Source organism: Pseudonocardia sp. DR1-2, assembly GCF_023717215.1.
In the GTDB taxonomy this organism is placed as follows: Bacteria; Actinomycetota; Actinomycetes; order Mycobacteriales; family Pseudonocardiaceae; genus Pseudonocardia; species Pseudonocardia alni.
Genome location: NZ_JAMQOF010000006.1, coordinates 1 through 57,671 on the forward strand (window position 1 = coordinate 1; position 57,671 = coordinate 57,671).

General features: G+C 74.9%; 45 protein-coding genes (1 of these 45 running past the window's edge). 32 read left to right on the forward strand and 13 right to left on the reverse strand.

What is annotated here, in order from left to right; all coding sequences use genetic code 11:
* Nucleotides 1-108: 108 nt before the first annotated feature.
* Nucleotides 109-1,326, reverse strand: coding sequence for a pre-mycofactocin synthase MftD (gene mftD, locus ND486_RS18130; RefSeq protein WP_062400817.1), 1,218 nt, complete (start codon nt 1,324-1,326; stop codon nt 109-111).
* A gap of 585 nt (nt 1,327-1,911) precedes the next feature.
* On the opposite strand from mftD, the gene ND486_RS18135 reads away from it, so the two are divergent.
* The 7 genes from ND486_RS18135 to ND486_RS29840 all read left to right on the forward strand — a co-directional run bounded on the left by ND486_RS18135 (nt 1,912) and on the right by ND486_RS29840 (nt 11,746).
* On the forward strand, nt 1,912-2,793 hold the full coding sequence (locus ND486_RS18135; protein WP_062404296.1) for a LytTR family DNA-binding domain-containing protein: 882 nt from the start codon (nt 1,912-1,914) through the stop codon (nt 2,791-2,793).
* 104 nt (nt 2,794-2,897) lie between these two features.
* A complete protein-coding gene (locus ND486_RS18140) occupies nt 2,898-3,911 on the forward strand; it encodes a hypothetical protein (protein ID WP_251785372.1) in 1,014 nt (337 codons plus the stop codon).
* Nucleotides 3,912-4,100: 189 nt separating this feature from the next.
* Entirely contained in the window at nt 4,101-7,058 is a 2,958-nt protein-coding gene (locus ND486_RS29835) for an LCP family protein (RefSeq protein ID WP_308215856.1), read from the forward strand.
* A 140-nt stretch (nt 7,059-7,198) separates the two neighbouring features.
* Complete coding sequence (locus ND486_RS18150; RefSeq protein ID WP_251785379.1) at nt 7,199-8,197, forward strand: ABC transporter substrate-binding protein; 999 nt, start codon at nt 7,199-7,201, stop codon at nt 8,195-8,197.
* Nucleotides 8,194-9,252 carry an iron ABC transporter permease gene (locus tag ND486_RS18155; protein ID WP_251785381.1) on the forward strand — a complete coding sequence of 353 codons (1,059 nt, stop codon included), beginning with the start codon at nt 8,194-8,196 and terminating at the stop codon, nt 9,250-9,252. The genes ND486_RS18150 and ND486_RS18155 overlap by 4 nt, the downstream gene beginning before the upstream one ends.
* A complete protein-coding gene (locus ND486_RS18160) occupies nt 9,249-10,301 on the forward strand; it encodes an iron chelate uptake ABC transporter family permease subunit (protein WP_251785382.1) in 1,053 nt (350 codons plus the stop codon). The genes ND486_RS18155 and ND486_RS18160 overlap by 4 nt, the downstream gene beginning before the upstream one ends.
* Nucleotides 10,298-11,746, forward strand: coding sequence for an ATP-binding cassette domain-containing protein (locus ND486_RS29840; protein WP_308215857.1), 1,449 nt, complete (start codon nt 10,298-10,300; stop codon nt 11,744-11,746). The genes ND486_RS18160 and ND486_RS29840 overlap by 4 nt, the downstream gene beginning before the upstream one ends.
* 19 nt (nt 11,747-11,765) lie before the next feature.
* On the opposite strand, the gene ND486_RS18180 is transcribed toward ND486_RS29840, so the two are convergent.
* On the reverse strand, nt 11,766-13,403 hold the full coding sequence (locus tag ND486_RS18180; RefSeq protein WP_251785384.1) for an asparagine synthase-related protein: 1,638 nt from the start codon (nt 13,401-13,403) through the stop codon (nt 11,766-11,768).
* Between the two features lie 253 nt (nt 13,404-13,656).
* Between ND486_RS18180 and ND486_RS18185 the strand changes: the two genes are divergently transcribed.
* From ND486_RS18185 to ND486_RS18200, 4 genes are all read left to right on the forward strand, one after another.
* Nucleotides 13,657-15,087, forward strand: a complete 1,431-nt coding sequence (locus ND486_RS18185; protein ID WP_251785386.1) for an NAD(P)/FAD-dependent oxidoreductase — start codon at nt 13,657-13,659, stop codon at nt 15,085-15,087.
* A gap of 91 nt (nt 15,088-15,178) precedes the next feature.
* Entirely contained in the window at nt 15,179-15,622 is a 444-nt protein-coding gene (locus tag ND486_RS18190) for a nuclear transport factor 2 family protein (protein WP_251785388.1), read from the forward strand.
* Nucleotides 15,623-15,869: 247 nt separating this feature from the next.
* A complete protein-coding gene (gene mihF / locus ND486_RS18195) occupies nt 15,870-16,181 on the forward strand; it encodes an integration host factor, actinobacterial type (RefSeq protein WP_020621796.1) in 312 nt (103 codons plus the stop codon).
* 119 nt (nt 16,182-16,300) lie between these two features.
* The gene (locus ND486_RS18200) at nt 16,301-17,266 is read left to right on the forward strand and encodes an alpha/beta fold hydrolase (RefSeq protein WP_251785389.1); all 966 of its coding nucleotides are present in this window, start codon (nt 16,301-16,303) and stop codon (nt 17,264-17,266) included.
* On the opposite strand, the gene ND486_RS18205 is transcribed toward ND486_RS18200, so the two are convergent.
* Entirely contained in the window at nt 17,248-17,946 is a 699-nt protein-coding gene (locus ND486_RS18205) for a response regulator (protein WP_073575477.1), read from the reverse strand. The genes ND486_RS18200 and ND486_RS18205 overlap by 19 nt on opposite strands.
* The gene (locus tag ND486_RS18210; protein ID WP_251785392.1) at nt 17,943-19,571 is read right to left on the reverse strand and encodes a sensor histidine kinase; all 1,629 of its coding nucleotides are present in this window, start codon (nt 19,569-19,571) and stop codon (nt 17,943-17,945) included. The genes ND486_RS18205 and ND486_RS18210 overlap by 4 nt, the downstream gene beginning before the upstream one ends.
* Before the next feature lie 144 nt (nt 19,572-19,715).
* On the opposite strand from ND486_RS18210, the gene ND486_RS18215 reads away from it, so the two are divergent.
* The 6 genes from ND486_RS18215 to ND486_RS18240 all read left to right on the forward strand — a co-directional run bounded on the left by ND486_RS18215 (nt 19,716) and on the right by ND486_RS18240 (nt 26,484).
* A complete protein-coding gene (locus ND486_RS18215) occupies nt 19,716-20,750 on the forward strand; it encodes a tripartite tricarboxylate transporter substrate binding protein (RefSeq protein WP_251785394.1) in 1,035 nt (344 codons plus the stop codon).
* 224 nt (nt 20,751-20,974) lie between these two features.
* Nucleotides 20,975-21,937 carry a tripartite tricarboxylate transporter substrate binding protein gene (locus tag ND486_RS18220; RefSeq protein WP_251785395.1) on the forward strand — a complete coding sequence of 321 codons (963 nt, stop codon included), beginning with the start codon at nt 20,975-20,977 and terminating at the stop codon, nt 21,935-21,937.
* On the forward strand, nt 21,934-22,458 hold the full coding sequence (locus ND486_RS18225) for a tripartite tricarboxylate transporter TctB family protein (protein WP_251785397.1): 525 nt from the start codon (nt 21,934-21,936) through the stop codon (nt 22,456-22,458). The genes ND486_RS18220 and ND486_RS18225 overlap by 4 nt, the downstream gene beginning before the upstream one ends.
* Nucleotides 22,458-23,966, forward strand: a complete 1,509-nt coding sequence (locus tag ND486_RS18230; protein WP_251785401.1) for a tripartite tricarboxylate transporter permease — start codon at nt 22,458-22,460, stop codon at nt 23,964-23,966. Before ND486_RS18225 ends, ND486_RS18230 begins: the two co-directional genes overlap by 1 nt.
* Before the next feature lie 157 nt (nt 23,967-24,123).
* Nucleotides 24,124-24,498, forward strand: a complete 375-nt coding sequence (locus ND486_RS18235; RefSeq protein ID WP_251785403.1) for a hypothetical protein — start codon at nt 24,124-24,126, stop codon at nt 24,496-24,498.
* Between the two features lie 15 nt (nt 24,499-24,513).
* The gene (locus ND486_RS18240; protein WP_251785404.1) at nt 24,514-26,484 is read left to right on the forward strand and encodes an amino acid transporter; all 1,971 of its coding nucleotides are present in this window, start codon (nt 24,514-24,516) and stop codon (nt 26,482-26,484) included.
* Here the strand turns inward: ND486_RS18240 and ND486_RS18245 are convergent.
* Both ND486_RS18245 and ND486_RS18250 read right to left on the reverse strand, forming a co-directional pair.
* Nucleotides 26,481-28,067: an AMP-binding protein gene (locus tag ND486_RS18245; protein WP_251785406.1), complete on the reverse strand. Its 1,587-nt coding sequence runs from the start codon at nt 28,065-28,067 to the stop codon at nt 26,481-26,483. The two genes, ND486_RS18240 and ND486_RS18245, sit on opposite strands and share 4 nt — an antisense overlap.
* Nucleotides 28,067-29,218 carry an acyl-CoA dehydrogenase family protein gene (locus ND486_RS18250; RefSeq protein ID WP_073575484.1) on the reverse strand — a complete coding sequence of 384 codons (1,152 nt, stop codon included), beginning with the start codon at nt 29,216-29,218 and terminating at the stop codon, nt 28,067-28,069. The genes ND486_RS18245 and ND486_RS18250 overlap by 1 nt, the downstream gene beginning before the upstream one ends.
* 67 nt (nt 29,219-29,285) lie before the next feature.
* Here ND486_RS18250 and ND486_RS18255 point away from each other — a divergent pair, with 67 nt between their 5' ends.
* The 4 genes from ND486_RS18255 to ND486_RS18265 all read left to right on the forward strand — a co-directional run bounded on the left by ND486_RS18255 (nt 29,286) and on the right by ND486_RS18265 (nt 32,940).
* Nucleotides 29,286-29,900 carry a TetR/AcrR family transcriptional regulator gene (locus ND486_RS18255; protein ID WP_062400803.1) on the forward strand — a complete coding sequence of 205 codons (615 nt, stop codon included), beginning with the start codon at nt 29,286-29,288 and terminating at the stop codon, nt 29,898-29,900.
* 269 nt (nt 29,901-30,169) lie between these two features.
* Nucleotides 30,170-31,288: a dimethylsulfone monooxygenase SfnG gene (sfnG, locus tag ND486_RS18260; RefSeq protein ID WP_208821499.1), complete on the forward strand. Its 1,119-nt coding sequence runs from the start codon at nt 30,170-30,172 to the stop codon at nt 31,286-31,288.
* A gap of 147 nt (nt 31,289-31,435) precedes the next feature.
* Nucleotides 31,436-31,507 (forward strand): putative leader peptide, encoded by a 72-nt coding sequence (locus tag ND486_RS30065; RefSeq protein WP_350590274.1) that lies wholly within the window; start codon nt 31,436-31,438, stop codon nt 31,505-31,507.
* Between the two features lie 194 nt (nt 31,508-31,701).
* A complete protein-coding gene (locus ND486_RS18265; RefSeq protein ID WP_251785417.1) occupies nt 31,702-32,940 on the forward strand; it encodes an acyl-CoA dehydrogenase family protein in 1,239 nt (412 codons plus the stop codon).
* A 96-nt stretch (nt 32,941-33,036) separates the two neighbouring features.
* Here the strand turns inward: ND486_RS18265 and ND486_RS18270 are convergent, their stop codons facing one another.
* On the reverse strand, nt 33,037-34,350 hold the full coding sequence (locus tag ND486_RS18270) for a TMEM165/GDT1 family protein (protein ID WP_251785423.1): 1,314 nt from the start codon (nt 34,348-34,350) through the stop codon (nt 33,037-33,039).
* 317 nt (nt 34,351-34,667) lie between these two features.
* On the opposite strand from ND486_RS18270, the gene ND486_RS18275 reads away from it, so the two are divergent.
* The 3 genes from ND486_RS18275 to ND486_RS18285 all read left to right on the forward strand — a co-directional run bounded on the left by ND486_RS18275 (nt 34,668) and on the right by ND486_RS18285 (nt 38,233).
* Nucleotides 34,668-35,837, forward strand: a complete 1,170-nt coding sequence (locus ND486_RS18275; RefSeq protein ID WP_062400800.1) for a thiolase family protein — start codon at nt 34,668-34,670, stop codon at nt 35,835-35,837.
* 17 nt (nt 35,838-35,854) lie between these two features.
* A complete protein-coding gene (locus ND486_RS18280; protein WP_251785424.1) occupies nt 35,855-36,601 on the forward strand; it encodes an E3 ubiquitin ligase family protein in 747 nt (248 codons plus the stop codon).
* A 270-nt stretch (nt 36,602-36,871) separates the two neighbouring features.
* On the forward strand, nt 36,872-38,233 hold the full coding sequence (locus ND486_RS18285) for a S1C family serine protease (protein WP_251785425.1): 1,362 nt from the start codon (nt 36,872-36,874) through the stop codon (nt 38,231-38,233).
* Between the two features lie 143 nt (nt 38,234-38,376).
* On the opposite strand, the gene ND486_RS18290 is transcribed toward ND486_RS18285, so the two are convergent.
* Genes ND486_RS18290 through ND486_RS18300 form a run of 3 tightly spaced genes read right to left on the reverse strand, consistent with a single transcriptional unit; the run spans nt 38,377 to nt 40,281 of the window.
* A complete protein-coding gene (locus ND486_RS18290) occupies nt 38,377-39,033 on the reverse strand; it encodes a VTT domain-containing protein (RefSeq protein WP_224403327.1) in 657 nt (218 codons plus the stop codon).
* Entirely contained in the window at nt 39,030-39,830 is an 801-nt protein-coding gene (locus ND486_RS18295) for an MBL fold metallo-hydrolase (RefSeq protein WP_224403328.1), read from the reverse strand. Before ND486_RS18295 ends, ND486_RS18290 begins: the two co-directional genes overlap by 4 nt.
* 16 nt (nt 39,831-39,846) lie before the next feature.
* Entirely contained in the window at nt 39,847-40,281 is a 435-nt protein-coding gene (locus ND486_RS18300; protein ID WP_251785433.1) for a TIGR03618 family F420-dependent PPOX class oxidoreductase, read from the reverse strand.
* Between the two features lie 212 nt (nt 40,282-40,493).
* Between ND486_RS18300 and ND486_RS18305 the strand changes: the two genes are divergently transcribed.
* Together ND486_RS18305 and ND486_RS18310 are read left to right on the forward strand one after the other, a co-directional pair.
* On the forward strand, nt 40,494-41,189 hold the full coding sequence (locus tag ND486_RS18305; RefSeq protein ID WP_251785434.1) for a hypothetical protein: 696 nt from the start codon (nt 40,494-40,496) through the stop codon (nt 41,187-41,189).
* Between the two features lie 164 nt (nt 41,190-41,353).
* Entirely contained in the window at nt 41,354-41,920 is a 567-nt protein-coding gene (locus ND486_RS18310; RefSeq protein ID WP_251785442.1) for a class F sortase, read from the forward strand.
* Here the strand turns inward: ND486_RS18310 and ND486_RS18315 are convergent.
* The gene (locus tag ND486_RS18315) at nt 41,860-43,107 is read right to left on the reverse strand and encodes a citrate synthase (RefSeq protein ID WP_251785444.1); all 1,248 of its coding nucleotides are present in this window, start codon (nt 43,105-43,107) and stop codon (nt 41,860-41,862) included. The genes ND486_RS18310 and ND486_RS18315 overlap by 61 nt on opposite strands.
* Before the next feature lie 69 nt (nt 43,108-43,176).
* Between ND486_RS18315 and ND486_RS18320 the strand changes: the two genes are divergently transcribed.
* From ND486_RS18320 to ND486_RS18340, 5 genes are all read left to right on the forward strand, one after another.
* Complete coding sequence (locus ND486_RS18320) at nt 43,177-44,349, forward strand: citrate/2-methylcitrate synthase (protein ID WP_251785445.1); 1,173 nt, start codon at nt 43,177-43,179, stop codon at nt 44,347-44,349.
* 165 nt (nt 44,350-44,514) lie between these two features.
* Nucleotides 44,515-45,924 carry an MFS transporter gene (locus ND486_RS18325; RefSeq protein WP_251785446.1) on the forward strand — a complete coding sequence of 470 codons (1,410 nt, stop codon included), beginning with the start codon at nt 44,515-44,517 and terminating at the stop codon, nt 45,922-45,924.
* Nucleotides 45,925-46,465: 541 nt separating this feature from the next.
* The gene (locus ND486_RS18330) at nt 46,466-48,415 is read left to right on the forward strand and encodes a 3-oxoacyl-[acyl-carrier-protein] synthase III C-terminal domain-containing protein (protein ID WP_251785448.1); all 1,950 of its coding nucleotides are present in this window, start codon (nt 46,466-46,468) and stop codon (nt 48,413-48,415) included.
* Nucleotides 48,416-48,599: 184 nt separating this feature from the next.
* The gene (locus ND486_RS18335; RefSeq protein WP_251785449.1) at nt 48,600-54,221 is read left to right on the forward strand and encodes a biotin carboxylase N-terminal domain-containing protein; all 5,622 of its coding nucleotides are present in this window, start codon (nt 48,600-48,602) and stop codon (nt 54,219-54,221) included.
* Nucleotides 54,218-54,985, forward strand: a complete 768-nt coding sequence (locus ND486_RS18340; RefSeq protein ID WP_251785451.1) for a beta-ketoacyl-ACP reductase — start codon at nt 54,218-54,220, stop codon at nt 54,983-54,985. Before ND486_RS18335 ends, ND486_RS18340 begins: the two co-directional genes overlap by 4 nt.
* Nucleotides 54,986-55,043: 58 nt before the next feature.
* On the opposite strand, the gene ND486_RS18345 is transcribed toward ND486_RS18340, so the two are convergent.
* The gene (locus ND486_RS18345; protein ID WP_251785460.1) at nt 55,044-56,003 is read right to left on the reverse strand and encodes a YafY family protein; all 960 of its coding nucleotides are present in this window, start codon (nt 56,001-56,003) and stop codon (nt 55,044-55,046) included.
* Between the two features lie 66 nt (nt 56,004-56,069).
* Here ND486_RS18345 and ND486_RS18350 point away from each other — a divergent pair, with 66 nt between their 5' ends.
* Complete coding sequence (locus ND486_RS18350; protein ID WP_251785462.1) at nt 56,070-57,179, forward strand: epoxide hydrolase family protein; 1,110 nt, start codon at nt 56,070-56,072, stop codon at nt 57,177-57,179.
* Nucleotides 57,180-57,188: 9 nt separating this feature from the next.
* Here the strand turns inward: ND486_RS18350 and ND486_RS18355 are convergent, their stop codons facing one another.
* Nucleotides 57,189-57,671, reverse strand: partial view of a glycoside hydrolase family 3 N-terminal domain-containing protein gene (locus ND486_RS18355; RefSeq protein WP_374231490.1) — the end only. The gene runs 705 nt beyond the window's last position; the window shows 483 of its 1,188 coding nt (coding positions 706-1,188); the start codon falls outside the window, past its right edge; the stop codon is at nt 57,189-57,191.

The window sequence follows — 57,671 nt, forward strand, 5'->3', positions numbered from 1 at the left end:
GGGGCGCGCGGGGGGCGCGCGGGGGGGCGGACCGGGGCCACGTCCCCGTTAGGGGGGGGGGGGGGGGGGGGGGCCCGGTCGCGCGGGGCCCCCGCCCCACCGGGTGTCTCAGAGCTTCGAGACGCGGGTGAAGTTCTCCGGGACGATCAGGTCGTCGCGGGAGAGCTCGTGGATCGACTTCTTGCCCAGGCCCAGCAGCGCCTCGTCGATCCCCTTGTAGAGGATCGACAGGACGTTGGTGACCCCGCGCTCGCCCTGCGCGGCCATCCCCCACAGGTAGGCGCGGCCGATCAGGACCGCGCGGGCACCGAGCGCGAGCGCCTTGACGACGTCGGCGCCGCGTCGGATGCCGCCGTCCATCACGACCTCGACCTGGTCCCCGACGGCGTCGACGATCGCGGGCAGCGCCCGGATCGCGGCCGGGGTGCCGTCGAGGTTGTTGCCGCCGTGGTTGGACACCGAGACCGCGGTGGCGCCCGCGTCGACGGCGCGACGGGCGTCGTCGGGGTGCATGATGCCCTTGATCATGAACGGGCCGCCCCACTTCTCGCGGAGCCAGGCGATGTCGTCCCAGGTCGGCAGCGGGGTGGTCCACCAGACGCCGTAGGCGCCGAAGAAGGTGGGGGCGTCGCCGCCGCCGGGGGGCGCCATGTTCGGGGCCTTGAGGTCCGGGATCCTCCCGGACTTCGCCCAGTCCAGCACGTAGCGCGGCTTGGTGATCATCTCGGGCGCGAACTGCAGCGCGGCCTTGACGTCGACCTTCTCGGGGATGGGCGGGCTGCCCCAGTCGCGGCGGGTGGCGAAGGTCCAGTCCAGGGTCACGATGAGGCCCTTGGCGCCCGCCCGCTTCGCACGCAGGGCGCGCTCGAGGATGTCCTCCTTCGACCCGGCCCAGTAGACCTGGAAGAAGACCTTGTCGTGGACCGCGCAGACGTCCTCGACCGAGCGGGACGCGAACGACGACAGCCCCATCGCCGTCGACACGGTCTGCTCGGGATTCAGCGGGTTCTGGATGTTGGAGCTGTGCGCGGCGCGCGCGACCGCGACCTCGCCCTCGGGGTCGACGGCCTGCACACCGGTCGGGGAGATCATGACCGGGAAGTCGATGTCGACGCCCATCACCGAGGTCTTCTGCTCCCGCTGCGGCGGCAGCCCCGCGATGTGCGGGCGGAAACCGAGCTCGTCGAAGGCGGCGACGTTGTCCGCCAGCGTGATCCCCTGCTCCGCGCCGGCGACCAGCGCGTAGTAGACCGACTTCGGCAGGCGCTTGCGCGCCCGTCGCTGCGCCTCCGCGACCGTCTCGAACCAGTCCTTCGTGCTCGCCATGCCTGCCCCTTCGCAGTCGGAGGTTTGCGCCCGGCCACCGTCGGTCGCGGCCGGTCCGACACGCCGACCGCGTACGAGACGGTCCCACGTGGCGGGTCTCACGGTACGGTAGCGTTTCGGCACCGAGTGCCACAATGACACCCGCCCGCAGCCCGTCCGATCGGCGGGGGAACGACCCTCCGCCCGACCAGCCACGACGCCGTCCCAGGCCCCGAGGACGGACCGCGTCCACGACCGGCTGCCACGACTCGTGACGCTCCGCTGTCACGCCCACTCCGAAGGCCCACCCCGGATCGTGTGGGACGGGAGGCCGGACCGGCCGTCGGTGACGCTCCGCTGTCTCGATACGGTGTGCCCGCAGTCACCGGTCAGCGGGCGGTGTGCCCGCGGCAAGGAGGAGCCGTGTACAGCCACGCGCGGGGTGGGCACGCTTCGGGCGCGACGCCCGCCGGCCCGGTCGGCCACGTGCTGCAGCCCGGGTACGGCGCCGCGAGCAACCACCGGCCCATCGGGGTCCCGGGACAGCTCCGCGCCCCGGAGCCGCCGCAACCACCGCCTGCCGCCCCGGCGGGGACACGACTCACCGTGCTCGCCGTCGACGACGAGGAACCGGCCCTGCTCGAGCTGGCGCACCTGCTCGGCGAGGACCAGCGGGTCGCGACCGTGCTGACCGCGCCGGACGCCACCGAGGCGCTGCGCATCCTGCACGGCTCGCAGGCCGACGCGAGCACCCCGACCGTCGACGTCGTGTTCCTCGACATCCGGATGCCCGGCCTCGACGGCCTGGAGCTCGCCCGGGTGCTGAACGCGATGGCCGACCCGCCGCCGGTGGTGTTCGTGACCGCCCACGACGACCGCGCCGTCGACGCCTACGAGGTCGGCGCCGTCGACTACCTGCTCAAGCCGCTGCGCACCGAGCGCCTGTCCGGCTCGCTGGACCGCACCATGGCGCTGCGCGCGGCCCGCCGGGCCGAGAGCGGCCCGCCGCCGGCGCCGCCGCGCCACGGCGTCGAGCAGGGCGGCAGGCCCGACCCCGCGGCCGCCCGCCGCGGCGCCCCCGCCGCGACCACCGACGACGAGGTGGTGCCGGTCGAGCTGGCCGGCACCACGAAACTCGTCCCCCGCTCCTCGATCCGGTTCGTCGAGGCCCAGGGCGACTACGCCCGGCTGCACACCAGCGAGGGCAGCCACCTGGTCCGGATTCCGGTCTCGGTGCTGGAGGACCGCTGGGGCGAGGCCGGGTTCGTGCGGATCCACCGCGCCTACCTGGTGTCGCTGCCGCTCATCACCGAGCTGCGCATGTCCGGGTCGGGGTACGTGGTCCGCCTCGGCAACGGGCCGGGTGCGGTCGAGCTGCCCGTCAGCCGGCGGCACACCGCGGGCCTCAAGCGGATCCTGCGGGGACGTCCGCCGCGTCCGCAGCGCGGGCCCGAGGACGGCCCGGACGGACCCGTCGTCCCGCGCTGACCCGGGTCGGCCGACCGCGGCGGGCCACGGCCCGTCGCGTGGCCGACACGCCCGGTCACCGTCCGTACTGCCGTGCGCGATCCTGTCGCCTACCCTGGTGACCGGTGTCCATCTCGGGTGAGTCCTCGCACGTCCTGTCCGTCACCAGCCGTCGTCGCCGCGCACGTCGCCTGCGTCCGCCTGCGTTGCTCGTGGCGCTGCTGACCGCGTGCGCGCTGGTCGCGGGCTGCTCCGCGAGCGCCGCCGCCCCCGCCCCGGCTCCGGCCGCCCCGCCGTCCCCCGCGCAGCCGGCGCCCACCTCCGCCGCGCCCGCGGTGCCGGAGCTTCCCGGTGGTGGCACCGAGGTCTTCCCGGGCCGCCGGATGGCAGCGCTCTACGGACACCCGGGCACCCCGTCGATGGGCGTCCTCGGCGAGCAGGACCTGCCGCGCTCGATCGCCCGCGCGAAGGACCTCGCCGCCGACTTCCAGCCGCTCGTGCGCGAGCCCGTCGTGCCGGCGTTCGAGATCATCACGACGGTCGCCGACCGTGCCCCCGGCCCGGACGGCGACTACTCGGCGGAGATGAGCGTCGAGGAGCTGCGGCCGTGGGTCGAGCAGGCCGGGAAGGCCGGCGTCTACGTGGTGCTGGACCTGCAGCCCGGGACCACCGACTTCCTGACCCAGGCGAAGCGCTACGCCGAGCTGCTCGCGCAGCCGCACGTCGGGCTCGCGCTCGACCCCGAGTGGCGGCTGGAGCCGGGCCAGCGCCACGGCGTGCAGGTCGGCTCGGTGACCGCGGCCGAGATCAACCGGACCTCGGAGTGGCTGGCCGGGCTGGTGCGCGCGAAGAAGCTGCCGCAGAAGGTGTTCCTCATCCACCAGTTCCGGGTCTCGATGATCTCCGACCGGCAGACCGTGGTCACCTCCCACCGCGAGCTCGCGACCGTGCTGCATGCCGACGGCTACGGCACCCGCCAGGAGAAGACCGAGACCTGGAACGCACTGCACGCCGCACCCCGTCCGCCGGGTCTGTGGTGGGGCTGGAAGAACTTCATCGACGAGGACAAGCCGACCTTCACCCCGCGCGAGACCTACGCCGTCCGGCCCGAGTCGCCCGTCTTCGTGTCCTACCAGTGACGGGTATGTCCGCCCTGCCCGGCGCCACCCACCGGGGTGGGTGGCCGCTCACCGAGATCGTGATCACGGCAAGTACCCTCACCGGGACCCGAGCGCCGTCGTCGCCGCCGGGTGCGCAGGCACGTGCCGCGGCTCCTCCGCGCGGCACGGCCACCCCGCCCGTGCCGACCAGTGAAGGGGGTGCTCCGGGTGGACGAACGACCGCAGGAGGGCTCCCGCCCGACCGGTCCGGACCGGCCACGACGACCCGGCCCTCCCGAGCGCGCCCGCCGCGACGACCGCCCGCACCTGCGGGACGAGGCCCGGCGCGGCACCCCGCCCCGGGACCGCGGTGAGACCCCGCCGCCGCCCGCCCGTGGCGGTGCCACACCCCCGCCCGGCCCCGCCGGGCCCCCGGCCCCGCAGTCCGGCAGGCCCGGTGACCGCAGGCCCCCGCAGTCCGGGAGGCCTCCCCAGGAGCAGCCGTCGGGCCCCCGGCGACGACCCGGTCCGCCCGCCCCCGGTGCGCCACGCCCGCCCGCCGGTGACCCGCGCCCCGGGACCGGTCCCGCGGCGCGTCCCGGTGGCAGGCCCCCCGGCCCGCCGGACGGTGCCGGGCGCCCCGCCGAGGACGAGTCCTGGCTCCCCCGACGCGAGCGCGAGGCCCGGGCCGCGGCCCGGCGGGCCGCCGCCTGGTCGTCCCGCTCGACCCGGGAGGAGACCCCGGGCCGTGGTGGGCACAGCGACAGCAGGCCCACCGACATCCGTTCCATCCGCGCGACCCGTCGTGGCATCGGTGACACCGTGAAGGTCCCCGGCCGGCCGGACACCGCCGCGGAGCACCGGCGGCACCGCGCCTCCGAGCCCGACGCCCCGCCGGAGGAGCGTGACCGCGCGGCCCGGCTCAGCGGCGAGCTGCCGATCGTCCCGCGCCGGCCCGGTGGCCCGGACTCCGGTGGCGCGGTGCCCGGTGGTGCCGGTGCGTCCGCGCCCACGGGTTCGCGCCCGGACGCACCGTCGCGCCCCGGCGGCCCCGCGGTCCCGAGCGGTCCGGGTCGGTCGCGTCCGGGCCAGGCGGGCCCGGGGCCGCTGCCGCCGGGTGGCGCCCGGCGCCCCGGTGAGACCCGTCCAGGTGCTCCCGACCCGCGGTCCGGCGGCCGGCCCGACAGCGGCCCGCAGGCCGTACCGGGCCGTTCCACCGCGACCGGGCAGCCCGGCGGCGCCACCGCGCCCCCCTCCGGTGCGCGGTCGTCCGGCGCCGCCCGCCCGGACGGCGCCCCCGGCCGGCCCGACACCGGCAGACCGGACGGCCCGCAGGGACGCCCCGCCGAAACACGCCCGGCAGGTCCGGGCGGATCCGCGCCGGAGGCCCCGCGCGACACCGCGCGTTCCGCTCCCCCGCGACCGCCGCACACCGGTCTCGCCGCCGGTGCCGCGGCAGGCACCGCCGCAGCAGGCTCGGCGGCGGGAGGCTCCGCGGCGACGGCCCGGGGCGGCCGCGGGGAGGCGCGCGAGGGGAACACCGCGCTGTCCCCGGCCGCCGGCGGGTCGGCCGCACCCGACCCCGCGCGGCGCACCCTCGCCGCCGCGCTCGGCCTCACCGCGGCGTCCACCGTGGTGCCCGGCAGCGGACACCTCGCGCTGCGCCGCCGTCGTACCGGTGGGCTGATCCTCGGCACGGTGGTCGCGATCATCGTCGGGCTGGCGGCGCTGGTGCTCCTGGCCCGGCGCTCGACGCTGCTCCAGAACCTGCTGTCGACGACCACGCTGACCGTGATCGCGGGGGCGCTGGTGGTCGCCGGGATCGCCTGGATCGCCCAGGTCGCACGGACCTACGCACTGGCCCGGCCGCGCGGGATGCCGCTCGGCCAGAAGATCCTCGGCACCGGGACCGCGGCCCTGCTGTGCCTCACCGTCGCCGTGCCCTTCGGCTACGGCGTCGAGCTGGTGAACTCCCAGCGCGGACTGCTGAACTCGCTGTTCCAGGGCGGCGGGACCTCGGCGGCCGAGGCACTGGGCAAGCCCCGGCTGAACGTGCTGCTGCTGGGCAGCGACGCGGGCGACGACCGGACCGGTACCCGTACCGACACCATGATGGTCGCCAGCATCGACACCAGTTCCGGCCGGACGACGCTGTTCAGCCTGCCCCGCAACATCCAGCGGGCCGAGTTCCCGCCGGGCAGCCCGGCCGCGGAGAAGTTCCCGAACGGCTTCCACGACCCGTCGCAGCCGCTGTCGGGCGACTACCTGCTCAACGCCATCTACGCCTACGCCGAGCAGCACCCGGAGATCGCGCCGTCGGGACCGACGTCGTCGCCGGGCATCAACCTGCTCCAGTCCTCGATCGCGTACATGACCGGCCTGCCGCTGGACTACTACCTCGAGGTCAATATGGCCGGGTTCTCCTCGATGATCGACGCCGTCGGCGGGGTCACCGTGAACGTCGGGCCCGAGCCGATCCCGGTCGGTGGCGTCACCGCGTTCGGCAGGCACGTCACCCCGGACCGCTACATCAGCCCGGGGGTGCAGACCCTGGGCGGCGAGGACGCGCTGTGGTTCGCGCGCTCCCGCCGGGACGGCACCGACTACCAGCGGATGGGCCGCCAGCGCTGCCTGATCCAGGCGGTCATCTCGCAGACGACCGCGACCGAGCTGATCTCCCGGTTCCAGAGCATCGCCGCGGTGACCCGGGACAACGTCGCCACCGACATGCCCCAGCAGGTGCTGCCCGCGCTGGCCGTCCTGGCCGACGAGGGGTTCCGGCTGGAGAGCGTCGCGTTCGACCCGTCGCTGCCGGACCCGAACTCCTCGACGGGCTACTTCGTCACCGCCGACCCCGACGTCTCCTACATGCGCGAGGTCGTCCGCAACGCCATCGCCGACCCGGCCCCGGAGCCGGCGCCCGGGAGCGCCCCGGCGCCCGCCGTCCCGACGACGCAGCCGTCCCCGAGCACGGAGTCGTCGCGGTCGTCCTCGGCGAGCGCGTCGCCGACCCCCGACCCGGCCGCGGCGCTGCCGCAGTCGGTCGAGGAGTCCTGCGCGGCGACGGGCGCGGCCGACGTCCCCGCCGGGGGCGAGCCCGGCACGTCGCAGGACCCGTCCGCGACCGGTTCGACCGGGGTCTCCGGCTCCGATCAGGTCGACGGCCTCCGTCCCGACCAGAACTGAGCGCTCCGCACCCGGGCCCGCCGTACCGGGGGCCGTGCGGCGCCAGTTGTGGCGCAGACGGCTGCGGTCCGCTCTTCCGTTCGCCGCACCCGGGATGGTGAAGTAAGGGTCACCTGTTCAGTGGAAAGGCGGCCCTTACCGTGCGTCGAACGCTCCCCCTGTTCGCCGGTCTGCTCACCGTGGTGATGGTGCTGGCCGGATGCGGCTCACCGGCGCCCGCGCCCGCACCGGGGACGGCTCCGTCCGGGGATGGCGCGTTCCCGGTGACGATCCCGACCGCGTTCGGCGACGTCACCGTCCCCCAGCAGCCCCGCCGGGTCGTCGCCCTCGGGTGGAGCGACGCCGAGACCGCACTGGCCCTGGGCGTCGAGCCGGTCGGGGCCGCGGACTGGCTGGCCGTCGGCGGCGACGGCCTCGGACCGTGGGTGCAGGCCCGCTACACCACCCCGCCGCAGATCCTCGGCACGCTCGAGGTCGACCTGGAGGCCGTCGCCGCGCTGGACCCGGACCTCGTCCTGGACACCCGGGCATCCGGCGCACGCGACCGCCACGACCGGCTGACCCAGCTCGGCGTCCCGGTGGTCGGCATCCCCGCCGGCGCGGAGAACTACAAGACGACCTGGCGCGACCAGCTCCGCACGGTCGGCGCCGCCCTGGGCAAGCCGCAGGAGGCGGCGCGCGCGCAGGCCGACCTGGAGCAGCGCTTCGCCGACGCCCGGGCACAGCACCCGCAGCTGCAGGGCGCCACCGTCGTGTCCGGGGCCCGCAACACCCTCGGCGAGTACGCCGCCTACACCGGTGACTCCGGACGCCTGGCGTTCCTCCAGGAGCTGGGCATGGTCAACGCCCCGCAGATCGCGTCGCAGCGCACCGACGGCTTCTCCGTCCCGATCTCGCGGGAGCGGATGAATCTCCTCGACGCCGACGTCACCGTCATGCAGGCGATCTCGAAGGACACCTCGGCCATCGCGGACGACCCGCTGTGGAAGGCCGTGCCGTCGGTCGCCGCCGGTCGCGGTGTGCTGCTGTCGGACCGCGACGTCTCCCAGGCGTTCTCCAGCGCCTCGGTCGACGGCTGGCGCTACGCCCTCGACCGCACCGTGGCCCCGCTCGCGGACGCGGCGGCGAAGGCGCGGTGACCGCCCCGGCGACCACCGCCCCCGTCCCTCCCCCGCCGGGCGCACCGGCGACGGTGCGGCGCCGGCGGTGGCCCGCCGCGGCCGGGCTGGCCGCCGCGCTGCTGGCCGTGGCCGCGCTCGGCCTGCTGGTCGGCGCCCGGCCGCTCGCGCCGGGGTTCGTGCTGGACGTGCTCACCGGCGCCGTCGACCGGTCCTCGCCGGACGCGCTCGTCGTCACCGAGGTGCGGCTGCCGCGCACGGTGCTGGCGGTCCTCGCCGGGGCCGCGCTCGGCGTGGCCGGGGTGCTCGCACAGGGCATGACGCGCAACCCGATCGCCGAGCCCGGCATCCTCGGGCTCAACACCGGCGCCGCGCTCGCCGTCGTGCTCGGGATCGCGCTGCTCGGCGTCGACACCCTCACCGGCTACGTCTGGTTCGGCTTCGCCGGGGCGGCGGTGGCGGCCGTCGTCGTCGCGGGGGTGGCCGGGATCGGCCGGCGCGGCAGCGTCTCCCCCGCCACGCTGGCCCTGGCGGGCGCCGCGCTCGCCGCAGGCCTGCAGTCGATCACCACCCTGTTCCTGCTCACCGACCCCCAGGCCTTCGACGACTACCGGTTCTGGCAGGTCGGCTCGGTCGCCGGACGGGACCTGCGGATCGCCGCGCAGGCCGCGCCGTTCGTCGTCGCGGGGCTCGCGCTGGCCCTGACCTGCGGTCCGCGGCTCAACGCGCTGGCGCTGGGCGACGACGTCGCCCGGTCGTTCGGCCGCGCGGTCGGGACCGACCGTGCCGTGTGCGGGGTGGCCCTGGTCGTACTGGCCGGGGCGGCGACCGCCGCCGCGGGACCGATCGCCTTCCTCGGGCTGGCCGTGCCACACCTGGTGCGACGCCTCGCCGGGACCGACCACCGGGTGGTGCTGCCGCTGGCGGCGCTCGCCGGGCCCGTCCTGCTGCTGGCCGCGGACGTCCTCGGGCGGGTCGTCACCCCGCCCGGCGAGGTCCAGGCCGGGGTGGTGACGGCCGTGGTCGGCGCCCCGCTGTTCGTCGCGCTGGTCCGGCGGCGGAGGTTCCTGCGATGACGACCGCCGCGCCCCCCGGCGACGACCCCACCGCGGTGCTGCGCCGGATCCGGGCCCGATCCCGGCGCCGGCGCGCGACGGCCGGGCTCGCCGTCACCGCGGCCGCGCTCGCCGCGTTCGTCGCCTCCCTCTCGGTCGGTGCGCAGGGCCTCGGTCCCGGCGACGTGTCGGCCGCGCTCGCCGGGCTCGGCACGCCGCGCACCGAGCTGGTGGTGCTGCGGCTGCGGATGCCGCGGGCGCTGACCGCGTTGCTGGTCGGCGCGGCGCTCGGCCTGGCCGGGGCGCTGTTCCAGCGGGTGCTGCGCAACACCCTGGCCAGCCCGGACGTGATCGGTGTGGGTGCCGGTGCGGCTGTCGGTGCGGTCACCGCCTCGGTCGTGCTCGGCCTGTCCGCCACCGGGACCTCGGCCGGCGCGGTCCTCGGCGCCGTCGCGGCGGCGCTGCTCATCACCGTCCTGGCCCGCCGCGACGGCCTCGGCGGCACCCGCTTCGTGCTGGTCGGGGTCGGGATCGGGTCGGCGGCGATGGCCGTCGTGTCCTACCTGATGATCACCGCGTCGCTGACCACGGCGCAGCAGACGCTGGTCTGGCTGACCGGCAGCGTCACCGAGACCGGCTGGTCCACCGCGGTCCCGCTGGCGCTCGCCTGCGCCGTGCTCGTCCCGGCCGGGCTGCTGCTGGCCCGCGCGCTGCCCCGCCTGGAGCTCGGCGACGACACCGCGACCGCGCTCGGGCTGCCCGTCGGCCGGGCCCGGGCCGCGCTGCTGGCGGTGGCCGTCCTGCTGGTCGCCGCCGCGGTCGCCGCGGCCGGACCGGTCTCGTTCGTCGCGCTCGTCAGCGGGCCGCTCGCCGCGCGGCTCGCCGGCCCCGGGCGGGCGTCGCTGCCGCACGCCGCCGGGATCGGGGCCGCACTGGTACTGCTCGCCGACGTCGTCGCCCGCACCCTGATCGCCGAGGTCGCGCTGCCCGCGGGCGTCGTCACCGGCGCGATCGGCGCCCCCTACCTGCTGTGGCTGCTCGCCCGCTCCCGGACCGGAGGAACCCCGTGACCACGCCCGCCACCGCCCCCGCCGGGCCCGCGTTGGACGCCGACGACCTGGTCCTGCGCTACGACGAGCGCGTCGTCGTCGACGGCCTGACCGTGCACGTCCCGCCCGGCCGGATCACCGTGATCGTCGGTCCGAACGCCTGCGGCAAGTCCACGCTGCTGCGTGGGCTGGGCCGGATCGTCGCCCCGGCCGCCGGGACCGTGCGTCTCGACGGCACCGACGTCCGGACGCTGCCCGGCCGCGAGCTGGCCCGGCGGCTCGGGCTGCTCCCCCAGTCCCCGACCGCCCCGGACGGCATCACCGTCGCCGACCTGGTGGAACGCGGCCGGTCGCCGCACCAGGGCTGGTTCGGCGGCCGCGGCGATGCCGACGACGCCGCCGTCGCCGACGCGATGCGCGCGACCGGGGTGCTGGAGCTGGCCGACCGCCCGGTCGACGAGCTGTCCGGCGGCCAGCGGCAGCGCGTGTGGATCGCGATGGTGCTGGCCCAGGACACCGGGGCGCTGCTGCTCGACGAGCCGACCACGTTCCTGGACCTGCCGCACGCGGTCGAGGTGCTGGACCTGCTCGTCGACCGGAACCGGGTGCGGGGCAGCACGGTCGTCGTCGTCCTGCACGACCTGAACCTGGCCTGCCGCTACGCCGACCACCTGATCGCGATGGCCGACGGCGCGATCGTCGCGCAGGGCCCGCCCGCGACGACGATGACCGCCGACCTGGTGCGCCGGGTGTTCGGGATGGAGTCGCGGGTGGTGCCCGACCCGGTCGCGGGCACCCCGATGGTCGTCCCGGCCGGCCGGCACCACCCGCTCGCCGCACCGGGCACCGGCGCGGCCGACGGTTCCGGGATCCGGACCGAGGAGGAGCTGCGCGCCGTCGTCGCGGAGCCGCACCCGCTGGTCGCGCACAAGTCCACCGACCGGGTCGACGAGGTCGCCGCCCGGTTCGTCGCCGCGTCGCCGCTGGTCTTCCTGGGCACCACCGCCCCCGACGGCACCGTGACGGTGACCCCGCGCGGCGACGCGCCCGGCTCCGTGCGGGTCCTCGACGGCGGTCGCCGCCTCGCCGTCCCGGAACGACCGGGCAACCGCCGCGTCGACAGCATGCGCAACCTGCTCGCCCGCGACGGCGTCGGCCTGACGTTCTGCGTGCCGCGCTCGGCCCACGTACTGCGCGTGCACGGCCGGGCCCGGGTCACCCGGGACCCCGGGGTGCTGGCGCTGTGGGGGCCGTCCGACGCCGACGCCCGGGGCCCGGCGGCCCACCGGCCACCGCCGCTGGCGCTGCTGGTCGACGTGCACGACGCCTACGTGCACTGCGGCCGGGCGCTGACCGCGGCCGGCCTGTGGGACCCCGACAGCTGGGGCGACGGCGACGACACCCCCGGCCTGAAGGAGCTCGCCGACGCGTCCCGCGCCGACCGGGCGGCCCGGGCCCGGGGCTGACCCGGGGCCGACCTGCGGCTCAGGCCGTCGCGAACGCCCCGAGCACGTGGTCCGGCCGGATCCCGTCGAAGTGGGAACGCCAGATCCCGTGGTAGAGGACCTCCTCCTCGCTGCGCAGCGGCCAGGAGTCGGACGGGTGCTCGGGCACCCCGTCGGTCACCCCGGCGTCGGCCGCGGCGGCGGCCTTGCGGGCGGCCAGCTCGGCGAGCACGGTGCCGGCGCCGGAGCCGTCGCCGAACTGCTCCTTGCCGCGCCACAGCAGGTCCTCGGGCAGCCAGCCCTCGAACGCCTCGCGCAGGATCGCCTTCTCGGGGCGGCCGTCCGGGCACTGCTTCCACTCCGGCGGCAGCGCCAGCGCGGCCCGGACCAGGCCGGAGTCCAGGAACGGCTCGCGGGCCTCCAGGCCGAAGTACATGGTGGTGCGGTCGCAGCGCTGCAGGTTGAGGTGGTGCAGCTGCTCCAGCGAGCGGACCAGCTCGGCCTGCAGGGTGTCCGGGTCGGCGTACTCGGGGCCGTGGATGTAGGAGTACCCGGCGAACAGCTCGTCGGCGCCCTCCCCGGTGAGCACGACCTTGACCTTCTTCGCCGCCTCGCGGGCGAGGATCAGGTTGGGCACCGCGCTGCGGACCAGGGCCGGGTCGTAGTGCTCGATGACCTCGACGGCGTGGTCGAGGGCCTCGGCGATGTCCTCAGGGGTCACCAGGATCTCGTGGTGGTCCGACCCGATGTGCGCGGCGACCTTGCGGGCCGCGATCAGGTCACCGGACTCGGCGGTCCCGACGGCGAAGGTGGGCAGCTGCTCGCCGCGGGCCCGGGCCTCCTGCGCGGCGATGGCCGCGACCAGCGCCGAGTCCAGGCCACCGGACAGGAACACGCCGACACCGACGTCGGACATCATCCGGCGACGGACCGCGGACACCACGGCCTCGCGCACCCGGGACAGGTCCGCGTCGTCCCAGCCGGGGCGGATCGCGCGGCGTGCCGGGCGGACCTCGACCGGCACGGCGTCGGCGAACCGCACCAGCCCCGACGACGGGCTCCACAGGCAGCCGGGCGGGAACGAGCGCACGTACGGGCGGTCCTCGGGGTCGAACGCGCGGAGCTCGCTGGCGAACAGCACCGTCTCCGACGGGTCCGGCGCGGTGTACGGGACAGCCCCGGCCGCACCGCCGCCGTCACGGAGCTCTGCCGGCGGCACCCAGTACAACGGCTTCACGCCGAACGGATCCCGGGCGACGAGCCCGGCGCCGTCGGTGCGCCCCATGGCGACGGCGAACATGCCGTTCAGGGAGGCGACCGCGGCCTGGCCGTCCCACATCACCGCGTGCAGCGCGGCCTCGGTGTCGGACTTGGTGCGCACCGTGCCGTCCGGGAACGCCTTGGCGATGCGCTCGTGGTTGTAGATCTCGCCGTTGCCGACGATCCACGCGGTGCGGGCGACGTCGGACATCGGCTGGTGCCCGCCGCTGACGTCCATGATCGACAGGCGCTGATGCCCGAGCCAGGTGTTCCCCACGACCTGCACGCCGGTGTCGTCGGGGCCGCGGTGCGCCACCCGGGCGAGCATCCGCTCGTACTTCCCGGGGTCGGCGGGCTCACCGCCCGGCCACGCCGTGGGTCCACCGAACGCAGCCACGATCCCGCACATGGGCTCCATCGTCGCACGGTCGTGCGCACCCGCATCCCGGCTTCCGCTCCCCCACCGTGTGAGTTCGGACTCTGAAAGGCGTTTCCGGAGCGATCCGAATTGCCCCGGCGGCCGTGGGTTCGTACGGTCGGAGACCGGCCAGGACGGCCGCCGTCCACCGCCGACACCAGGACTCAGGGTCCGGAGGCGGGGACCGACACCGGCCATCGAGCAGGTGCGCGGTGACGCCGCGCCAGGACCGACCGACAAGGGGCGGACTCAGGTGAGCACGGCAGAGCACGACGAGCGGCAGGGCCGGCACAAGGTCGTGATCGTCGGCGGAGGGTTCGGCGGTGTGCAGGCCGCCAAGGCGCTCAAGGGCGCCGATGTCGACGTGACGATCGTCGACCGCACGAACCACCACCTCTTCCAGCCGCTGCTCTACCAGGTGGCGACGGGCATCCTGTCCCCCGGCCTGATCGCCCCGGCCCTGCGCCGGGTGCTGAAGAAGCAGAGCAACGTGCGCACCCTGCTCGCCGAGGTCGGCGACATCGACCTCGAGGCCAAGGTCGTCCACGCGGCCGCGCCGGACGGGCAGCGGATCGTGCTGCCCTACGACACCCTCGTCGTCGCCGCGGGCGCCACGCACGCCTACTTCGGGCACCCGGAGTGGGCCGAGCACGCGCCCGGCATGAAGTCGATCGAGGACGCCCGGCTGCTGCGCTCGCGCATCCTGGGTGCCTACGAGCTCGCCGAGGTCGCGACGACCGAGGAGGAGAAGCAGGCGTGGATGACCTTCGTGGTCGTCGGCGCCGGCCCCACCGGCGTCGAGCTCGCCGGTCAGCTCGCCGAGCTGGCGCAGTACGTGCTGCCGCGTGAGTACCGGTCGATCGACACCCGCTCCGCGCGGATCATCCTGCTCGACGCGGCGCCGGCGGTGCTCCCGCCGTTCGCGAAGAAGCTGCAGAACTACACGCGCAAGACGCTGGAGAAGAAGGGCATCGAGGTCCGCCTGAACACCATGGCGACCGGGATGGACGCCGACTCCATCACGGTGAAGGGCCCGAACGGCGAGGAGCGCATCACCGCCCGCACCAAGGTGTGGGCCGCGGGCGTCCAGGCGTCGCCGCTGGGCGAGCTGCTGGCGAAGGCCTCCGGCGGCGAGGTGGACCGCGCGGGCCGTCTCACCGTGGACCCGGACTGCAGCCTGCCGGACCGCCGCGACGTGTTCGCGATCGGCGACATGGTCTCCACCATCGACCGGCTGCCCGGCGTCGCGCAGGTCGCGATGCAGCAGGGCACCTACGTCGGCAAGCTGATCAAGGCACGGGCGAAGGGCGACGACACCACCCCCGCCCCGTTCAAGTACTTCGACAAGGGCTCGATGGCCACCATCGGCGCCCGCGAGGCCGTCGCCGACGTCCGCGGCATCAAGCTCACCGGCTGGCTCGGGTACTTCATCTGGTGCTACGTGCACGTGATGTTCCTGATCGGCTGGGGCAACCGCTTCGGCACGCTCTACAACTGGCTGCGGTCCCTGCGCTACGCCCGCTTCCGCGGGCACCGGCTGATCAGCGTCACCGCCTCCTACGACAAGGCGGTCGACCCGGAGAAGCCGCTGGGCGAGAAGACCGACGAGCGCGCCGAGCTGGACCCGCGGGTCTCGCCCGGCACGCCGCCCGCGCCCGAGGAGCGCCCGGCCGCCACGGCCTGAGCCGGCCACGCACCACGGCCGACGCCCGGGGGCACGTGCCCCCGGGCGTCGTCGCGTGCGCGGGTGGGCCGGGGCGTGGCACCGTGATCCGGTGACCCCGGCGATGCAGGTCCTGATGCGCGACATCGCACGGCTCTGGGACACCGCGGCCGACGCGCTCTACGCCGCGGGCGACCCCGGCCCGGCGACGGCCGCGCTGGCCACCGACGTGAGCTGGACCGAGCTGCCGACCGGCGCCGGGGGCCACGGCCGGGACGCGGTCGCCGCGCACCTGGCCGCCCTCGCGGCGGCCCGGCCGTCCGGGCTGACCCGGACCCGGGTGTCGCGCACCGTCGACGTCCGCCGGGTGGTCGACGAGGTCCGCGTCGGCTTCACCCACGACCGGGAGCTGCCGTGGCTGGTGCCCGGGCTCGCCCCCACCGGACGCGCGGCGGAGGTGCTGGCGGTGCAGCTGGTGCGGGTGCGGCAGGGCCGGATCGACGAGGTCCGGACCCTCTGGGACGTCACGGGACTGCGCTCCGTGCTCGAACGGTGAGCCCATCGTCACCGCTTCCGCGCTTTCATGCCGCTGACCTGCGGCAACAGCCCCGACCCCGCGCCGTGCGACGGGCGGTCGCCCGGGTGCGGTGAGCAGCGCCACGGACGGCCCCGAACAGGGCCGACACGCCCTGAGGAGGGGGTTCCCGCAGGTCGTGGCGATGTCTCTGCCAGTCTGTACCGCGATCGGAGATGGCAGTCCACCCCGGTGAGCGGGGTGCGTGAACCGAGAGGAGTTGTCAGCGATGGCTCTGCCCACCCTGACCCCGGAGCAGCGCGCCGAGGCGCTCAAGAAGGCGGCTGCGGCCCGTACCGCCCGCAAGGAGCTCCGCGACAAGATCGCCAGCGGCGAGGAGACCATCCCCGCGGTGCTGGGTCGCGCGAAGACCGACCAGATCGTCGGAAAGACCAAGGTCGCGGACCTGCTCAAGAGCGTCCCGGGCTGGGGCCCGGCGAAGGTCTCCAAGGTGATGGAGGAGGCCGGCATCGACGTGTCGCGCCGTGCCGCCGGCCTCGGCGACCGTCAGCGCGCCGCGCTGATCGAGAAGGTCGGCTGACCTTCCCCCAGCTCCTCGCGACGGCCCGGTACGCACACTGTGCGGACCGGGCCGTCGCGCGTTCCGGGTAGGGCCCGGTCGGCGGAGGCGGGTCGTCACCGGTCTGGCAGCCTGCGCATGTGGAGATCGCCGGCACCGTACGCGAGGTCGAGACCGAGCCGGGCGTGACCCTCTGGGTGCAGGACCTGCCCGCACACCGGCCGACGCCGGCGGCGCCGGTGCTGCTGGTGAACGGGGCGGGCTCGGCCGGGTACGGCTGGCCGGACGCGCTGGTCGAGGTGCTGCGCGAGCGGCACCGGGTGGTCCGCTACGACCATCGCGACACCGGCCGTTCGACCCACGCGTTCGAGGACCGGCCCTACGCCGTCGCCGACCTGGCGACCGACGCACTCGCGGTGCTCGACGGCTGCGGGATCGACCGGGCGCACCTGGTCGGGATGTCGATGGGCGGGACGCTGGTCCAGCTGCTCGCGCTCGACGCGCCGCACCGCATGGTCAGCGCGACGCTGCTGTGCACCGCGGCGCTCGACACCGGCGACGCCGACCTGCCCGGCCCGACCCGGGACGTGCAGCGGATGTGGCAGGAGCTGGGCGACCCGCGTGACGAGGCCGGGGAGCTGGCCTGGCGGGTCGAGTACTGGCGACGCGTCTCCGGCGGGGTGCTGCCGTTCGACACCGCGGAGTTCGCCACGCGGGAGCGGCGGATCATGGAGCACACCGGGCGGGTCGAGCCGTGCACCGCGCACGCCCAGGCCGATCCCGACGGGCTGGACCGCGGCGCCGAGCTGGGCTCGGTCACGGTGCCGACGCTCGTCGTCGAGGCGCCGGAGGACCCGGTGCACCCGCCGCCGCACGCCGACCACCTGGCGGCGCGGATCGGGGCGGCCGCGCAGCTCGTCACGGTGGACGGGATGGGGCACGCCCTGCCGGACCTGCTGTGCGAGCCGATCGCGGCGGTGCTGCTGGAGCACGCCGCCGAGGCCGAGGAGGCGGAGGCCGACCCGGTGGCACCGCAGGCGGGGACCGAGCCGGCGGCGCCGCAGGCGGAGGCGCTGCGGGGGGCCGGTCAGCCGACCCAGCGGTAGCGGCGCTCCGGACGGCCGGTGCCGCCGTAGCGCAGCCGTACGGTGACCTGCCCGGTCGACACGAAGTGCTCCAGGTAGCGGCGTGCGCTGACCCGGGACAGCCGGGTGGCCTCGGCGCACTCGGTCGCCGACAGGTCCGCCTCCGCGTCGGTCCCCGAGTGCGCGCGCAGGGTGCCCGCGACGAGCTCCGCGGTCGGGGTGGTCAGCCCCTTCGGCATCCGTTCCGGGCCGCCGGGGGTGCGGGCCGGGGCGGCACCGGTGCCGCCGAAGAGCCGGTCGATGTCGGACTGGTCGCGGACCCGGTCCAGGTCGCGCCGGATCCGCGTCGCGCGGTGCACCTGGGCGGCGAGCGCGGCGGAGTCGAACGGTTTGACGAGGTAGTGCAGCGCGCCGCCGTGCAGGGCGGCGGCGACCGTGTCGGAGTCGTCGGCGGCGGTCACGACCAGCACGAACGGGTCGTCGGCGGCCCCGGTGCGCAGCCGCGTCAGCACCTCCAGGCCGGACATGTCGGGGAGGTAGACGTCGAGCAGCACCAGCTCCGGGCGGAGCCGGGCGGCGGCGTCGAGGGCGTCGGCGCCGTTGTGCGCGACGCCGACCACGGTGCAGCCCTCGATCCGCTCCACGTAGCCGGAGTGGACCTTCGCGACCATGAAGTCGTCGTCGACGACCAGGACCCTCACACCCGCACCCCCGTCGGCGCCACCGGCAGCACCGCCTCGAACACCGCACCGACCCGGCCCGCCGTCGCCGGCCGCACCGCGATGGTGCCACCCCGGCGCAGACACGCCTGCCGGGCCAGGGCCAGGCCGAGCCCGCGGCCGCCGATCTCGGCGGCCTTGGTCGAGTAGCCGGCCCGGAACACCTCCTCGGCCAGCTCGGAGGCGATCCCGGGGCCGGAGTCGCGGACCTCGACCCAGACCTCGTCGCCGTCGGTGTCGCCGCCGCCGGCGAGCCCGATCTCGATCCGGCGCGGGCCGTCCCGCCCGGCGGTCGCGTCGATCGCGTTGTCGATCAGGTTGCCGAGCACGGTCACGAGGTCGGCGGACAGGTCCGGGTCGTGGTCGGGGTCGGTCGGGTCGAGCCGGGACTCCGGGTCCAGGGCCAGCTCGACGCCGCGCTCGGCGGCCTGGCTGTTCTTCGCGACGAGCAGCGCGGCCGTCGCCGGGTCGCCGACGCTCGCGGTGACCTCGCGGCGCCACCCCTCCGAGGCGGCGACGATGCCGGCGACGAACCGGCGCACCTCGTCGTGCTCGCCGAGCTCGGTGAGCCCGGCGATGGTGTGCAGCCGGTTGGAGAACTCGTGGGCCTGGGCGCGCAGGGTGTCGGTGACGGTGTGCGAGGCGTCGAGCCGGTGCTGCAGGGTGGTGAGCTCGGTGCGGTCCCGCAGGGTGACCACGGCGCCCACGTCCCGGCCGTCGACGCGGACCGGGCGGCGGTTGAGCACCAGGGCCCGGGTGTCGCGCAGCACGAGCTGGTCCTCGCCGTCGGCGGCACCGGTGAGGACCTCGCGGAGCCGGTCGTCGAGGCCGAGGTCGGCGACGGCGTCGCCCTCGCGGGCGCCGGGCAGCTCCAGCAGCTCGCGGGCGACCGGGTTGAGCAGGGTGATCCGGTCGGCGGTGTCCAGCCCGACCACGCCCTCCTTGATGCCGAGCAGCATCGCCTCGCGGCGCTGCACCAGCTCGACGATCTCGTCGGGCTCCAGGCCGAGGGTCTGACGGCGGACCCGCCGGGCGAGCAGCAGCGACCCGAGGACGCCGACGCCCAGGGCCAGCCCCAGCAGCGCGCCGGTCTCCGCGCGGGCCCCGGCGAGGGACTCCCACAGCGACGGGGCGCGGATCCCGGCCGACACCAGCCCGGCGACGGCGCCGCGGTCGTCGATCACCGGCACCTGGGCGACGACGGCGCGCCCGTCGGGGTTGCCGACCCAGGCCCGGCCCTGCGGCGCGGTGCTGGCACCGGGGTCGAACCGCTGCCGGACCCGGGACGGGTCCGGTGAGGTGCGCACGACCAGGCCGGCGTCGACGATCTCGATCTCGTCGGCCCCGGACAGGTTCTCGGCGCTGCGGGCGAACGACGGAAGCAGGTCGTAGCGGCGGGTCTGCAACGCCTCGCGCACGGTCGGTACGGACGCGACGTCCTCGGCGACCGACAGCATCCGGCGGCCCTGGGTCTCGCGGAACGACTCCGAGGACTGCACGGCGGCCAGCGCCGCGACCGCGCCGAGCAGCACGACCACGACCACCAGCTGCCAGACGAGGAACTGGCGGGCCAGCGGTCCACCCGTCCCCCCGGCGCGCCGTCGCATGCGCCCAGCGTAGGACGTGCGGCGACGGCGGCGGGCACGCGAGGCGGCGGGACCACGACGCGTCGCGCGGCTCACCCTCGGTGGACCGGCCCGGCCGCGGACGCGCAGACTCACCGGCGGCGGCACGGCGACGGGCGGGTGGGCATGGCGGGGACGGTGACGCGGCCCGGCGGGGCGCCGATCGCCCGCGGCGCCCGCCGGGGTCCGGTCGTCTCGCTGGTCGTGGTGCTCGTGCTGGCCCTCGCCGCGGTCGTCGTCCCGATCGTGCTGACCGACGGGCCGCGGCCGCTGTCCGACCTGCGCATCCTGGTCCCCAACCCACCCGGCGGCGGCTACGACGTCACCGCCCGCAGCGCGGCCAAGGTGCTGTCCGACACCGGGATCGCCGGCCCGGTCGAGGTGTTCAACCTGTCCGGTGCCGGCGGGATCGCCGGGCTCGGCCGGGTCGAGGGCGAGGCGGGCAACGGCAGGCTCCTGATGAGCATGGGGCTCGGGATCGTCGGGGCGACCGCGTCCCGCGACACCCCGCTCTCGCTCGCCGGCACCACGCCGATCGCGCGGCTGACCGAGGAGTCGGAGATCGTCGTCGTGCCCGCGGACTCGCCCTACCGCGACGTCCGCGCCCTGCTCGACGCCTGGCGCGCCGCCCCCGGCGGGCTCACCGTCGGCGGCGGCTCGAGCGTCGGCGGGCCGGACCACCTCGCCACGATGCTGCTCGCCGAGGGCACCGGCATCGCGCCCGCCCGGGTCCAGTACGTGTCCTACGAGGGCGGGGGTCCGTTGCTCGCGGCGGTGCTGCGCGGCGAGGTGGGCTTCGCGGTGTCCGGGGTGAGCGAGTTCGCCGACCAGATCGGGTCCGGTGACCTGCGGGTGCTCGCGGTGACCGCGGGCGAGCGGGTACCCGGCCTCGACGTGCCGACGCTGCGCGAGTCGGGGGTGGACGTGGAGTTCAGCAACTGGCGCGGGCTGGTCGCGCCGCCCGGGCTGGCCGACGCCGACCGCGCCGCGCTGGCCGACGCCGTGTCCGCGATGCGCGACACCCCCGAGTGGCGGCAGGTGCTGGCCGCGAACGGGTGGCGCGACGCCTGGCTCCCGGGCGCGGACTTCGCCCGGTTCACCGCCGCCGAGAACGAGCGGGTGGAGCACGTCCTGGGCGAGCTGGGGCTGCGGTCACGCTGACCCGCGCACCCGGGCCGCGGTGACCGTAACGACCACAACGACCGTTGTGGCCGTTACGGAGACATCGGACGGGTGACTCCGCACACTGCAACGCGTTCGCTTCGCAACGGTGAGATCGGACGCAGATGCCTCAGACGGCTCCTCCACGAACGCAGGACCGGCCCCCGCCGGACGACCCCACGTCGCCCGTGCCGCGGCCCCGGGTCGGACCTCTCCTCGGCACGGTGGTGGCCGTGCTGGCCGCCCTGCTCCTCGTCCCGCCCGCGGTGGGCGCGATCGGCGGCGGCGGCGACGGCACCCAGCTCCGCGGGCTGCGGATGCTGGTCCCGAACGCCCCCGGCGGCGGCTACGACGTCACCGCCCGCAGCGCGGCCAAGGCCATGGAGGACGCCGGGCTGACCGGGTCGGTCGAGGTCTTCAACCTGCCCGGTGCGGGCGGCACGGTCGGGCTCGGCCGGACCGTCAACGAGGCCGGCGACGACCGGCTCGTGATGAGCATGGGCCTGGGCGTGGTCGGGAGCGTGTACTCCAACGACTCGCCGGCCACGCTCGAACAGACCACACCGATCGCGCGGCTGACCGAGGAGACCGAGATCGTCGTCGTCCCCGGTGACTCGCCCTACCGGAACGTGGGCGACCTGCTGGCCGCCTGGCGGGCGGCCCCCGGGAAGACCCCGGTCGGCGGCGGCTCCTCCCCCGGCGGCCCGGACCACCTGGCCCCGATGCTGATGGCCGAGGGCGCCGGGGTGGACCCGCGCGCGGTCAACTACGTCTCCTACGACGGCGGCGGCGAGCTGCTCGCCGCCGTCCTCGGCGGCAAGGTCGCGTTCGGGGTGTCCGGGCTCGGCGAGTTCGCCGACCAGATCGCCTCGGGCGACCTGCGGGTGCTCGCGGTGACCGCGGGCGAGCGGATCCCCGGCCTCGACGCGCCGACGCTGCGCGAGTCCGGCGTCGACGTCGAGTTCACCAACTGGCGCGGTGTCGTCGCGCCGCCGGGGCTGGACCCCGAGGGCGTCGCCGAGCTGGAGCGCGCCTACGCCGAGCTGCACACGACGCCGGAGTGGCGCGAGGTGCTGGCCCGCAACGGCTGGCAGGACGCGTACCTGCCGGGGCCGGAGTTCGGCCGGTTCCTGGCCGACGAGGACGCCCGCGTCGAGCGGGTACTGACCGGGCTGGGGCTGACGTGACGACCATCGGGGACACCGGGACCGCTCGCTCCTGGTGGAAGGAGCACTCGGAGCTGGGTGTGTCGGTGCTGCTGGCCCTCACCGGCCTGCTGGTGCTCGGCGACACCCTCGCCGAGGGCGGCGGCGGCAGCGCGTCCGACCCGCTCGGACCGCGCACCGTCGCGTTCGTGCTCGGCGCGGCGCTGCTGGTGCTGGCGGCGCTGCTGACCGTCGACGTCCTGCGCGGCGGCCGCGGCGAGGCCGAGGGCGGCGAGGACGTCGACCTCGACACCGCCGTGGACCTGCGCACGGTCGGGATGCTGGCCGGGGTGATCGTCGCGACGGCGGCGCTCATCCCGCTCGCCGGCTGGCCGATCGCCGGGACCGTCCTGTTCGCCGGCGCCACCTACGCGCTCGGCTCGCGCGCGGTGCTCCGCGACCTCGGCATCGCCGCCGCGGTCTCGCTGCTGACCTGGGTGCTGTTCGACGCCGTGCTCGGCGTCGACCTCCCGGGCGGCCCGCTGATGGGGGTGTTCGGCTGATGGGCACGTTCGACCTGCTCATGAACGGGTTCGCGCACGCGCTGACCCCGCAGAACCTGCTGTTCGCCGCGTTCGGGGTGCTGCTCGGCACCGCGATCGGCGTGCTGCCGGGCATCGGCCCGGCGATGGCGGTGGCACTGCTGCTGCCGGTGACCTACGCGTTCGACCCGACCGGTGCGTTCATCATGTTCGCCGGCATCTACTTCGGGGCGATGTTCGGCGGGTCGACGACGTCGATCCTGCTGAACACCCCCGGCGAGTCCGCCTCGGTGATGGCGGCCATCGAGGGCAACCCGATGGCGAAGTCCGGGCGCGGCGCCCAGGCGCTCGCCACCGCCGCGATCGGGCACTTCATCGGCGGCATCGTCGGCGTGACCGGGCTGGTCCTGGTCGCCCCGCTGATCGCCTCGGTGGCCGTCGACATCGGCGCCCCGGACTACTTCGCGATCATGGTCCTGGCCTTCGTCGCCGTCAGCGGCGTGCTGGGCGCCTCGCGGGTCCGCGGGTTCGCCGCGCTCGCCCTGGGCCTCACGATCGGCCTGGTCGGGCTCGACCCGATCTCCGGGCAGCCGCGGCTCACCTTCGGGGTGCCGCAGCTGGCCGACGGCATCGACGTCATCATCGTCGCGGTCGGGCTGTTCGCGATCGGCGAGGCGCTGTGGGTGGCCGCCCACCTGCGACGACACAAGCAGGAGGTCATCCCGGTCGGGCGTCCGTGGCTGGGCCGCGAGGACCTGCGGCGGACCTGGAAGCCGTGGCTGCGCGGCCCGTTCATCGGCTTCGGCTTCGGTTCGATCCCGGCCGGCGGCGCCGAGATGTCCACCTTCATGGCGTACGTGACCGAGCGGAAGCTCTCGAAGCACCCGGAGCAGTTCGGGAAGGGCGCCATCGAGGGCGTCGCCGGGCCGGAGTCCGCGGCCAGCGCGTCGTCGGCGGGGACGCTGGCGACGATGCTGACCCTCGGCCTGCCGACGACGGCGATCGCCGCCGTCATGCTCGCCGCGTTCCAGCAGTTCGGCATCCAGCCCGGCCCGCTGCTGTTCCAGAAGGAGCCGGACCTGGTCTGGACGCTCATCGCGAGCCTGTTCATCGGCCTGGTCATGCTGCTGGTGCTGAACCTGCCGCTGGCCCCGGCCTGGGCGACGCTGCTGCGGATCCCGCGGCCGTACCTCTACGCGGGCATCCTGTTCTTCGCCTGTGTCGGCGCCTACGCGGTGTCCGGCCAGCCGGTCGACCTGCTGGTGCTGCTCGCGATCGGCGGCATCGGGTTCCTGATGCGCCGGTTCGGGCTGCCGGTGCTGCCGGCGATCATCGGCGTCATCCTCGGCCCGGACGCGGAGCTGCAGCTGCGCCGCGCCCTGCAGATCGCCGACGGCGACGTCACCACGCTGGTCTCCACCCCGCTCGCGATCGTCGTGTACTCGCTGATCGCGATCCTGCTGGTCGCCCCGGTCGTGCTCCGCGCGGTCCGCGCCCAGCGGGGTGACCGGGAGTCCGAGACGGTCTGACCCGGTCGGTGCCCCGACACGCCCCGCGGCCGCACCGGCCGCGGGGCGTCGTCGTCCGCGCGGTGATCCGTGCGCCGCGCGCGTCCGGACGCACGCGCGGCACGGATCACCGCGCGCGCAGCGGATCACCCCACGGCGGGTGGGGCAGGATCGGGTCATGGGGTTCGACGCCGCCCGTGCGCTCGCCGAGACGCTGCTGGCCCACCAGCGCCCGGAGCTGTGGGAGCGCGCCCAGCGGGCGGCGATCGCGGCCCGCGCCGCCGCCGAGGACGGCGGGCACGACCGGGACCTGCTGATGACAGCCGCGGTGCTGCACCCCATCGGGCACTCGCCGGTCACCCGCCGGACCGGGGACCCGCAGCGCGACGCCGCCCGGTTCCTCGATGTCCGCGGCTACGACGCGCGGGTCGTCGAGCTCGTCGCCGGGCGCGGCCCGCTCGCCGGTGCGCTGCTCGCCTGCACCGACGCGGCCACCGTCACCCCACCGGATCCGGACGATCCGCCCGCAGGAGCGGCGCCGACGGTGTCGTAGCGCAATCCTGGGCCGGTGGCGATCACCGAGGCCCCGCGGCGGGTCCGCAACCGGGTGGGCTCCTGGCTCCTGCAGGACGCGCACCGTCCCGACCGGCAGGGCCCGCACGCCCGGCCCGAACCGGAGCACCCGCGCCACGCCTGGTGGAAGGTCATGTGCCTGACCGGCGTCGACTACTTCTCGACGCTGGGCTACCAGCCGGGGATCGCGGCGCTCGCCGCCGGCGTGCTCTCCCCCGTCGCCACCCTCGTCCTGGTGGCGGTGACGCTGCTCGGCGCGCTGCCGGTCTACCGCCGCGTCGCCCGGGAGAGCCCGCACGGCGAGGGCTCCATCGCGATGCTGGAACGGCTGCTGCCCGGGTGGCGCGGGAAGGTGTTCGTCCTGGTCCTGCTGGGGTTCGCGGCCACCGACTTCCTCATCACGATGACGCTGTCCGCGGCCGACGCGACCGCGCACCTGGTGCAGAACCCGCTGGCCCCCGCGGCCCTGCAGGGCCAGAACGTGCTGATCACGCTGCTGCTGCTCGCGCTGCTCGGTGGGGTGTTCCTCGCCGGGTTCTCCGAGGCCATCCGGATCGCGGTCGCGCTGGTCGCGGTCTACCTGGTGCTCAACGCCGTCGTCGTGGTGGACGGGCTGGTCCGGATCGTCGCGGCGCCGCACGTCGTCGCGGACTGGTCGGCGCTGCTCGTGTCCCGCTACCCGGACCCGCTGCTCATGGTGGGGGTCGCGCTGATCGTGTTCCCCAAGCTGGCGCTGGGCCTGTCCGGGTTCGAGACCGGGGTGTCGGTGATGCCGCTGGTGCGCGGCCGCGACGGTGACACCGAGGACCGCCCGGAGGGCCGGATCGCGGGCACCCGGCGGCTGCTCACCGTCGCCGCGCTGGTCATGAGCACCTTCCTGGTGACCTCCAGCGTCGTGACCGTGCTGCTGATCCCCGAGCCGGAGTTCGCCCCCGGCGGGCAGGCGAACGGGCGGGCGCTGGCGTTCCTGGCCCACCGCGACCTGGGGAACGTCTTCGGCACCGTCTACGACCTGTCCACGATCGCGATCCTGTGGTTCGCCGGGGCCTCGGCGATGGCGGGCCTGCTCAACCTGGTGCCGCGGTTCCTGCCCCGCTACGGGATGGCGCCGTCCTGGGCGCGGGCGGCGCGGCCGCTCGTCCTGGTCGTGATGGTCGTCGCGTTCGCCGTCACGTGGCTGTTCGACGCCGACGTCGACGCCCAGGGCGGGGCCTACGCCACCGGCGTGCTGGTGCTGATGACCTCCGCGGCGGTCGCCGTCGCGCTGTCGGTGCGGCGCACCGGGAGCCGCCCGGTCGTCGTCGCGTTCGCGCTGATCGCGCTCGTGTTCGTCTACACGACGGTGGCGAACGTCGTCGAGCGGCCGGAGGGCGTGAAGATCGCCGCCTGCTTCATCGCCGGGATCCTGGTGGTGTCGCTGCTGTCGCGCACCCTGCGCGCGTTCGAGCTGCGCATCACCGACGTCACCCTCGACGACACCGCCCGCGGGTTCCTCGACGAGTGCTCCGGCTCCGGCAGGCCGCTGCGCCTGGTCGCGCACGAGCCCCGCCCCGGCGAGCGGGACAGCGTCGCCCGCGACGAGGAGTACCGGGAGAAGCTGGCCGAGGAGACCGAGGACCACCACATCCCCGACCCCGGCCGCGTGGTGCTGGTCGAGGTCACCGTCACCGACCCGTCGGAGTTCGAGTCGGGCATCGCCGTGCGCGGGGAGCGTCGCGGCCCGTACCGGGTGCTGACGACGTCGGCGCCGTCGGTCCCGAACGCGATCGCCGCGCTGCTGCTGCACCTGCGCGACGTCGGCGACCGCGCCCCGCACATCTACTTCGACTGGACCGAGGGCAACCCGGTGCGCCACTTCGGCCGGTACCTGTTCACCGGCGTCGGCGAGGTCGCCCCGATCACCCGGGAGATCCTGCGGGAGGCCGAGCCCGACGTGGCCCGGCGCCCCGTGGTGCACGTCGGCTAGGGCGGCCCGTAGTGGCCGGCGTGGGTCTCGCGGACGACGTTCTTGCGGATCTTCCCGGTCGAGGTGCGCGGCAGCTCGTCGGCGACGATCACCGCCTTCGGGACCTTGTAGGGGTCGAGGTGCGCGCGCAGCGCGACCAGCAGCGCCTCCGGGTCGACCGTCGCGCCGGGCCGGGGCACGACCACCGCGGTGATCGCCTCGCTCCACCGCTCGTGCGGCAGCCCGACCACGACCGCCTCCGCGACGTCCGGTGCGGCCGCGTAGACGGCGCGCTCGACCTCCAGTGAGGCCACGTTCTCGCCTCCCGTCTTGATCACGTCCTTGACCCGGTCGGCGAACCACAGCACGCCGTCCTCGCCGAGCCGGCCGACGTCGCCGGAGTGGAACCAGCCGTGCCGGAACGCCTCGTCGGTCGCGGCGCGGTCGTCGAGGTAGCCGTTCATGGTGGACGGGCCGCGGTAGACGATCTCGCCCTCCTCCCCCGGGCCGAGCAGGGTCCCGCCGGAGTCCATGACCGCGACCCGGACCCCGGTGATCGGGGTGCCGACCGCACCGATGTGGGTCAGCTGGTGCTCGGGACGGAACAGGGTGGTGCACGGGCTCATCTCGGTCTGCCCGAACAGCAGCGCGAAGTCGCAGCCGAAGCCGTCCAGGCAGGCCCGGATCAGCGGCTCGGGCATCGGCGCCATCGCGTACACCGCGCGCCGCAGCGACGACAGGTCCCGCCCGGCGAACGACGGGTGCTCCAGCGCCGCCCGGTACATCATCGGCAGTCCGAACACCTGGGTGATCCGCTCGCGCTCGACGGTGTCGAGGAACGCGGCGGGCTCGAACCCCCGGGAGAGGTGGATCGTCGCCCCGACCAGCACCGCCGGGGTGCAGAACGCGTTGAGCTGCGCGGTGTGGAACATCGGCATCATCGCCAGGAAGCTGTCCGCCGCCGACCAGCCCGAGTCCAGCGCCGCGGAGAACGACTCCAGGGTGACCGCCAGGTGCGAGGTGACGACGCCCTTGGGGAACGACGTCGTCCCCGAGGTGTACAGGTAGGACAGCGGGTCCCGGTCCTCGACCAGCACCTCGACCGGCCCGGCGCCGTCCCCTCCCCCGGCCTCGACGTCGGCCAGCGGGACCCCGGCCCCGGCCGGCCCGCCGGTGCCGGGCGCGACGAACACCTCGGTCACCGCGGGCACCTGCTCCCAGGCCGGCGCGAGCGCCGCGACCAGCTGCGTCTCGACGACGATCCCGCGGGCCCGGGAGTGGCCCAGGACGTAGGCGACCTCGTCCGGGCGCCAGCCCAGGTTCACCGGCACGCAGACCAGGCCGAGGCGGGCGCAGGCGTAGTAGACGGCGAGGAACTCGGCGCTGTTGCCCGAGGCCAGCGCGAGCGCGTCGCCGCGGGTCCAGCCGCGCGCGGCGAGCCCGCGGGCCAGCCGGTCCACCCAGGCGTCCAGCTCGGCGTAGGTCCAGGACCGCTCCCCGTCGACGACGGCGGTCCGCCCCGGCCGGGCGGCGGCGCTGCGGCCGAGCGCGTCGGCGACGTTGACCCGCCCGATCAGGTTCCGGCCGAGCTCGCCGGCACCCATCAGTACGACCTCGGCAGCCCGAGCCCGTGCTGGGCGACGTGGTTGAGGATCATCTCGCGGTTGACCGGCGCGACCTGCATGAGCCGGGCCATCCCCCAGTACGGGATCAGCCCGTACTCGCTGGCCAGACCGTTGCCGCCGTGGGTCTGCATGGCCGCCTCGACGGCGTGCGTCGCCGCCTCGGCCGCCGCGTACTTGGCCATGTTGGACTCCTCGCCCGCGGGCATCCCGCGGTCGTGCAGCCACGCGGCCTTGCGGGTCATCAGCGCCGCGAGCTCGGTCTCGATCCGGGCCCGCGCCAGCGGGTGCGAGACGCCCTGGTGGGCACCGATCGGGGTGTCCCAGACCTGCCGGGTGCGGGCGTAGTCGGCCGCCTTGGCCAGAGCGAACCGGGCGATGCCGACGCCGAGCGCGGCGCCGGTGATCCGCTCGGGGTTGAGCCCGCGGAAGACCTGGCGGAACCCGTCGCCCTCGGCGCCGACCAGGTTGCCCGCCGGGACGCGGACGTCGTCGAAGTGCAGGACGTGCTGCTTGTCCGGGGCGATGAGGTCCACCGGCAGCGGGGTGCGGGTCAGCCCGGGCGAGTCGACCGGCACGACGAACAGGCTCAGGCGCGCCTTCCCGTCCGGCGCCCTCCCGGTCCGCGCGACGACCAGCACGGCCTCGGCGTCGTCGGTGCCGGAGATGTAGTGCTTGGTGCCGGTGAGCACCCAGTCGTCGCCGTCGCGGTCGGCGCGGGTCGCCATCCGGTGGGTGTTGGACCCCGCCTCCGGCTCGGTGATCGCGAAGACCACCTTGGTCGAGCCGTCGGCGAGCCCGGGCAGCCAGCGACGGCGCAGCTCCTCCGAGCCGAACTCCCCGATCACCTCGGCCGAGATCGCCGCGGACACCAGCACCAGCAGCAGCGGGGCGCCCTGCGCCGCGGCCTCCTCGCAGACGATGGACAACTCCACGAGCCCGCCGCCACCGCCCCCGTGCTCCTCGGCGACGTTGACGCCCAGGAACCCGGCCTGCCCCATGGCCTTCCACAGCTCGTGGGTGTGCCTGCCCTCCCGGGCGCACCGCAGGTAGTACTCGCTGCCGTAGGAGGCCGCGATGGCGGCGACGGCCGCCCGCAGGTCGCGTTCCTCGTCGGTCTCGGTGAAGTCCACGCCGACTCCCTAGTGATCCGTTGTTCACTTGTGGCGGACCGTACCGCGCGGATGCGATGCTGGAAAGATGCCGACGCGAACCAGCTCCGGAACCGCGGGACCCCCGCGGCGGCGCGACCCGGAACGCGGGGAGCGGATCCTCGAGGCGGCGGCCCGGCTCGCGGCCGGGCGCGGCTTCCACACCGTCGGGATGGCCGAGATCGGCGCCGAGGCCGGCATCGTCGGGTCCGGGATCTACCGGCACTTCGCCTCCAAGGAGGCGGTCCTGCTCGCCCTGCTCGACCGCGGCATGGCCCGGCTGGAGGCCTCCGCGGCGGCGGCGCTGGCCGCGGGCACGCCCGAGCGCGAGACGCTGACCGTCCTGGTGGCCGACCACATCCGGCTGGTGACCGAGAACCGCACCGAGTTCGCCGTCTACTACGGCGAGGTCCACACCCTGCCCGCCGAGGCCCGCCGCGACCTGCGGCGCCGTCAGCGCCACCACGTCGAGGACTGGGTGCACGTGCTCGCCCCGCTGCGTCCGGACCTGTCCGACGGCGAGCTGCGCGTGCTGGTGCACGCCTGCGTCGGCGCGATCCAGTCGACACTGTTCTTCCGCAGCGGCCTGGACCAGCACCGGCTCGTGGGGTTGCTCGGCGGGCTGGCGCACGGTCTGCTCGGCGTCGACCCGGTCCACCGGTGAGGACCCGTGGTGATCTCCCCGGCATCCGGTTGACAACAACCCGCTCCCCGGGTTCGGTGGAAGCGTGACCGGCTTCCTGCTGACCCGACGCCGTCACGTCGACAACCTCGTCGTCGTGAGCCAGGCCTGTCGCTGATCGCGTCACCGCAGGTCCGTTTCCTCCCTCTGCCCTCCCTTTCCGGCGCCGTCGTGTGCCCGTCTGCCGTGCCCGGCACACCCCTGAGGAGTCTCCCGTGTCCGATGCTCTCGCCACCACGCCCAACACCCGGATCCAGGAGCCGCTGAAGTTCGCGTACTGGGTCCCGAACGTCTCCGGCGGGCTGGTCACCAGCACCATCGAACAGCGCACCGACTGGGGCTTCGAGTACAACAGGAAGCTGGCGCAGACCGCCGAGAACAACGGCTTCGAGTACGCGCTGTCCCAGATCCGCTACATGGCCAGCTACGGCGCCGACCACCAGCACGAGGCCACCGCGTTCTCCCTCGCGCTGGGCCTGGCCACCGAGCGGCTCAAGGTGATCGCCGCCGTCCACCCGGGCCTGTGGGAGCCCTCGGTGCTGGCCAAGTGGGTCGCCACCGCCGACCACCTGACGAACGGCCGGCTCGCGGTCAACATCGTCTCCGGCTGGCTGAAGGCCGAGTTCACCGCGATGGGCCAGCCGTGGCTCGAGCACGACGAGCGCTACCGCCGCAGCAACGAGTTCATCCGGGTGCTGCGCGAGATCTGGACCTCCGACGGCGGCGCCGAGTTCGCCGGCGACTTCTACCGGATCCGCGACTTCGACCTCAAGCCCCGCCCGGTCGAGGTCCCCGGCCGTCCGCACCCGGAGATCTTCCAGGGCGGCAACTCCACCGCGGCCCGCTACAACGGCGGCACCGTGTCGGACTGGTACTTCTCCAACGGCAAGGACTACGACGGCTTCTCCGAGCAGGTCGAGGAGGTCCTCGGCCACGCGAAGACCGCCGAGCGGCTGCAGCCCGTCCGGTTCGGCCTCAACGGCTTCATGATCGCCCGGGACGGCGAGAAGGAGGCCAGGGACACCCTGCGCGAGATCATCGAGAAGGCCAACCGGCCCGCCGTCGAGGGCTTCCGCGACGCCGTCCAGCAGGCCGGCAACTCCACCGGCGACAAGCGCGGCATGTGGGCGGACTCGTCGTTCGAGGACCTCGTCCAGTACAACGACGGCTTCAAGACCCAGCTGATCGGCACCCCGGAGCAGATCGCCGACCGCGCGATCGAGTACAAGCGGCGCGGCGCGAACCTGCTGCTGCTCGGCTTCCTGCACTTCCAGGAGGAGGTCGAGTACTTCGGCGCGAAGGTGCTGCCGATCATCCGCGAGAAGGAGGCCGAGCTGGCCGCCCGCGAGCCGCAGCTCACCACCGTCTGAGCGACACCGTCCGCACGGGCCCGGCGACCGTCGTCGCCGGGCCCGTCCGCGTTCCCGGGCCCCGTCCTGACCGGACATCCCGCGCCGCGTCCCATTCCCGGGAACGTCTCGTTGACTTCCACCGTGATCTCCCCGAACACTGGGGTCGTGCTGTTCACCGAGCTCACCCGTCGACGCCACGTCGACCTCTCGCGTGTGACCTCGTCGCTCTGTCGCTGACCGGCATCCCCGCGGAGCAGGCTCCCTGACCTGCGCCGCGGCCGGCGACCCCGGTCGCCGGTGACCGCCCCGACAGTTCCCTCCCGTCCGGGCCCACCGTTCCTCCGCCGATCCGGTGCGCATTCCCGCGCGTATCCGCCGCATCGTGCGCCGCCGCGCCCGGACACCTTTCTCCGACGACGAGGAGACACACCGTGACCACGACCGAGAACCGTTCCGAGCCCACCACCGTCGAGTCGCTCGACTGGTCCACCACGCCCACCGACGCCCCGGGCTGGCTGGCCCGGGCCCGCGACGTCCGCCGTGTCCTGGAGCGTGACGCCGCGGCCCGCGACCGGGCGGGCGCCACCCCGCACGACGAGGTCGCCCTGCTCAAGGACTCCGGCCTGGTCACCATCCTGGGGCCGGTCGAGCACGGGGGCGGCGGACAGGAGTGGCCGCTGGCCTACCGGGTGATCCGCGAGGTCGCGGCGGGCGACGGCTCCATCGGCCAGCTGCTCGGCTACCACCTGCTCTGGTTCTGGGCCGCCCGGCTGGTCGGGACGCCCGAGCAGATCGCGGCGGTCGAGGCCGACGCCACCCGCAACCGCTGGTTCTTCGGGGGCGCGGTCAACCCGCGCGACGCCGAGCTGACCATCCGCGACGAGGGCGACGAGCTCGTCTACTCCGGCCGCAAGTCCTTCTCCACCGGCAGCAGGGTCTCCGACGTCACCGTGCTGGAGGGGGTGATCGAGCGGACCGACACCCACGTCTTCGCCATCGTGCCGAGCCACCAGGAGGGCATCGTCTTCGGCGACGACTGGGACAACATCGGCCAGCGTCTCACCGAGTCCGGCAGCGTCACGATCACCGACGTCCGGGTGCCGTGGGCGGCGGCCGCCGGGTTCACCGACAGGGTGTTCACGCCGCGGGTCTACAACACGCTCAACGTGCCGATCATCCAGCTCGTCTTCGTGGAGTTCTACCTCGGGATCGCCCGCGGGGCGCTCGAGACCGCGGCGCGCTTCACCCGCGAGCGGACCCGGCCGTGGCTGCACGGCGGCCACGAGCGCGCCGTCGACGAGCCCTACCAGCTCGACCTCTACGGCGACCTGCACGCGAAGCTGTGGGCGGTGGAGGCGCTGGCCGACGCCGTCGCGCAGGAGCAGCAGGTGATCCACCGTGACGCCGACGGCGTCACCGCCGAGCAGCGCGGCCGGCACGAGGTGCGGGTCGCCGCGGTGAAGGCGCGTGCCACCGACGTCGCGCTGGAGATCACCTCGGGGGTCTTCGAGGGCCTCGGGGCCCGCGCGACGACCACGGAGCTGGGCTTCGACCGGTTCTGGCGCAACGTCCGCACGCACACCCTCCACGACCCGGTCGCCTACAAGCGGCGCGAGGTCGGGGCGTGGGTGCTGCGCGACGAGCTGCCCGAGCCGACCTGGTACTCCTGACCCGCCTGCGGACCCCGGTCCCGCAGACGACACCGCCCGCCCCGGTCGCGCCGGGGCGGGCGGTGTCGTCGCCGCGGTGTCGTCGCGGCGGGCCGCTCAGCCGACGGTCGTGCGGTCGCCCTCACCCGCGGGGCTGCGGTCGGTGCGGACCCGCGGGAGGAACCGGCCGGTCCGGGCGCGGTACTCGTCGTACTCGGCGCCCAGCGCGCTGCCCAGGCCGGGCTCGTAGACCGCACGGGCCTGGATCTGCACCGCGACCAGGATCAGCACCCCGGCGAGCACGCCGAGCAGGGTCGGGGCCATGAACAGCATCCCGGCGCACCCGACGATCAGGCCGGTCAGGGCGGGGTTGCGCACGCGGCGGTAGATCCCGCCGGTGGCGAGCACCGGGCGTCGTGCGGCGTCCGGGTCACCGGCCGCGGCCGCTCCGGCCTCGGTGGCCGAGCGGCGCCACACCGTACCGAGCTGCAGCATCGCGACCGCGACGACGGCGAAACCGAGCAGCAGCAGCCCCGCCCCGACGACGGCGACCGCCGGCCGGGCCAGCACCGAGATCGGCTGCAGCACGTCGAGGGCGACCAGCAGCGGCGCTCCGAACCCGAGCACCGCGGCCAGCACGAACAGCGTGCGGGCCCACCAGGCCGGGCTGCCCGGGGTCCGGGCGACGTCGAGCCTGCGCTCCCCGCGGGCGCGGTGCGCACGACCGCGGAACCACAGCCCGGCGCCGACGGCGAGGGCCCCCAGCACCAGCGCGGCCCAGCCGAGCCCGTGGTGCCCGGCGACGTCGACCACGCGGCCCCAGGCGTCCTCACCCCACACCTGCGGGACGGCCTCGTAGAGCAGCCAGGCGCCGAAGACGAAGAACATCACCGCGGCGCCGATCGAGATGGCCCGCTCCGGGAGCCGCTTGCCGAGCTGACGCCCGACGACGATGGCCAGCCCGTCCGCGGCGACCATGCCGACCGTGGACCCGGCCCAGATGCCGACCGACCCGGCGAGCGTCCCGTGCTGGGCGGCCAGGGTGATCGTCGCGAGCATCGTCTTGTCACCGAGCTCGGCGAGGAAGAACGCGACCGACGCGGCGACGACGGCGGACCCGCCGGCCCGCTTGGCCTTCGCCTCCTCGTCCTCGGAGAGGCTGTCGCCGCGCAGTGTCCAGGCACCGAACGCCAGGAACGCGACCGCGGCGACCAGCGCGATCCAGCCGGTCGGGATCGACGCGCCCAGGCCGTAGCCGACGGCGACCGACACGAGGTGGGTCACCGAGGTGGCGATCGTGATCCCGATCAGGACCGGGACCGCGTTGAAGCGCGTCGCGAACGTGAGGGCCATGAGCTGCGACTTGTCGCCCAGCTCGGCCACGAAGATGACGCCGAAGCTGATCGCGAACGCGATCAGGAATCCGTCCATGTCCATCCCTCGATCTCGACCGGACCGAGGTTGGGGTGCCCTCGACCCGGTGTATCCGGATCGAAGGTCTCGCTCGCCTGGTGGTGGTCAGGCCGCTGCACCCGGGTCGGCCGTCGGAGTACGAGGCGGACCAGTATGTCGAGCGCAGCGTTGGGAGCTACTCCCCTTCGCGTACGCCGGAGACGGTACCTCATCGATCCAGAGCGTCTCGACACCTGATGCGTATCCGGCGCTGTGATCGCCCTCTCAGCGCCGACCCCCTCCGATGGCTTAGCGTCGCGAACGAGTCGTGTCACCGGTGACCGAGGAGGACCCCCATGCCCGAGGCCGTCGTCTGTGCCGCCGTCCGCACACCGATCGGGAAGCGGAAGGGGTCCCTGGCCGAGGTCCACCCGGTCGACCTGTCCGCCGCCGTGCTGAGCGCCCTGGCCGAGCGGACCGGGATCGACCCCGCCGTCGTCGACGACGTCGTGTGGGGCTGTGTGAACCAGGTCGGCGACCAGGCCGCGCAGATCGGCCGCTACGCGCTGCTCGCCGCGGGCTGGCCGGAGACGGTGCCCGGGGTGACGGTGAACCGCGCGTGCGGGTCGAGCCAGTCCTCGTTCGACTTCGCGGCCGGGATGGTGCTCGCCGGGCAGTACGACGTCGTCGTCGCCGGTGGGGTGGAGTCGATGACCCGGGTGCCGCTGGGCGCGGGCCGCGACCTGGGACGTCCCTACGGGCCGCTGGTGCGCGAGCGCTACCGCGCCGACCTGGAGTCCGGGGAGTTCCCGAACGGGGACTTCAACCAGGGCGTCGGCGCCGAGCGGATCGCCCGGGACTGGGGACTGTCGCGGACCCGGCTCGACGAGTACGCGGCACGCAGCCACGAGCTCGCCGCCGCCGCGATCGACGCCGGCGTGTTCGACGACCAGCTCGTCGACGTGCCCGGAGCGCCCGGGTTCACCGCCGACGAGGGCCTGCGCCGTGGCACCACCGCCGACACCCTGGCCGCGCTGAAGCCGTCGTTCTCCGCGGACGGGGTGATCCACGCCGGGAACAGCTCGCAGATCTCCGACGGCGCGTCGGCGGTGCTCGTGACCACGCCGGAGCGGGCCCGCGAGCTCGGCCTGACCCCGATCGTGCGCTACCACTCCGGGGCCGTGTCCGGCGCGGACCCGCTGCGGATGCTGACCGGGCCCGTACCGGCGACGCAGAAGGTGCTGAAGCGCTCCGGGCTCTCGATCGGCGACATCGGCGCGTTCGAGGTGAACGAGGCGTTCGCGCCGGTCCCGCTGGCCTGGCAGGCCGAGCTGGGCGCCGACGACGCCGTGCTGAACCCGCTCGGCGGGGCGATCGCCGTCGGGCACCCGCTGGGCGCGTCGGGGACCGTGCTGCTGACCCGGCTGGTGCACCACATGCGCGACCGCGGGATCCGCTACGGGCTGCAGACCATGTGCGAGGGCGGCGGCACCGCCAACGCCACGATCGTGGAGCTGGTCGCCTGACCTGCTAGGTTCCGCCCGTGCTGTGGGCGGGGATCATCGCGCTGCTGGCCGGGGCCGCCTGCATCTGGGTCGCGGTCCGCACCCAGCGCCGGGTGCACGCGATGATGGCGGCCGAGACACTGTCGGTGCCCGAGCTGCTCGACCTCGCGGGCGTCGCGGCGGAGCTCGCCGGGCGGCCGGGCACGTTCCGGAAGGTCTGCGAGGTCGTCGGGCAGACCGCGCCCGCCCCGGTCGGGGTGCTGCGCTCGGACCTCGCGGGCGTCGACTGCGTGTGGCACATGCAGCGGGTCGAGCGCCGGTTCGAGCGCCGTGAGCGCGACGACGAGGGCCGCACCCGGACGCAGACCCACACCGAGACCGTGTCCGAGCGGACGTCCCCGCACGGCTGGGCGCTGCTGCGCGACGGGCACACCATCGGCGTCGACCCGGGCGGGCGGCACCCGGACCCGGTGGAACGGGTGCTGGACCGGTTCGACCCGGCCGACGACCGGGGCCGGGGCGGGGACCGGACCGTCGGCTACCGCAACCAGGAGTGGGTGCTGCGCCCCGGCGTCGCGATGTACGTCCTCGGCGAGGTCGACGACCGCGACGGGCCACTGGTGATCCGGCCGCCGCAGGACGCCGGCGGGACCTTCGTGCTGTCCACCCGCACCGAGGCCGAGCTGACCGCCTCCGACCGGCGCGCGCAGCGGCTGTGGGCCCGCGGCGGGGCCGCCCTCGCGGTGCTGGGACTGGTGCTGACGGTGGTCGGCGCGATCTCCTGACCTGCCCGGACCGCCGGCGAGGACCCGCGTGCCGGGCACTCTCACCCGATGCCCGAGCGATTCCCAGCGCGGTCACAGGGTCGTCTCAGGGTCACGGCGCACAGTTGCCCCATGACCGAGAACGGGCCGGGAACGGGCGAGTCGTCCGACGGACGGACCTCCACCGTAGGCGGCGCCACCGACCCCGTCCGGCCCGCACGGCGTCACGAGGGGGCGGTCCCCGCCCACCCGGCCGGCGACGACGGCACCCACGCACAGGAGGCGACCACCGTGACCGACACCGACCACCGTCAGCAGGGCGGCAGCCAGGGGGGCGACCCGGGCGGCGGCCACGGGACCCAGACGCCCCCGCCGTGGGCGACGACGAGCAACCCCACGATCCCGGCCTACGGCGCGGGGAGCCCGCCCACCTCGGTGTACCCGCCGTTCCCGCAGCAGGGTCCGGCACCGAGGCCGCCGCGCCGGTTCGGTGCGGGACTGGCCGCCGTCGCGCTGACGGCCGCCCTCGTCGGCGGTGCGGCCGGTGTCGGCGGTGCCTACCTGGTGCTCGACGGTTCCTCCACCCCGGCCACGCTGACCAGCGCCGCCGCCCCCGGTACCCCGGCCACCCCCGCCGACGGCTCGATCGCCGGTGCCGCGGCCGCGATCACCCCGAGCACGGTGGACATCCAGGTCCGCACCGCGCAGAGCGTCGCCGAGGGGTCCGGGGTCATCCTGACCTCCGACGGCCAGATCCTCACCAACAACCACGTGGTCGCCAACGCCACCGACGGCGGCCGGATCACCGTGTCCACCGCCGACGGGAGGCAGTACACCGCGACCGTCGTCGGCACCTCACCCAGCTACGACCTCGCCGTCATCAAGCTCCAGGGCGCCACGGACCTCAAGCCCGCCACCCTCGGGGAGTCCTCGAGCGTGCAGGTCGGCGAGCAGGTCGTCGCGAACGGCTCGCCGCAGGGCCTGTCCGGCACCGTCACCGCGGGCATCGTCTCGGCGTTGAACCGGACCGTCACCGCGGGTGGCGACGGCCAGGCCCCGGTCGTCTACAACGGCCTGCAGACCGACGCCCCCATCAACCAGGGCAACTCCGGCGGCCCGCTGGTCAACCTGGCCGGGCAGGTCGTCGGCATCAACTCCGCGATCGCCACGGCCGGGCAGAGTTCCGGCTCGATCGGGCTGGGCTTCGCGATCCCGGTCGACACCGCCAAGCGGGTCGCCCAGGAGCTGATGGACTCCGGCGTCGCGACCAAGCCGCAGCTCGGCGTGCAGGGCTCGGTGTCGGCCTCCGGCAGCGCCCCGAGCGGGACCGCGGGCGCCCAGATCACGACGGTGGAGCCGAACTCGCCGGCGGCCGCCGCGGGCATCACGGCGGGCGACGTCGTCACCAAGGTCAACGAGTACCCGGTGTCGAGCTTCGCGGACCTGATCGCCCGGGTCGGCAACTTCACCCCCGGCCAGCAGGTCACGCTGACCGTCGGCAGCGGGTCCGGTGCCCGCGAGGTGCCGGTGACGCTCGGCAGCGTGCGCGACACCGCCGCCGCGACCGCCCAGAACGGGGCACGCACCGTGCCCGAGGGCGGCTCCACCGGCGAGCTGCCGTTCGGCATCAACCCCTTCGGCGGCGGCAACTGACCTGATCCCCCCGGGGCGACGCCACGCCCCGGGCACCCGCCCCGGCCGGGCGCGACATCCCCCCTCCCGTCGCGCCCGGCCGGTTCCGTGTGCGCCGCTGGACGGGCGTGCCGTACGCGTGCCGGGACGGCGGCCGCCGGGGCTCAGCCGGTGGGGTGCCGGGCCCGTAGCCGGGTCCGCACCCGCCCGGCCAGCGCGGTGACCGCCGCGACGACGGCCACCAGCCCGACCGCGAGCAGCGCGGCCACCAGCGGGGAGTCGGTGAGGTTGCCGGTCAGCACCCCGAGCACGCCGTAGAGCAGCGTCCACAGCACCGCCCCGGCCGCGACCGCGGGCACCAGCTTCGCCCAGGCCATCCCGGAGACCGCGGCGGCGATCAGGGTCGGCACCCGCCCCGCAGGGGCGACCCGTCCGACCAGCACGACCAGCCAGCCGCGCTCGGCGAACGCGCCGCGCATCCGTTCGATCCGGGCCGCGGTGCGCTCACCGCCGAGCCGCCCGCCGGCGACGGCGGCGCGGACCGGGTCACCGGCCAGGCGGGCGACGGCGAAGGTGATGACGTCACCGAGCAGGGCCGCGGCGAAGGACAGCAGCAGCACCACCGGCAGCGACAGGGCGGAGCTGGTCATCGCCGTCGCGGCGGCGGCGCCGACGATCGCACCGGTCGGCACGACCGGCACCACCGACCCGAGCAGCACTCCCCCGGCGACGACGAGGTAGGCGATCCGCCCGGCGTCCGGGCTGAGTTCGGCGTCCAGCCACTCCTGGGCGGACGCGGCCAGCAGGTGCGGCGCGCTCACGCCGGCGTTCCGACGGCGGCGCCGGGCGGGAGCACGAGGGTGCGGGTGGGCAGCCCGGCCGCGGCGACGGCGTCGGCGAAGTCGTGCGGCGGGCGTACGAGCAGCTCCCGCATCCGGGACCCGGTCCGCCCCGGGACCGAGCACAGCCCGGCCACGGCGAGGGTCCCCCAGTGCACCGGCAGCGCGACGGCCGGTGCGAGCCGACGGACGGCCTCGGCGGCACCGGCCGGGTCGAGGTGGCCGGGGCCGAGGTTCGGGCCCCACCCCCACACCGGCAGCGCGGCGAGGTCGATCGGGCCCTGGGCGGCGACGTCGTCGAGCCCGGGGAACAGGCCGGTGTCACCGGCGACGTAGACGCGCAGCCCGTCGCCCTCCAGCAGGTGTCCCATCGCGTCGGCCTGCGGGCCGTGGGTGAACCGGGGCCCCCACCGGTGCCCGGAGTGGTCGGCCGGGGTGCCGGTGACGCGCAGCCCGTCGAAGACACGGGTCTGCCCCACGGCGAGCTCGGACACCCGGGCGACACCACGACGGCGGAGCCAGTCGCCGGCGCCCGCGGGGACCACGACCTCCACCGCGCGGGGCAGCCGGCGCAACGAGGCGAGGTGCAGGTGGTCGGCGTGCAGGTGGGAGATCAGGACCAGGTCGGCCCCGGCGGGCCCCGCCGGGTCCACGGCCGGCGCGGCACGGCGCAGCGGCCCGACCGACCGCCCCAGCACCGGGTCGGTCAGGACGGTGCGCCCGCCGATCCGCAGCCGCAGGGTGCTGTGGCCGAGGAAGGTCGTCTCCGGCAGGTCCACACCGTCGAGTATCCCCTCAGGCGTTGCCGAGGACCCGGTCGACGGCGATCTGCAGCACCACCCGCGCGGGGTTCTCCCGGGGCTGCTTGTACTCGGCGGCGTAGCGGCGCTCGGCGTCGGCGACGACGTCGGGCTCGTCCCGCACGACGGCGCGGCCCTCCAGCGTGGACCAGGTGCGCCCGTCGACGACGGTGACGCTGACCCGCGCCCCGTCCGGCCCGGCCGCGGCGACGTTGCGCGCCTTCTGCGACCCGCCGCTGCAGATCACCCGGGCGGTGCGCCCGGCCACGTCGACGGTCACCCCCACCGGAACCGCGTGCGGGGTGCCGTCGCGGCGCGGGGTCACCAGGACGCACGGGCGGCGCTGGGACCAGAGCTCGACGAACGCGTCGGAGACACCGTCGTCGAGGGACCGGCGGCGGCGCCGGGGCGGTTCGGGGGTGGTCGTCACGGTCGCCATCCTGGACGTCGCGCCGGGCCCCGCGCGCCCCGGCACGCCGAGGCACCGGTCACTCCGGGCGACGCCACCCGCCCCGGTGATCCCCGTACGGGCGACTTCCCTGGCCCTGTCGACGGGGGTGTCGCTTCACTCTCCGCCATCGGACCGGGCGTCCCGTTCGCCCCACCGGTCACCAGGATCACGTTCGTCACAGGGAGTGGATCATGACCGCACGTTCGCTCGTCCGCCGCACCGGCGCCGTCGCCGCGTCCCTCACCCTCGCCGCGCTCGCCGGGGTCCCGCTGGCCGGAGCGGCGTCGGCCGCGGAACCGGCCGTCACCCCGGTGGCGGGCGCCGTCACGGCACCGGCCGCCGTCACCACCGCGGGCCCGGTCGTGACGGCCCCGGCCCAGGAGGACACCGAGGAGCCGCCCGCCGAGGAGCCCGCGGACGACGCGACGCCGGCCGACGAGGACCCCGAGGCCACCGCCCCGGACGCGACCGGTCCCGAGGAGACCGCGCCCGAGGAGACCGCCGCGACCCCGGAGGCGACCACTCCCGCGGCCGGGGCCCCCGCCGCCGGGCGCGGCAGCGACCTGGACTGCGTCGATCTCTCCCGGTCCCAGGCCCAGGCCGTGCTCGCCGCCGACCCGTCGGACCCGAACAACCTGGACCGCGACGACGACGGCCGGGCCTGCGAGGGCTCGGACCTCGTCGCGGCCGCCGGTACCGGGCAGGTCCGCGCGGTCCCGGGTGGTGGGGTCGAGGCCGGTGACGGCTCCGGCGGCGCCGGCGTCGACCCGACGGTGTTCCTGCTGGTCGGGACGGGCGCGGTCCTCGCCACCGGGGCGGGCGTCGTCGTGTGGAGCGGGCGTCGCACCGGCCGCGCCGCGCTCCCCCTGACCACCCGCCACTCGTGACCCCCGCCCCCGCTCCCACGGCCCCGTGGGGACACCGCACGCGCGCCGCTCCGGAGAACGCGCTCCCGATCGGGAACGCGTCCTCCGACCCCGCGCGCGTCCGAGGTCCGCGGGGGCCGCTCGGGCCCCGTGCCGTGCGACGGGTGTGGTGGGGGGTGCTCGTCGTGCTGGCACTGGCCGTCCCGCTCGGGGCGCCGCCGGTGGCGGTCGGCGGGGCGGTGCCGCCGCTGCCCACCACCACGCTCCGTCCGGCGGCGGCCCCGCTGCCGGACTCGGAGCCGGTACGGGTGCGGGCGCCCTCGATCGGGCTCGACAGCGGGCTCGTCCCGCTCGGCCTGACCGGCCGCGGAACCCTCGAGGTGCCGCCCGACGGCGCCGACACCGGCTGGTATACCGGCGCCCCCGCCCCGGGCGCCCGGGGACCGGCGGTGCTCGCGGCGCACGTCGACTGGGACCACGAGCCGGGCCCGTTCCACCGGCTGCACGCACTGGCCCCCGGTGACCTGGTGTCGGTCGACCGCGCCGACGGCACCACCGCGACCTTCGAGGTCCAGGCGGTGCGTCGCTACGCCAAGGACCGCTTCCCCACCGCGGCCGTCTACGGCGACCTGCCCGGTGCGGGCCTGCGGTTGATCACCTGCGGCGGGACGTTCGACCGGGGTGTGCGCAGCTACACCGACAACGTCGTGGTGCTCGCCTCGCTGGTCGACCCGGGCCGCGGCCCGGTGTAGACGCCGGTCGGCCGGAACCGCAGACCGGGTTCGGCGTACTCCTCCAGGGCGTGCGCCACCCAGCCGACCGTCCGGGCGCAGGCGAACAGCAGCTCGCCGGCGTCCGGGCGCAGGTCGTGGGCGTGCATCAGCGCGGCGAGCGCGAGGTCGACGTTCGCGGCGGGGCCGTCGCCGCCGCGGTCCATCCCCGCGACGACGGCGTCGACGCAGGCCACGACGTCGTCCGCGGCCGGGTCGGCGCGCAGCCGGTCGAGCAGCACCGTGGCCCGCGGGTCGGTGCCCCGGTAGACCGAGTGCCCGAAGCCCGGGACCCGCTCGCCGGCCCGCAGCCGCTGGGCGAGCGCGCCGGGCGGGTCGTCCAGGGCGTCGGCGAGGAAGCGGTGCGCGAGCCCGCTGACCAGTCCGTGCCGGGGCCCGTCGAGGGCGCCGAGCCCGGCCGAGACGACGGCGTGCACGTCGGCCAGGGTGCTCGCGGCGACCCGGGCCGCGACCGTCGACGACGCCAGGCCGTGGTCGGCGAGCAGGACCAGCGCGGCGCGGACGTGTCCGGCCGTTGCCGGCGCGGGTGCCCGGTCCGGGTCACGGACCAGAGCCGGAAGCAGCCGCTCCGCCAGACCGGCCCCCGCGACGCCCGGCCCGCCCGCGGCTCCCGGGTCCCCGGCGAGCGCGGTCACGACCGTCCCCAGCAGCGACGACGCCGTCGCCACCACCGCTCCCGGCCGCGCGTCGGCGCGCAGCGGGTCGGCCGCGGCCACCGCGGCGACGGCGAGCCGGAACCGGTCGGTCGCCCGGGCCCCGGCGGGGGCGGCGGCGAGCACGGCACGCGCCGGGGCGAGCAGGTCCGGGTCGGCGTCGAACGGCACCCGGCCGGGGACCTCCCACAGCAGCGCCGCGACGTGCTCGAGATCCTCCGACCCCGCGAGCGCGGGCACCGCCAGCCCGCGGAACCACGGCCCGCCGTCGGCGACGAGTGTGATCCGCGTCCTGATGCGCTCGACCGTCCCGGACGGCTCGCCAGACTCGCGGCCGCGCGCGGCGAGGGCCTCCACCTCCTCCTGGGCGAACCGGCTGCCCCGCCGCTGCGCGCCGCGCACGCTGGTCAGCAGCCCGCGGCTGGCGTAGGCGTACACGGTCTCCCGCTTCACCCCGAGGCGTTCCGCGGTCTCGGCGACGGTCAGGTACTCCACGACGTGGACCGTATCAACATTGACTGCATCAATATTGACAATGGTTCCCGACGGGGCGACGGTCCCGTCATGACCAGCACCGACAGCATCGGCGCCGCCGCCGGGCAGGTCCCACCGGGCCTGCGCGGCGTCGCCGTCACCAGCACCCGCATCGGGGACGTCCGCGGCGACGAGGGCTTCTACCACTACAGCCGGTACTCCGCGGTCGACCTCGCGCGCACCCGCACCTTCGACGACGTGTGGTTCCTGTTCGTCCACGGCCGTCTCCCGGACGCGGGCGAGGCCGCGGAGTTCGCCGACGCCACCGCGGAGCGCCGGGCGCTGCCCGACGCCGTCGCCGCGCAGCTGCCCGCGATCGCCGACGCCTGCGGGCCCGACCTGCTCGCCGGGCTGCGCACCGCGCTGTCGCTGCTCGGCCCGCAGCACGGGATGCGCCCGCTCTGGGACGACCCGGCGGCGGGCACCCGCGACGCCGCGACCGTCTGCGCCGCGACACCGACCGTCCTCGCCGCGCTGCACCGGCTGCGGCACGGCCTCGACCCGGTCGCGCCGCGCACCGACCTGTCCTCCGCCGCGAACTGGCTGTGGATGCTGGACGGGGCCGAGCCCGCGCCGGCGCACGTCCGCGCGCTCGACGCCTACCTCGTCGCGACGGTGGACCACGGCTTCAACGCCTCCACCTTCACCGCCCGGGTGGTCGCCTCCACCGGCGCCGACGTCGCGTCCTGCGTGGTCGCCGCGCTCGGGGCGTTCGCCGGGCCGCTGCACGGCGGCGCCCCCGACCGGGCGCTGGAGAGCCTCGACGCGATCGACCGCGACGCCGGCGGCTCGCCGGAGCGCTGGGTGGCCGACCGGCTCGCCGCGGGGATGCGGATCATGGGGTTCGGCCACGCCGTCTACCGCGGGCCGGACCCGCGCTCGGCGCTGCTGCGCGAGGTCGCCGCGGAGCTGGGCGGGCCGCTGCCCGCGCGGGCCGCCGACGTCGAACGGCGGGTGGCCGCCACCCTCGCGGAGCTGCGCCCGGACCACCCGCTGTTCGCGAACGTCGAGTTCCACGCGGGCGTGGTGATGGAGGGCTGCGGGATCCCCCGCAGCATGTTCACGCCGACGTTCGCGGTCAGCCGGGTCGTCGGCTGGTGCGCGCACGTGCTGGAGCAGGCCGCGCAGCGACGCCTGATCCGGCCCTCCGCGGTCTACGACGGCCCGCCGGCGCCCGAGCCGGTCCCCGCACGCGGGAGGTGACCCGGCTTGCCGGACGGGTGACCGGCGTGCTCATCTGATGGGTGACTCCCGCTTCAGCGGGGTCGTCCGCCGGCACGATCTGTCACCCACCACGGAGGTCGAGTGTTCCGGGCACGCCGTCCGCACCAGCAGCCCGAGAGCACCCACCCCGAGGGATCCGCACCGGTGCCGCCACGCCCCGGCGTCGCGATCGCCGTCCTGGCCTCCTGCGGGCTGCTCGTCTCGCTGGTCCAGACCATGGTCGTCCCGCTGCTCCCGCGGTTCCCGGAGCTGCTCGACGTCAGCGGGTCGACCGCGTCGTGGCTGATCACCGCCAACCTGGTCGCCGGCGCGGTGTCGGCGCCGGTGCTGGGGCGGCTCGGCGACATGTTCGGCAAGCGGCGGATGCTGCTCGTCGCGCTCGGCCTGGTCGGGGTGGGGTCGCTGCTCGGCGCGCTGGCGCCCGGGATCGGGCTGCTGCTCGTCGCCCGGGTGCTGCAGGGCGCCGCGTTCGGGGTGATCGCGCTCGGGATGAGCCTGATGCGCGACGTCCTGCCCGCCGACCGGGTCGGGTCCGGGGTCGGGCTGATGTCGTCCTCGCTCGGCTTCGGCGGGGCCATCGGGCTGCCGATCACCGGCGTCGTCGCCCAGTTCGCGAGCTGGCGCTGGCTGTTCGCCGGGGCCGCGGTGCTCGGTGTCGTGCAGATCCTGCTGGTCCGGTGGCTGGTGACCGAGTCGCGGCTGCGCACCGGCGGCCGGTTCGACGTGCCCGGGGCGCTCGGCGTCGGCGGGGCCCTGATGTGCCTGCTGCTGGCGATCTCCAAGGGCAACGACTGGGGCTGGGCCTCCCCGACCGTGCTCGGCCTGTTCGCCGGCACCGTGGTGCTGGTGGCCGCGACCGCCCGGTACGAGCTGCGCGTCCCCGCACCGCTGGTGGACCTGCGGGTCTCGGCACGGCCCGCGGTGCTGCTCACCAACCTGGCCTCGGTGCTGGTGGGCTTCGCGATGTTCGCCGGCTTCGTGCTCGCCACCCAGATCCTCCAGGCGCCGGTCACGACCGGCTACGGGTTCGGGCTCTCGCTCGTCGTCGCCGGGCTGGTGCTGCTGCCGATGGGCGGGTCGATGGTGGTGTTCTCCTCGGCCTCGGCGCGCCTGTCGCGGCTGCGCGGCCCGCGCACCACGCTGGTGCTCGGCACGCTCCTGCTGGGGGCGGGCAACTTCGCCTTCGCCGCGATGCCCTCGACGGTGCCGCTGCTGATGGCCGCCTCCACCGTGGCCGCGGTCGGCGCCGCGCTCGCCTACTCGGCGATCCCGCTGACGATCATGCGCGCGGTGCCGGAGTCGGAGACCGCCGCGGCGAACAGCCTCAACACCCTGGCCCGCCAGCTGGGCACGAGCTCGTGCACCGCGGTCGTCGCGGCCGTGACGGCGACCTACGTGCTCGGCGACGGCGGACCCCCCTCGGCGACGGCGTACACGATCTCCTTCGTCGCGGCGGGCGCCGCCGGGCTGCTCGCCACGGTGCTGGTGCTGCTGACGCCCGCACCGGCGGCGGAGACCGTCGCGACCCCGGCCCCGGCCACCGCCCACGGCTGAGCACCGGCCTCCCGGGAACGGTGCCCCGGAAATGGCGACCGCATTCCGCCGACGCATTCCGTCCCGGATACCGCCCGCCGGTCCGGCCCGCCCGTCGCGACTCCCCGCACGACCGTCCACATCGGAGGCTCGACACCGTCCTCCCCCGTTCGGACGATGGTGCACCCCACCAGGTGCGGGTGACGATCGCCGCGCGGGCTGTGACGCCGACGACCACGCTCCCGCCTGCATGTGCACGCGTCGGGACCGACCCGCCACGCCCGGTGATCATTCTACTGTGGACGACCTCCGCCCGCCAACCTGCGGATCTGCGGAATTCTTTCGGGGAACCGACGAGTAGAACCGACCGGTAACATTCTCGCCGGTAACAGTCCGAGTTGACCGACCATCCGTGAGAGCGCACACTCGGCGGCTGGATCACATTCCGATCGTGACTGTTCATCGATAGCGTTGCAGGCACCGCAACCGATCCGATCGACCAGGCCGCACCGCGTCCCGCCTGGCGATTCCGCCGGTCGACGCCGCTGCTGGAGGTCGTCACATGAAACCGTTCGTGGTCAACAACCACGACCGACTGGTCTTTCCCGCCAATTTTCTCGGAGAACTCGACTTCTCCGTCATCGACGATATGGAGCAGTTCACCGCCATCGTCGGTCGCGATTTCGAGGCAAAGGCGCCCACCGGCACCGACATCCTCGAGCGGGTCACCAGCGGCGCCTACGAGAGCCGCTTCGCGCTGCTGCGCGACATGAGCCAGAACCTGTTCTGGGTCAACCGGTACACGCTCACCATGTTCGAGAAGCGTCCGACCCGCTGGCGCGACCTCCCCCGCCACCGGAGCGACGTCTTCCTCCCGCTGCTCACCCCGTGGCGCGACGGCGACAAGAAGGTCCGGGCCGTCGCCGACGCCTTCGCCGCGCTCCCCAGCACCTGGGACGAGGCGACCGAGCGCCGCATCTTCGACCTCCTCTTCGACGTCTACGGCAACCGTCGGCACCACGCGACCGAGCTGCCGGCCGTCAAGCCGACCGTCGAGCAGTTCCTCACCACACCGGGTGCGCAGACCTTCGTCGTGCCGCAGCACGACCCGGACTACCCGGTCTTCTCCTTCAACGAGATCCTCGACGCGCACGCCGAGCGTCCCGAGCTCGAGGCCCTGACCCGCTGGGCGATGGTGCTGCACAACCAGTACCCCTGGGACCGTGCCGCCACCGAGCTGCGGACCGCCGACGAGATCGGCGACGACGAGTACGTCATCGCCTTCCACCCCCGCAACCGCGACGTCGAGCAGTTCCTGGACCGCGCCACCGGCACCCGCCCGGCGCGCCGGGGCCGGCTCTCCACGCAGTCCGACCCGGTCGAGCCCGCCACCCCGCTGCCGCCGATCCGGGTCCGTGAGACGTTCGCGGTTCAGCCGAAGGTCGAGGCGCTCGCCGTCGTCCGGGGCGAGCACGTCTGCTCCAACGACGACGTCGTCCGCAACTCCGCGTTCTCCTGGTCGCCGATGAGCGCCGACGAGATCTCCGCCAAGACCGGGATCGACCAGCGCCGCTACACCGAGCTGGACATCGAGGACCTGGCCTGGGCCGCCGCGGTCCGCGCGCTGGAGCACTCCGGCCGCGACCGCTCCGAGATCGGCGCCGTGCTCGTCGCCACCTGCACCAGCGAGCGGCTGATCCCGTCGCTGTCGACGTGGCTGTCCGGGCGGCTCGGGCTGCTCCAGACGCACTGCTCGGCCGACATCGTCGCCGCCTGCGCCGGGCTGCCATACGGCCTGTCCGAGGCCGTGCGCCAGCTGCAGGAGGTGAACCGGCCGGTCCTGCTGGTCTGCGTCGAGAAGTTCTCCGACAAGATCGGCAACGTCCGCACCTCGCGGATGATCTTCGGTGACGGTGCGGCCGCGATGGTGATCGCCCCGGCCGCCGAGGGCGAGCGCGGCGACATCGACCTGCTGCAGACCTACGCGTCGGGCCCGGACACCCAGGTGAACTCGATCATCTGGCCGAACCCGGAGTTCGACAACGACATCACCGTCTACGGCCCCGAGGTGAAGGCACTCGTCGCCCGCTACCTGTCGCAGATGATCGGCGAGCTCACCGAGCAGGCCGGCCCCGACGGCGAGGGCTCGATGCTCGACGCCGTCGACCTGATCGTCCCGCACCAGGCCAACAAGACGATGATCCTGCAGCTCGCGGGCAAGGCGGGGCTCTCGGCGGAGCAGCTGTACTTCAACATCGAGTCGATGGGGAACGTCTCCGCGGCGTCCATCCCGATCGCGCTGTTCGACTCCGTCGCCGACGGCGTCGTGGCCGGCCGGACCCGGGTCTTCGCGCCCGGATTCGGGGCCGGCGCGGTGGGCGGCTACGCGGTCCTCGAGGTCGACCCCGCCGTCATGGCCCCGGAGGTCCACCTCGACCCGACCGCCGCGGCGACGGCCGAGCCGGCCGCCGCGCCCACCTCCGACGACGTCCGGATCGCCTTCGGCGAGTAGCCACGACCGGGTGACACGGGCCACAGTGGGCGGGAAGATCCCCGTCCGGGAGGTGAGCCCGCCCGCATTCCGGCACCGACCGGGCCACCGTCCGCACCGACCCGCCGACCGCACGACGACGATGTCGTTGCGGCACACCGCCGCCACCTCGTCGCAGCACCCGTAGGAGCAGTGAAGCCCAGCCATGTTCTCGCGCATCGCCATCGTCAACCGCGGCGAACCCGCCATGCGGCTGATCAACGCCGTCCGTGAGTGGAACGCCCAGAACGGGCCCGACCGCCGCCTGCGCACGATCGCGCTGCACACCGCCGTCGACCGGCGGGCGATGTACGTCCGTGAGGCCGACGAGGCCGTCCTGATCGGGCCGGACGACCCGGACCACATGGGCACCAGCCCCTACCTCGATCACGCCGAGCTGGAGCGCGCGCTGCGCGCCACCCGCGCCGACGCGGTCTGGCCGGGCTGGGGCTTCGTCTCGGAGAAGGCCGACTTCGCCGAGCTGTGCGAGCGGCTGGGGATCACCTTCGTCGGCCCGTCGGCCGAGGTGATGCGCCGGCTCGGGGACAAGATCGCCTCCAAGCAGCTGGCCGAGTCGGTCGGCGTGCCGATGGCGCCGTGGTCCGGCGGTCCGGTGGCCGACGTCGAGACGGCGCGCAAGGCCGCCGAGACCGTCGGCTACCCGCTGATGGTGAAGGCGACCGCGGGCGGCGGGGGCCGCGGCATCCGCTACGTGCCGGGCCCCGAGCAGCTCGACGAGGCCTTCGAGCGGGCCGCGTCGGAGGCGTCGAGGACCGCCGGGGACGCGACCGTGTTCCTGGAGCGCGCGGTGTCGGGCGGACGCCACGTCGAGGTGCAGGTCGTCGCCGACGCCACCGGCGACGTCTGGACCCTCGGGGTACGCGACTGCTCGGTGCAGCGGCGCAACCAGAAGGTCATCGAGGAGTCGGCGTCCACCGCACTCGACGCCGAGCAGGAGGCGCTGCTGCGCAGCTCGGCCGCCGAGCTGGCCCGCGCCGCGGGCTACGTCAACGCCGGCACCGTCGAGTTCCTCTACCAGCCCGAGGAGAAGCTCCTCTCCTTCCTCGAGGTCAACACCCGGCTGCAGGTCGAGCACCCGGTCACCGAGGCGTGCACCGGCGTCGACATCGTGAAGCTGCAGCTGCACGTCGCCGCGGGCGGCACGCTCGCCGAGGTCGCACGCGAGGTCCCGGCGGCCCAGGGCTGGGCGATCGAGGCCCGGCTGACCGCCGAGGACCCGGAACGCGAGTTCGCGCCCGCCCCTGGCCGCATCGAGCACCTGGCGCTGCCGTCCGGTCCGGGCATCCGGGTCGACACCGGCGTCGCCGCCGGTGACGTCATCCCGCCCCAGTTCGACTCCATGATCGCCAAGGTGATCGCCTGGGGCCGCGACCGCGACGAGGCCCGCGCGCGGCTGTCCCGGGCGCTGCGCCAGACCTCCGCGGTGATCGACGGCGGCTCCACGAACAAGGCGTTCCTGCTGGACCTGCTCGACCGCGACGAGTTCCGCTCGGGCGAGCTGCAGACCACCTGGCTCGACACGATGATGGCCGACGGCTACGCGCCGCCGCGCCGCCTCGACGTCGCGCTGCTCGCCACCGCCGTGCAGAGCCACGACGGCCACGTCGCCCGCCAGCAGGAGCGGCTGTTCCGCTCCGCCGAGGCCGGCCGGCCCGAGGTGGGCTACGAGACCTGGCACCAGACCGACGTCACCGTCGCCGGGCAGTCCTACAAGCTGACGGTCGCCCGCACCCGCGCCGGCCGCTACACCGTCGAGCTGGACGGCGTGTCGGTCGACGTCGACGTCGAGCGCAACGGCGCCTACGAGCGCCGGCTCACCGTCGGCGACCTGTCCTGGACCGTGCTGTCGGTCGCGCAGGAGGCGGACTACCTCGTCGAGGTCGACGGCGCCGTGCACCGCATCTCCGGCGGCGAGGCCGGCATCGTCCGCGCCCCCGCCCCGGCGATGGTCGTCGCGCTGCCGGTCACCGCGGGCCAGACCGTGTCCGAGGGCGACACCCTCGCCATCGTCGAGTCGATGAAGCTGGAGACCTCGCTGCGGGCGCCGTTCGACGGCACCGTCGCCGAGATCCTCGTCCCGGCCAACACCCAGGTCGACGGCGGTACCAAGCTCGTGCGGCTGGAGCCGTCGGCCGACGCGGACGCGGCAGGCCCCAGCGGGGAGCGGGCCGACCTGTCCGCGTTCGCCGCGGCCGGCGCCGACACCGACGCCGCCGCGACCGCGGCCGACGCGCTGTCCGCGCTGCGCTTCCAGGTGCTGGGCTTCGACGTCGACGAGCGCCAGGCCCGCCCGCAGCTGCGCCGCCTCGCCGCCGCCCGCGAGCAGCTGGCCGCCGACGACCCGGCCGTGCTGGCCGGGGAGACCGCCGTCCTGCAGATCTTCGCCGACCTCTGCCAGCTCTCGCGCAACCGGTCCGAGACCGACGACGAGACCGGCGAGACCGAGCGCAACCCGCAGGAGTACCTCTACGCCTACCTGCGCTCCCGCGACGCCGACGACGAGGGCCTGCCCGAGTCGTTCCAGGCCAAGCTGCGCCGGGCGCTGGCCCACTACGGCGTCACCGAGATCGACGGCGGGACCGGCCGCGCCGACGACCTGGGCCCGGCGCTGTACCGGATGTTCCTGGCCCACCGCCGCGCACCGCAGCAGGTGCCGGTCGTGCTGGACCTGCTGAACTGGCGGCTGCGCCACCCGGAGTCGGTCGCGAACCTCTCCCCCGCGGCGCGCGAGGACTACCTGCGCACCCTCGACGAGGTCGTCGTCGCCACCCAGCTGCGGCACCCCGTCGTCGGGGACACCGCGCGGCTGGCCCGCTACCGGGCGTTCGACGCCCCGGTCGTCGCCGCCGAGCGGGACCGGGCGCTGACCGAGGTCCGGGAGAGCCTGGACGTGCTCGCCTCGGACCCGGGGACCGCGGACCGGGCCCGCCGGATCGACACCCTCGTCGGGTCCTCGGAGCCGATCCTGGGCGTGTTCGGGGAGCGGCACGACGCCGTGCTGCTCGAGGTCATGACCCGGCGCTACTACCGGGTGCGGGTGCTGCGCGACCTGGAGCTCGTCGAGCACGCGGGCAAGCCGCTGCTGACCGCCCGCTACCAGCACCTGGGCCGGGACCGCACGGTCTTCGCCTCGGTGATCGACAACAACGACCCGGCCGCCGCGCAGGCCGTGTCCGACGAGCTGCGCCGCCGCGTCGGCGAGCTCGACGGGGACCGCACCGCGCTCGTCGACCTCTACGTCACCTCGACCAAGGCCGACGACGGCGGTGACCCCGACGCCCGCGCCGAGCGCGTCCGCGCCGCACTGGGGAAGGTTCCCGCGCACCTGCACCGGGTCGCCGTCGCCGTCCGCCCGAACCCGCGCGCCGCGGGTACGGCGAGCGACGAGGCCGAGCCGCCGACCTGGTTCACCTTCCGGCCCGACGAGACCGGCGAGCTGGTCGAGGACCGCACGCTGCGGGGCATGCACCCGCTGGTCGCGGACCGGCTGCGGCTGTGGCGCTTCCGCAACTTCGAGCTGCACCGCCTGCCCGCCGCCACCGACGTGCACCTGTTCCGGGCCACCGGCCGCGAGGTCACCGCCGACGACCGGCTGGTCGCGATGGCCGACGTCCGCGAGCTGACCGTGCTGCGCGACGAGGAGACCGGGAAGGTCCGCTCGCTGCCGCAGTTCGAGCGCGCGCTCGACGCCTGCATCAACTCGCTGCGTGCCGCCCGCGCCGGGGACCGCACCCTGGCCCGGATGTCGTGGAACCGGATCGCGCTCTACGTGTGGCCGGAGGTCGACGTCCCGCTCGCCGAGCTGGACTCGGTGGTCCGCCGGCTCGCGCCGCGCACGGCCAACCTCGGGCTGGAGCAGGTCCTCGTCGAGTTCCGCACCGCCGACCCGCAGGTCACCGGCGGCCAGGGCGGTCCGCGCTCGATGCTGCTGCGCATGTCGCGCCCGCCCGGCGCGGGGCTCACGGTCAAGCTCGACCAGCCCCCGACCGAGCCGATGCGCGAGCTCGACGCCTACGACCAGAAGGTGCTCAAGGCCCGTCGCCGCGGCGCCGTCTACCCCTACGAGATCGTCCCGCTGCTCACGGCCCCGGTCGACGCCGGCCCGGGCACCTGGCAGGAGTACGACCTCGTCGACCCGGCCGACCCGGCGCTGCCGGTGCCGGTCGACCGCGCGCCCGGCGGCAACAGCGCCAACCTGGTGCTCGGCGTCGTCTCGGTGCCGACCCGGCGCTACCCGGACGGGATGAAGCGGGTCGTGCTGCTCGGCGACCCGACCCGGGCCCTCGGCGCGATCGCCGAGCCGGAGTGCCGCCGCGTGATGGCCGCAATCCACCTGGCCCGTGAGCTGGACGTGCCGATCGAGTGGTTCGCCGTCTCGGCCGGCGCGAAGATCGCGATGGACTCCGGCACGGAGAACATGGACTGGATCTCCCGGGTGCTGCGCGGGATCATCGAGTTCACCCAGGACGGCGGGGAGCTCAACGTCGTCGTCACCGGCATCAACGTCGGCGCCCAGCCCTACTGGAACGCCGAGGCGACGATGCTCATGCACACCAAGGGCATCCTGGTGATGACGCCGGACTCGGCCATGGTGCTGACCGGCAAGCACTCGCTGGACTTCTCCGGCGGTGTCTCGGCCGAGGACAACTTCGGCATCGGCGGCTACGACCGGATCATGGGCCCGAACGGGCAGGCGCAGTACTGGGCGCCGGACCTGGGCGGCGCCGTGGGCGTGCTGCTGGCGCACTACGCCCACACCTGGACCCAGCCGGGCGAGCGGTTCCCGCGACCCGCGCCGACCACCGACCCGGTCTCCCGCGACGTCACCACGGCGCCGCACTCCGGGCCGAACTGCGACTTCACCACGCTCGGCGAGATCTGGGCGCCGGAGACCAACCGGGAGCGGAAGAAGCCGTTCGACATCCGCTCGGTGCTGCGCGGCGTCGCCGACGCCGACCACCCGACGTCGGAGCGGTGGGCCGACATGCACGACGCCGACTCGGTCGTCGCGCTCGACGCCCACCTCGGCGGCCAGCCGATCGCGATGATCGGCATCGAGTCGCGGCCGCTGCCGCGGCGCGGGCCGCGCCCGGTCGACGGGCCGTCGCAGTTCACCGCCGGGACGCTGTTCCCGCGCTCGTCGCGCAAGTGCGCGCGGGCCATCAACGCCGCGTCCGGCAACCGGCCGCTGGTCGTGCTGGCGAACCTGTCCGGGTTCGACGGCTCGCCGGAGTCGCTGCGCGGCCTGCAGCTGGAGAACGGCGCCGAGATCGGCCGGGCCATCGTCAACTTCGACGGCCCGATCGTGTTCTGCGTGGTCTCCCGCTACCACGGCGGCGCGTTCGTGGTGTTCTCCGGAACGCTGAACGACAACATGGAGGTCGCCGCGATCACCGGCTCCTACGCCTCCGTGCTCGGCGGGGCGCCCGCCGCGGCCGTCGTGTTCGCCGGCGAGGTCAACGACCGCACTGCCAAGGACGAGCGGGTCACCGACCTGGAGACCCGGATCAAGCAAGCCGTCACCGACGGGGACGAGGCGACCGCGGCACGGCTGCGCGGCGACCTCGCCACCCTCCGTCCGGACGTCCGCTCCGAGAAGCTCGGCCAGGTCGCGGACGAGTTCGACACCAAGCACTCCATCGAGCGGGCGCAGTCCGTCGGCTCGGTGCACCGGATCGTCTCCCCCGACCAGCTCCGGCCGTACCTGGCCGACGCGGTCCAGCGGGGCATGAAGCGCACTCTCGACACCTTTGGAGGAAACGCATGACCGCGATCACCGATACCCACCCGGAGCAGCGCGTCGCCATCGTGACCGGGGGTGCGCGCGGGATCGGCGCCGCGATCACCACCGCGCTGGCCCGCACCGGGGTGCACGTCGCCGCCGGGTACTCGTCGAACTCCAAGGCCGCCGACGAGCTGAAGGGCAAGCTGGAGGCCGAGGGCGCGTCGATCTCGGTGCACCAGGGCAACGTCGGCTCGCCCGAGGACTGCCAGCGGGTCGTCACCGAGGTCCTGGAGCAGCGGGGCCGCGTCGACTACCTGATCAACAACGCCGGCATCACCGTCGACAAGACCGTCCGCAAGCTGACCGTCGACGACTGGCACGCCGTGCTGCGGATCAACCTGTCCGGCGCGTTCTACATGACCAAGGCCGTGCTGGAGCACATGACCGGCAACGAGTTCGGCCGGATCGTGAACATCTCCTCGGTGATCGGCCAGACCGGCGCGATGGGCCAGGCCAACTACGCCTCGTCGAAGGCCGGCCTGATCGGCTTCTCGAAGTCGCTGGCCCAGGAGGTCGCCCGCAAGGGCGTCACCGTCAACTGCGTCGCGCCGGGCTTCATCGAGACCGAGATGGTCGCCGCCGTGCCGGAGAAGGCGCTCGAGAAGATCGTCTCGAAGATCCCGGTCGGCCGCCTCGGCCAGGCCGACGAGATCGCCCGCGCCGTGCAGTTCCTCGTCGACGACCGCGCCGGCTACGTGACCGGCTCGGTCATCAGCGTGAACGGCGGGCTGGACATGGGGTCCTGACCGTCGTTCTCCCCTGCCGAGGGCCTCGCACAGTGTCGTGCGGGGCCCTCGTGCGTACTCAGGGGACCGTGGTCGCCCGGGTGTAGCGGTCGGCCAGTGCGCGCAGCCGCGCCACCAGCTCCGGTGGCTCGGTGACGTGGAAGTCCAGGTCGAGCAGCCCGATGTACACCGCGACGGTCTCGATGCTGTCCGCCCCGGTCACGAGGACGCAGTGCGTGTCGTCGACCTCCTCGACCGCGCCGACGGCCGGGTTGATCCGGGCGAGCACCGTCGCCGCCGGTGCGTCGACGGTGATGCGGACGTGCACCTGCCACCCGGTCGACGCGGCCTCCCGCAGGACCAGGGCCGGGTAGTCCCCGCCGGGCAGCGGGTCCGGGACGAACCGGCGGCCGGTCGCCGTACGCGGGCGGACCAGGTCGACCCGCCACGTCCGCCACCCGCCGTCGAGCCGCCCGACCAGGTACCAGCGGCCCTGCCAGGAGACCATCCGGTACGGCTCGACCGTGACCGGCCACTCCTGCCCGGGCAGGTCGAGCCGCACGCAGGTGTGGTCGCGGATCGCGGTGGCGAGCTCGGTGAGCACCGCCGGGTCGACCTCCGGATCCGGGTCGACGGTGTCGGTGTTGCGCGGCCCCGCGACGGTGCCGTCGTGGATGGCGGCGACGCGGCGGCGCAGCCGGTCCGGGAGCACCTGGTCGAGCTTGGCCAGGACGCGGTCGCCGCTGTCCCCCAGCCGCCCGCCGTGCGCGCTCACGGTGCGCAGCCCGATCGCCACGGCGACGGCCTCGGCGTCGTCGAGCTGCAGCGGGGGCAGCCGCGCGCCGGGCCCGAGCCGGTAGTGCCCGGCGCCGCCCCGGACGGCGTGCACCGGGTAGTCGAGTCCGCGGAGCCGGGCGACGTCGTTGCGGATGGTGCGGGCGCTGACGCCCAGCCGCTCCGCCAGCTCCGGTGCGGTCCACTCCGGACGGCTCTGCAGCAGCCCGAGCAGCGCGAGCATGCGGGCGGCGGTGTCGGCCACGAGAATCTCCGGATCCGGTCGCGAACAGGAAGGGAACGTGCCTGATCGACCGGCACCGTAGTACCCATGACGCCGTTCACCGTGCAGATCCCGCAGTCCGACCTCGACGACCTCGCCGACCGTCTGTCCCGCACCCGGCTGCCCCGTCCCGCGCCGGGCGACGACTGGACCTACGGCACCCCGAACGCGTGGCTGGCCGCGACCGTCGCGTACTGGCGCGACGGGTTCGACTGGCGGGCCCAGGAGGCCCGGATGAACGCCCACCCGCAGTACCTCACCGAGATCGACGGCCAGGTCCTGCACTACCTGCACGTCCCCTCGGCCGAGCCCGGCGCGACGCCGGTGCTGCTGCTGCACAGCTGGCCCGGCTCGTTCGCGGAGTTCCTCGACGTGATCGGCCCGCTGACCGACCCGGTCGCGCACGGCGGCCGCGCCGAGGACGCCTGCTCGGTGGTGGTGCCGTCGTTGCCCGGGTTCGGCTTCAGCACCCCGCTCGCCGAGGGCGGCTGGACCACCGCCCGGATCGCCGCGACGCTGGACACCCTGATGCGCCGGCTCGGCTACACCTCCTACGGGGCGCACGGCAGCGACGCCGGGGCACTCGTCGCGCGGGAGCTGGGCCTGCTCGACCCGCCCGGGTTCCTCGGGCTGCACGTGCTGCAGCTGTTCTCGTTCCCGTCGGGCGACCCGGCCGAGTTCGAGCGGCTGGGACCGGACGACCACGCCGCACTGGAGTTCATGCAGTGGTTCTCCTCGGTCGGCGGCTACAACGGGATGAACGCCTCCCGCCCGCAGACGATCGGCGCGGCGCTGGCCGACTCACCGGTCGGGCAGCTGGCCTACTCGGAGCTGTTCGCGTCGTTCGGCAACGGCACCGCGCTGGTGACCCGTGACCAGCTGCTGACCCAGGTGTCGCTGTACTGGCTGACCAACACCGCGGCGACCTCGGCCAGGATCTACTTCGAGGACGCACGCGCCGGCGCGGAGCCGCGGGTGAACCACGCCCGAACCGGGGTGGCCGTGTTCGCCTCGGACTTCCGGACCGTCCGGGTGTTCGCCGAGCGCGACAACACCCGGATCGAGCACTGGAGCACCTTCGACGAGGGCGGGCACTTCGCCGCCCTGGAACGGCCGGCCGACGTGGCGGCCGACATCCGGGCGTTCTTCGCCGGCTGAGGGGCGAGCTCAGCCGCGGCTGCAGAGCCCCTTGGCCGCCAGCACCCGCGCGACGGCGGTGTCGTTGTCCTGCGCCGTGATCCGCCCCTCGGCCAGCGCCTTCTCCGCGGCGTCGAGCAGCGGGGCGACCGGGGTGACGTTGGAGAACAGCGCCATGTCCGCGCCGGCGGTCAGGGCCCGGGTGGTGGCCTCGGCGAGCCCGAAGCGGTCGGTGATCGCCTTCATCGCACCGAGGTCGTCGGTCATGGCGAGACCGTCGAACCGGTAGTCCTCGCGCAGCAGCCGGTAGGCGGCCGGGGCGATGCTGGTGGGCACGTCGGTGGTCAGGCCCGGGACGTCGAGGTGGCCGAGCATGACCCCGACCCGCCCGTCGAGCGGCTTCCCCGGTCCGACGAGGTCGGCGTAGGGCCGGAGGTCACCGGAACGCAGCCGGTCCAGCGGCGGCGTGCTCACCGAGCCCTTGTGCGAGTCACCGGAGCTGTGCCCGTGGCC

Coding starts and splice junctions, on each gene's coding strand:
- mftD (WP_062400817.1), bottom strand. CDS start 1,326: ATGGCGAGCACGAAGGACTGGTTCGAGACGGTCGCGGAGGCGCAGCGA.
- ND486_RS18160 (WP_251785382.1), top strand. CDS start 9,249: ATGACGACCGCCGCGCCCCCCGGCGACGACCCCACCGCGGTGCTGCGC.
- ND486_RS18180 (WP_251785384.1), bottom strand. CDS start 13,403: ATGGAGCCCATGTGCGGGATCGTGGCTGCGTTCGGTGGACCCACGGCG.
- mihF (WP_020621796.1), top strand. CDS start 15,870: ATGGCTCTGCCCACCCTGACCCCGGAGCAGCGCGCCGAGGCGCTCAAG.
- ND486_RS18210 (WP_251785392.1), bottom strand. CDS start 19,571: ATGCGACGGCGCGCCGGGGGGACGGGTGGACCGCTGGCCCGCCAGTTC.
- ND486_RS18215 (WP_251785394.1), top strand. CDS start 19,716: ATGGCGGGGACGGTGACGCGGCCCGGCGGGGCGCCGATCGCCCGCGGC.
- ND486_RS18230 (WP_251785401.1), top strand. CDS start 22,458: ATGGGCACGTTCGACCTGCTCATGAACGGGTTCGCGCACGCGCTGACC.
- ND486_RS18235 (WP_251785403.1), top strand. CDS start 24,124: ATGGGGTTCGACGCCGCCCGTGCGCTCGCCGAGACGCTGCTGGCCCAC.
- ND486_RS18245 (WP_251785406.1), bottom strand. CDS start 28,067: ATGGGTGCCGGCGAGCTCGGCCGGAACCTGATCGGGCGGGTCAACGTC.
- ND486_RS18255 (WP_062400803.1), top strand. CDS start 29,286: ATGCCGACGCGAACCAGCTCCGGAACCGCGGGACCCCCGCGGCGGCGC.
- ND486_RS18270 (WP_251785423.1), bottom strand. CDS start 34,350: ATGGACGGATTCCTGATCGCGTTCGCGATCAGCTTCGGCGTCATCTTC.
- ND486_RS18275 (WP_062400800.1), top strand. CDS start 34,668: ATGCCCGAGGCCGTCGTCTGTGCCGCCGTCCGCACACCGATCGGGAAG.
- ND486_RS18305 (WP_251785434.1), top strand. CDS start 40,494: ATGACCGCACGTTCGCTCGTCCGCCGCACCGGCGCCGTCGCCGCGTCC.
- ND486_RS18320 (WP_251785445.1), top strand. CDS start 43,177: ATGACCAGCACCGACAGCATCGGCGCCGCCGCCGGGCAGGTCCCACCG.
- ND486_RS18330 (WP_251785448.1), top strand. CDS start 46,466: ATGAAACCGTTCGTGGTCAACAACCACGACCGACTGGTCTTTCCCGCC.
- ND486_RS18335 (WP_251785449.1), top strand. CDS start 48,600: ATGTTCTCGCGCATCGCCATCGTCAACCGCGGCGAACCCGCCATGCGG.
- ND486_RS18340 (WP_251785451.1), top strand. CDS start 54,218: ATGACCGCGATCACCGATACCCACCCGGAGCAGCGCGTCGCCATCGTG.
- ND486_RS18350 (WP_251785462.1), top strand. CDS start 56,070: ATGACGCCGTTCACCGTGCAGATCCCGCAGTCCGACCTCGACGACCTC.